The following is a 44,185-nucleotide window of genomic DNA, read 5'->3' as shown; positions in this document are numbered from 1 at the left end:
CCCCCCCCCCCACAATCCTTAGTTTATTTGGTATAAGGATGAACTAACAGAATATTTCATCGAATTTAAACTAATTTTATTTTTTTTTACAATTATGAGAAAAGTACAACTAGAAAATAAGGCGGAGTGGGATAATTAATTCTAAATGAATCAAGTTCATTTTTCCAGAAAAGCTAAAACTTAACCATGGAATCTGATCAGTATAAATATTCTAAACAAAAAAACCTGCCTCGTGATCACACGATGACAGGTCTTTGAGTCTTTGTTCTTGGTTCTTGGTTCTTGGTTCTAAAAAACCAGACTGCTTCGCTGCACTCGCAGCGACGATCACTTTAAGATATAGTGGATCCACTCGCAGTTCCTTCATGCGGGGTAAGCAGCTTCAATTTTCCGTCTTTATCTTCTGCCATCAAAATCATCCCTTCGGAGTCGATTCCCATCATCTTTCGCGGAGCAAGATTAATGAGCATCGTCACTTGCTTTCCTATCAGAAACTCCGGCTCGAAATGCTCAGCAACTCCACTTAACACCGTACGATGACCAAGTCCTGTATCGACTTTTAGCTTAATTAACTTCTTAGACTTCGGCATTTTCTCCGCTTCCAGAACAGTAACGACACGCATATCTAATTTGGCAAAATCATCATAGGTGATTAGTTCTTTCATCACAGGTACTTGAGCATTTTCGGCTTCATTCATTTTCTTGGCGTCTAATAGTTTTTGAACTTGTTTTTCTACGGTTTCGTCTTCGATTTTATCAAACAGGAGCCCAAGCTCTCCCAGCACATGTCCGCTGGAAAGCAACTCTGCCGAGCCTGCAGCATCCCAATTCAGTGTTTTCATTCCAAACATTTCGACAAGCTTACCTGCCGTGAAAGGTAAAAACGGTTCTGAAACGATTGCTAGATTAGCAGCAATATTCAGGGCAATATTCAAGATGGTGGCAGTTCGATCAGGGTCGGTTTTGATTGCCTTCCAAGGTTCAGTATCGGCCAGATATTTATTTCCAAGGCGAGCAAGGTCCATCATCAATCCCAAAGCCTCTCTGAAACGATAGCGCTCCAAAGACGCTGCAATTTTCTCCGGGAATTCACTCAATGCTGCAATCACTTCTTCATCATATCCAACCAATTCTCCCCGCACAGGAATTACTCCCTGATAGTACTTATGTGTGAGAACCACCGCACGATTGATGAAATTGCCGTAGATCGCTACGAGTTCTGAGTTATTTCTTGTCTGGAAATCTTTCCAGGTAAAGTCATTGTCTTTCGTCTCTGGCGCATTCGCAGTCAAGACATAGCGGAGCACATCCTGCTTTCCAGGAAATTCTTCCAGATACTCATGAAGCCACACCGCCCAATTTCTCGAAGTGGAAATTTTATCCCCTTCCAAATTCAAAAATTCATTGGCGGGCACGTTATCCGGAAGGATGAATCCTCCATGTGTTTTTAGGATTGCCGGGAAAATAATACAATGGAAAACGATGTTATCTTTTCCGATAAAGTGGACCAGTTTGGTATCCTTATCCTTCCAATAGGGTTCCCAATCTATCCCCTTCTCAGCTGCCCATTCTTTGGTAGAGGAGATGTAGCCAATCGGCGCATCAAACCAAACGTAGAGGACTTTTCCCTCAGCACCATTTACTGGAACCGGAATTCCCCAATCCATATCTCGGGTCATGGATCGAGCTTGCAAGCCATCACCAGCTTCCAGCCAAGATCTGCATTGACCCAGTACATTATTCTTCCAGTCATCTGCATGCTCCTCCAGAATCCACTGCTTTAGGAAGTTGGTGTAGCGGGCCAAATCTAAAAACCAATGTTTGGTTTCCTTCAAAACAGGTGTTCTGCCACTTAATTTTGATTTTGGATTGATCAGGTCTGTAGGACTAAGTGAAGTGCCGCAGCGCTCACACTGATCACCATAAGCACGCTCATTTCCGCATTTTGGACAAGTGCCTTCGATGTATCGATCTGCCAAAAATTGCTCTGCCTCTTCGTCATAATACTGCTCAGTAGTTTGCTCCAAAAATTCACCTTTTTGGTAGAGATCTTTGAAAAGTCCCTGGGCTGTTTCATGATGAATCTTTGCAGAAGTTCTAGAATAATGATCGAAACTGATTCCAAATTCCTCAAAACTCCCTTTCATCATCTCATGATATCGGTCTACGATTTCCTGGGGAGTTTTACCTTCCTTTTTAGCTTTGATCGTGATCGCGACACCATGCTCATCCGAGCCGCAAACGTAGGCTACGTCCCTACCTTTGCTTCGCAAATAGCGAACATAGATATCAGAAGGAATATAGCATCCTGCCAAATGCCCAATATGAAGTGGACCATTGGCATACGGAAGTGCGGATGTGACGGTGTATCGCTTAAAATTCTTAGAACTCATGTTTTATAATTGATTCGTGGCCCTGCCTAAAACAGCGCATGGAAAGTCTGAAATCGGAATAAGCGCAAAGATAGGGAAATCAGCCAAAGGAGGCTTCAGGCATTGACAAATTCGTTTCTCGCCTCTTCGGTCAGGATTCCATTGTAAATAATACTGATTGCCTGATCATAGATCTCCGAAGGACTGAGATTAATTTGCCCGGTGATATCTTCTGGAAATTGGCTAATAAATTTGGGGTCCAAAAGTGACTGTACGGCTGCTGCATAGAGCATCACCATCAGACTGACATTGATTCTGGGATTCACTAATCCCTGATCAACACCCTGCTTGATCAATTTTTGAAAACGGATATAGGCAGACTCATTGATATAAACTCTTAGTTCTTCCCATACCTCAGGAGCATATTCCCTCAGGTCTTCAAACAGCTCAGGATTGATTGGGGCTAAATGGGTAGCAATTACAGTTAGTGTGGACTTTAGCTTGAGAGGAAATGGAATGTATTTATTTTCTAAGATTGCCTCCACTTTTGCTGTCATTTTAGTCTTTAAGATTTCAAATGAAGCAGACAATAATTCCAATTTTCCAGGATAATATTTGTACAGTGTCTTTTTGCTCATCGACAGGGATAGTGCTATATCATCCATAGTGGTATGGCGATAACCTTTTTCCAAAAAAAGTGAATAGGCAGATTCTAAAATACTGCGCTCGTTTGCTGTTTTCTTACTCATCGATTCGGTAACTGAACTCAAAGATAGTCAATGGATCAAGTTCAAAACTATCTTCTCAAAGAAGAATCTCAACTGGATTTGAATTGTTCTTTGGCTTTTCAAAATGTATTTTTACTTCTCAAATTTTTCCAGAAATAGAATGACTCGTACCGAAGCTGAACAAAGAATCGCCCAACTCTCTGAGCAGATCAATCATCACAACTTCCTCTACTACCAGGAAAGCAATCCTGAAATCTCTGATTTTGAATTTGATCAGCTATTGGAAGAGTTGATTCGACTTGAAAATCAGTTCCCTGATTTATTAAAATCAGATAGTCCAAGTCAGCGGGTTGGCGGCACGATCACCAAGAATTTTAAGACCGTGGAGCATAAAACCAAAATGCTTTCCCTAGGAAATACCTATACTATTGAGGAATTAATTGACTTTGACGAACGAGTCGAAAAAGGTCTTGGAAGAAAAGACTTTGAGTACTTCTGCGAAATGAAATTTGATGGCGTGGCGATCAGTCTGGTTTATGAAAACGGTACACTGGCAAGGGCAGTAACAAGGGGGGATGGCTACAAGGGGGATGATGTAACAGAAAATGTGAAAACCATCCGAAATATTCCCCTTACGGTAAAAGGACCTGGAATTCCTGAGAACTTTGAAGTCCGGGGAGAGATTTTTTTATCCCATTCTGAGTTCCAGAAAATCAATCAACAGCGAGAAGAAAACGGTGAGGCATTACTTGCAAACCCAAGGAATGCAGCTTCCGGAACTCTAAAAATGCAAGATTCATCTATCGTCGCAAAACGAAGATTAAATTGCTATTTCTACGAGCTTTTGGGAGTTGACTCAGTCCAAACCCATGAGGAGGCTATTCACCTAATCGAAAAATGGGGTTTCAATGTCTCCCCTACCTACCGTAAGACAAACTCTATTCAGGATGTAATTCAATACATTGAGGATTGGAGAGAAAAGAGATTTACTCTTCCTCTTGACACCGATGGAGTGGTCTTGAAAGTAAACAGCTACAATCAGCGAGAGGAATTGGGCTTCACTGCCAAAAATCCCCGATGGGCAATCGCTTATAAATACAAAGCTGAGAGTGCTGAAACCGAATTACTCTCGATCACTTATCAAGTTGGACGCACTGGGGCAATTACACCTGTTGCGAATCTTTCTCCTGTCAGCTTAGCAGGAACCACCGTGAAGCGTGCTTCGCTTCACAACGCAAATGAAATCGAGCGGTTAGGCCTTTTTGAGGGCGATTTTGTACATGTGGAAAAAGGAGGCGAGATCATCCCAAAAATCACTGGTGTAAATGAATCGCTCCGCAAACCGGAAGCAAAGCCGATTTCCTATATCACGCATTGCCCGGAATGTGGAACTTTGCTTGAACGAAAAGAAAGTGAAGCCAAACACTACTGTCCCAACGCTTCAGAATGCCCACCTCAAATTTTGGGGAGAATCGAGCATTTTGTATCCAAAAGAGCAATGGACATCGACTCCATGGGAACCGAGCGGATCCGTGCATTGATCGATCAGGAATTTATCTCCAACCCTGCAGATATCTATGATCTGGAGGAGAAAAAAGCTGAGCTATTAGGTTTGGAAATGTCTCATGATCAATATGAGTTAGAGGGAGAAGGATTGCTCTATATATCTGTAGAAAAGGCCCTTTTTGCTTTGACCGAACAACTTTCATTCAAGCAAATTCAGGATTTTCTGAGTGAGAATGTAGCACTACCATTAAATGATACCTTGAGAGCATTCCAAGAACAGATTCGGAAATGGAAGAAAAAAGTGCCTTCAAATACTGGAATGGTTGATTATTTAATAGCAAGCCTAAAAGATCACCAACTTCCAAAACTCGAAGACTATGTGCCTGTAGCAGTGGTTCTGGAAATTTTCTTGGGAAGAAAAGTAGATTTCGATACGATTCTTGAAGCAAGCAAAAACGAAGGAACGGTTCATGGGATTTTGCTAAAATTGAATTTGGAGCTATCCGATCAGCTGACCGAACGAATCAAGAAGCTGAAAGCAAATACCTTTCAAGAAGGCGTGGTAAAAAACATCATGGAAGGAATCGCTGCTTCCAAAAAACAACCCTTTGAGAAAGTACTATTTGGAATCGGAATTCGGAATATTGGAGAGAATACCGCTCAACTTCTCGCCAATCACTTTGGAAGTATTGACAAACTAAAAGAGGCGAGCAGCGAGGAATTACTTGAAATTAACGGAATAGGAGAAATCTTAGTCACAAGTATTCATGACTTTTTTGCGCAGCCAGAAAACCTTAAAATCATCGATCGTCTCAAAACTCATGGATTGAATCTTGAAATATCCGAAAAAGAGTCCACCATTCTGGGGAATGCTTTGGCTGGAAAGCGAATTCTAGCCAGCGGAAAACTGAATCATTTTAAACGAGATGAAATCATCGATACCGTGAAAGCGCATGGTGGACAATATATTTCCTCTGTATCCAAAAACCTTGACTTTATAATAGAGGGAGAAGAAATGGGGCCAAGCAAAAAAGAAAAAGCTCAAAAACTTGGAGTGCCGCTGATTTCGGAGGAGGAATTTTTAAAGATGATTAATGGGGACAGCCAATGAAAGATTTTAATTTCATTTTCCGGGTTTAAACCTTTCAATCCCCAATTTTAGGATAAACGGAATTGCATTTGAAATCAGAACCGTATCTTTGAGGCCTCAAACTTTAACCATCCATGAATCAACTCAAAGGTACCGGAGTAGCATTAGTAACCCCATTTAATGAAGACTATTCGATAGATTTTGCTGGCTTGAAACGCCTCATCGATTTTGTCATATTGGGTGGAGCGGATTATTTAGTGGTGCTGGGAACTACAGGTGAAACAGTAACATTGAGTAGCTCAGAAAAAAAGGAAGTCCTGAGGAAGTGCTTAGAGTTTAATGCCAATCGTGTCCCCATCGTGTATGGAATCGGGGGAAATAATACCCATGCTTTGGTAGAAGAAATCAACGCCACAGACTTCGATGGAATCACAGCTATCCTCTCAGTAAGTCCTTATTACAATAAACCTTCACAGGCTGGAATTATTGCACATTTTCAAGCTGTTGCGGATGCTTCGCCTGTTCCCGTGATTCTATATAATATTCCAGGACGTACGATGTCGAATATGGCTGCCGAAACTACGCTGACATTGGCGCAGCATTCCAACATCATTGGCATGAAAGAAGCCAGCGGAAACTTGGAGCAGTGTATGCGGATCGCAGCTGAAATGCCGAAAGACTTTTTATTGATTTCAGGAGATGATTTGATGACCAAGGCTATGCTCAGCATTGGGGGTTCAGGAATTATTTCCGTTTTGGCGAATGCCCTGCCGGAAACTTTCAAAACACTTTGCCACGCAACACATGAAAGCCAATTAAAAGCTGCCTTCTCAATTATCAAACTGAATGAATTGATGTATCAGGAAGGAAATCCGGTTGGAATAAAAAACCTACTAAAGCATCTGGGAATCTGTGGAGATCAAGTACGTCTTCCTATGCTTCGGGCCACCGAAAGCTTGAGCTCCAAGATCAAGGCTGAATTAGATCGGATGAACTAATTATGACTCCAAAATCCATTGTAGAACTCAATCAACTCATTCAAGCGACGCTGGAAAACGAACTTGATCCTGTTTATTGGGTAGTGGGTGAGATCGCGGATTTTAGACAGGCGCCACAAGGTCATGCTTATTTCGAATTGGTTGAGAAGCAGGGAAATCAAGTCCTGGCAAAGATTAAGGCTAATCTTTGGCAATTTACTTACCGAACAGTAGCAGCAAGATTTGAATCCATAACCGGAAGTGGGCTCAAAAATGGGATGAAAGTATTGGCACAGGTTGCCGTGAATTTTCACCCACTTTATGGATTGAGTGTCAATGTGAAAGATATTGACCCCTCTTTTTCCTTGGGAGAGCGAGCCAGAATTCGACAGGAAACAATTGATAGACTTACAGTAGAAGGATTAATCCGACTTAATGCTAGGCATGAATTACCACCCGTAATTCAAAAGATAGCTATTATCAGCAGCCCCACTGCAGCTGGATATGGGGATTTTATCAATCAAATCGAATCGAATCCAGACAATTATAAAATCTATCACAAGCTATATCCGAGCATGATGCAAGGAAATGAAGCGGTGACCAGTTTGATCAATAGTTTAAAATCGATATTTGCAGATTTAGACCAACTGAAGCCTGATGCAGTGGTCATTATTCGTGGCGGTGGTGCACAGCTGGATTTAGATTGTTTTGATGATTACCGCTTAGCCGTTGCGATAGCCAGATTTCCTATTCCGGTCCTGACGGGAATCGGCCATGAGCGAGATCAATCGATTGCCGATCTTACAGCTCACACCCAACTGAAAACACCTACTGCGGTAGCTGAATTTCTTTTGGCAAGCTTTAGAGAATTTGAGGAAAATCTGAATCTTGCGTTAACTCGGTTAGATAGATCCACTCGGTTACAGTTGAAAAATGCTGAAAACAAATTAAATCAACTGAGTCATCAAGTGAAAGCTATGGGAGATAGCCGAATCAAACTTGAATCTGAGAAATTAAAATCAAAAGCTGATCGATTGATTTCATCAAGCAGAAATAAGATCAGGATAGCTGAAAACAATCTGGCTAGTCTTGAAAAATCAATCTTAAAAGGAATGCTTCAGTTCGTCCGAACTCAAGAGCAGGAATTACAATCCAAATCTATCACTCTGAATCAACTCGATCCAAAATCAATTTTCAAACGTGGCTATACAAGATCCGAAGTTGAAGGTCTACCTGTAGATTTGGCCAAATTTAAGGGTGGAGAAAAAATGCTTACCTATTCAGAAAAGCTAAAAATAGAAAGTACCATCACCAAAATAGAATCAAAATGAAAAATCTAAAATACGATGAAGCCATGAATCGGCTGGAGTTGATTCTGAATCAACTTGAAGAAGGGAAAAAGAGTGTGGATGAGCTTTCTGAGCTTGTAAAAGAAGCTTCTGAACTTGTAAAAAGCTGCAAGGCAAAACTCAAGTCCACAGAGGAGGATATTTTAAAAGCTTTTGAAGGGGCGTAATTCACAAAAGCCCAAAATACTAATTTTGACATTTTTCTGTTTAAACTATATCCCGGTAAGGTGCATTGGCATATTTGTTGTCAAATTTGCAATCTAATCCGGTCCTGAATCAAAAATTCATCAGGCTATTTTGATATGTCAACATTAATTAGATTCACATTTACAGTCTTTTTCTTTGGATTAAGCAGCCTTGTTTCTGCCCAAAACTTTTACAAAGAGCGGGTTTCCAGAGATAATATATTTAGCATTGGTGTAGGGCCATCTTTTGCCTACATGGATAATGGCGGTCAGTATCGGGCTGGTAATTTTGAGATTAAGCCCTCTATCTCAGCTTCTTTAATTAAACGCTTGAATACGAGATTTGACCTTCGGGCCACGGCTGGGGTGCAATGGATCTCAAGCGGAGGAAATCCAAGCACTTCTATAACTGACAGTTGGTTTGAAAATTTTTCTTCCTATACAGCAGTAGGTCAAGGTATCTATTTTGACCTGATGCCAAGCATAAATGTCGTCCCATTTGCCAATCACATGAATAGAAGCAGATGGAATCTTTATGGAGGAGTTGGAATCGGAGTGATGAATGTCAGCACCAAGCAGACGAAATCATTTAACGAAAATGAAGTCCCTACCAAAGAGCAGATTACTACAGCCTATATTCCCGTGAGAGCTGGTTTGAGCTACAGGATTGGGCCATATTCAGATATTGCAGGAGAGGGCACTATGTTTTTTACTTTTACTGACAATCTTGATGGCAATGTAGGATTCAATCGATACGGAGATCATTTAGCCCAAGCTCAAATCGTTTATCGAAGATACTTTATTCCAAAAAGTAGAGATTAATCTTATTCAGGAAACCAAAGCAAAACCAACCATAAAAGGTTGGTTTTTTCATTTTTTGATATTCTGATAAAAGAGCGGTAACTTATTTATCAAAGACTTCTATTTAAAATGGGCTTGCAACAAGTTTTTATTTCATATGCCTGGGGAGGAGAAAGCGAACAAGTCGCAAATGAGTTAGAGGCAATCCTAAAATCCAATCAAATCGACTTGATAAGAGATAAAAATGACCTGGGATTCAAAGGATTGATTCGGGAATTTATGAAGCAGATAGGCAAAGGGGATTTTGTGGTTTTGATTATCAGCGACAAATACCTCAAATCTAAAAACTGCATGTTTGAGTTGATGGAAGTTGCCAAGCGGGAATCATTTTTAGACCGGATTTTCCCGATCGTTTTGCCTGATGCTGCTATCTATGATGGCTTGGGAATACTTGGTTACTTAAAATATTGGGATAAAAAATTAAAAGACCTTAATTCCAGTGCTAAAGAGTTAGATAGTCTTGAAAAAAATTAAATACAATTCAAACTGAGATTAATCTTTTTGCAGAGATCAGAACTGCCATTGATGAATTAGCAGGAACACTCAGTAATATGAATACGCTGAGTATTGAAATCATGAGGAGCAAATCTTACCAGCCATTAATTGAAGCTCTTAAATCCTCTGTTTCTGATACAACAGAAACTCCTGCCCCAACTTCGGGCCGAAAAGAAGGGAAAGTCTTGTATCATATTCCAGGAACGATGCAGGTTCTCTCTTGGACTAGGTGTACAGTCAGGCTTGCTTGGGAAGAAATTTTACTGAAAGAAGGGCTAAAGATCCCTGAAGAGGAGCAAGTCATCGAATCTATTCGATTGGGAGAAATCATGCAAGTAAGTTTGAATGAAGGACAATCAGGTAGCAATTTCGAAATTAAAGCTCTAAACAATGAGGAACAGTTTATTCTTAGCGATGACTTTACGGAATGGCTCTTTGACGTCAAACCTTTAGTAGCAGGTGATTTCATTCTAATTTTGAGAGTCACCTTGATTCAAATAATTCTAGGTAAAGAGCGGAAAAAAGACATTGTCCTTGAGCGTAATGTAAAAACAGCAGCTAATATCCCTAAGGCTCTTGCTAAGTTTGAGACTGCTGAAAGTAACTTAAGTCCTCCAAAATTTTCATTTGAATTCTCCGAGTCAGAAGAAGTTAAAATGGAATCTAAAATTGGAGACTTACCTATCCCGAAAAACAATCCTACTTCTTTTTCCAAATCTCCAAGCCATCCAAGCATCTCTCCATCTACCTCTAAACCAGCAAAGGGCAGAAAAAGTATCTTTAAAAAGATATTGCCATATGCAGCTTCACTAGCTGGGATTATTTTGATTGCATTTTTCTTTTTCCCATCCTATGATTCATCTTCTCCAGATTTTGTTTCAGTAGATAATACTAGTTCGCCCGACTCCAATTTTGAGGAAACCAATCCAAATATCAGTATGGAATTCCCCAAGGATCTAGAAAATAATCAAAATGTAATGATTGCTATGAGCCTTGAATCAATTATACCAAGCGGGGAAATTGTGACAGAAGTCGGCATTTTCAAAGTCAGTCCAGAAACACTTGAGGAGCTTTGGCAGGCTGATCTCGGAGATTTTACATTGACATTATTTTCAGATTCCCTTCAAAATACTTCGATTAACCCCGGAGAAGAATTGAATTATGCTGAAATCGTGGATTCCTTAAGCAAAATTAAAACTACCCCATTGATTTATGAAAATCAAATCTTTGAACGAAAGGAACTGAAAAATGCTCCTCAGATTAAAAATCGGATTATCATCGAAAAAAAATGGGACTCCGGCGAGATTCAGAGGATCAAAAGATCCAAGGGGAAAATCCAGGAAAATTAAGTAACAATAAAATTAAGGGTTTGGCTTCAAAATAACCTCTAAGAACTTTCTCGGTAGGTTAATTAACATATTCTGGTAAATCCCCGGAATCCGAATCATGAAATAATCTTTATTTCCTTTTTCTATGACCTCACCAGTCATATTTTGAAGTGGCCCACCGATCACTTTCACTTTTTCGCCAGGTTCTATTTCTGAACCATCGGTTTCAATCGCTACGCCAGTTTCCACGATACGTTTGATCATATCCAACACTTCATCCCTCACTGTAGCATGTGTACCTGCAAAGTGCACAAACTTTACAGCTCCAGGAACTTGAAGACACTCCCAAAGTTCGTTCCTTCGGGTTTTGACAAAAACATAACCATTAAAAAGCGCCTTTTGAACTTTCTTTTTTCTATCTGACCACTGACGTAATTCTTCTACGATTGGCAGGTAAACCTCCACTCCTCTTTCTTTCAATCGCTCAGCAACTTTCTTCTCTGACCTAGAAGCGGTGTACATCACGTACCATTTCAATTCTTCCATCTTCTATTTTTTTCAATTTCCGGAGGACGAAACTACAAAATCTCGCTCCTTTCTCTAAGATTTACAACTTGTAATTAAAACAAAAAACCTTCGAGACATCGTCCCGAAGGTTTCATAAAAAAAACCACCAACCTTAATTCGATTTTGCTCTGAACTGACGGATTCTCATATTAAGCTTGTCCGCCATCAAATACATAACCGGTACAATCACTAACGTAATTAATGTCGCAAAGGTTAAACCAAATATCACTGTCCAAGCCATCGGTCCCCAGAAATTTGCATTATCTCCACCAACATAAAATTGAGGGTCAAAAGAACTTAATAGTGAACCAAAATTGATATTCATACCGATTGCCAGAGGGACTAATCCGAGTACAGTTGTGATCGCAGTTAAAAGCACTGGTCGAAGTCTAGTTTTCCCAGACTCTACTATACTCCCAACAAGATCCGAATAGTTTAGAAATTCATTTTCCTTGATTCCCAACTCATCCCTCTTTCGCTCTCGAACCAGATTAGTGTAATCAATTAATACGATGGCATTGTTCACCACCACTCCCGCTAGAGATATAATTCCTATACCTGTCATGATCACTACGAAATCCATGTTGAACGCAACCAATCCAAGGAAAACACCAATTGTACTTAGAACCACCGATGCCATAATAATAAACGGAGTTGTCACTGAATTGAATTGTGCAACTATGATCAAGAAAATAAGGGAAACGGCAATTCCCAAAGCCCCGATTAGAAACTCCATGGACTTAGCCTGTTCTTCTTGCTCTCCAGTATATTTCACAGCGATTCCATCAGGCACCTCGTAATTACTCATAGCAATTTGAATTTGCTGATTGATTTCAGTAGCGTTATAGCCATCAAGTACATTTGAGAATACGGTTACCGCTTTCTCCAAGTCTTTACGCTTTACCGATCCATAGGTAGATCCATATTGTATATCAGCAACTGCAGAAATAGGAACCTCTCGCTTTGTACCAAACTTATCTCTAAAGCCAATCTTCTTGTTTACCAGTGTATTGATATCATATCTATAATCCTCATCCAATCTCAACTGAATTGGATAATCATCTTCTCCCTCTTTGAATTTAGACACTTCCAGTCCAAACAAGGCAGTTCTAAGATCTTGCGCAATTTGTGAAGTCGAGAGTCCAAATCTTCTTGCCTTTTCCCGATCGATATCCATGATCAGCTCTGGGTTTCCAAGAGACAAATCTGTTTTATATTCCTCTATTCCGGCAATATTCAAATCCTCTAAATATTCCTTTGTTTGATTGACATAAGCGATTAACTGATCGTAGTCTTCTCCTACAAATTCAATATTTACTGCCTTTCCTACTGGAGGACCATCTCTTTGCTTATCCACCGTAATCAAAACTCCAGGATATTGCTCAGCCATATCCCGAATCAATTCCATAGCACCATTTGTATTGATCCCCTGCCGATCTATGTAATCGACGAATCCAATAGTGATTTTAGCTTTATGCGGAGTTGCCTGATTACTAGGCCCTTCAGTAGGATCGCCTGTACCTTCACCTACTTGTGAGATGACGGATTCAATAATATTTTGATAGGGCTCCAATGTAGCCATTACTTCATCTTCCATCTTGTCTACAAACTCATTCGTAGCTTCGATATCTGTACCGATTGGAAATTCCACAAACACATTTACCAACTGAGGCTGATTATCCGGAAAGAAAAGAACCTTTGGAGATCTAATTCCCAACAACACTACCGAAAATACTAGTAAGAGTACAGTTCCACCAAAGAATGCGTAAGGTCTTTTACCTTCCAATGCAAAGGTTAAAGTTGCCCCGTAAAGATTTTCAAGTTTTACCAAGAAAACAGTCTGAAACCAACGAATAGCACCCCGTAGCAAAAACACATTAAACAGCGTGAGTAGGGTTACGATCAAGGACAAAGAACCCATGGCTGTCCAACCCAACAAATAGAGTATGGTCGATAGTATCAAGAAAATACCGGCCACAATGATCGGTTTTTGTTTAGGTTTTACTTTGGTGACATCTTCAACTTTCATGTAAAGTGCAGTCAACACTGGGTTGATGACCAAAGCCACAAAAAGTGAAGAAGAAAGAACGATTATTAGTGTAATCGGTAAGAACTTCATGAATTCACCCACAGTATCCTCCCAGAAAGCCAACGGTAAGAAAGCGGCCAAAGTAGTCGCAGTCGATGTAATAATCGGCCAAGCTACTTCCCCTACACCTTCTTTTGCAGCTTGAATTGCGGACTTACCCTCTGACATTAGACGGTAAATATTTTCTACCACTACAATGCCGTTATCGACAAGCATACCCAAAGCAAGAATTAGAGAGAATAACACCATCAAGTTGAGTGTAATCCCAAAAGCATTGAGAATAAGGAAAGAAATAAACATGGACAAAGGAATCGCTGTACCTACGAAAAGTGCATTCCGGAATCCTAAGAAGAACATCAAAACTAAAACTACCAGAATCACTCCAAAGATGATCGAGTTCTCCAGATCACTCACCTGAGATCTTGTCTTCTTTGACTGATCGTTTGTAATACTGATTTCCAAATCAGGAGGGAATCGATTCGCTTGAGTTTTTTGGATGATTTCTTTGATCTTATCGGATGCATTCAATAAGTTTTCTCCGCTTCGCTTCACCACGTTAATGGTTACTACAGGCAAATTTTTACTTCTAGCGTAACTTGATCTCTCCTTGTAAGTATCATTTATAGTAGCTACATCCCGGAGATAAACGATTTTCTGATTATCCGTTTTTACGATCACATCAAGCAATTCCGAGGGATCTGTGAATTCACCATCAACCCGGAGTGTTCGTCGAAAATCCCCTGACCGAATGTTACCACCTGAAATCGTAACATTCTCTGACTGAATAGCTCCAGAAATATCTCCAAAACTTACCCCAACAGCTTCCATTTTGTAAGGGTCAACATTGATTTGAATTTCTCGCTCTACAGTTCCAGCTAAATCTGCCTTTGAGATTTCAGGTAGTTTTTCAATTTCATCTTCCAAATATTCCCCGAACTTCTTGAGTTCAGCTTCCGAGTAATTACCCGAAATATTCACGTTCATAATAGGAAAATCAGAAGTGTTGATCTCTACCACATTCGGATCCTGATCCAAATCTGTTGGCAGCTCACTCTTGGATTTGTCCACCGCATCTTTCACATCCTGAATCGCTTTTGCGATTTCAACACCTGGATTAAACTCGACTACAATCGAGGAGAAATCCTGAACGGAGGTGGATTTGATATCCTTGACGTTATTGATTGATTTCAGTTCCTTTTCAATCGGTCTGGTGATCAAATTCTCCATGTCCACTGGCGAGTTGCCTGGATAAGGGGTTCCTACGTAGACCGTGGGAATAACGATTTCCGGGAAACTTTCTTTAGGCATCGATCGGTAGGCTCCTAGTCCCAACACACTGATAATCAGGGTAAGGATTACCACTGAGGTGGAATTATCCACACTCAGGCTCGATAGCCCAAATTCTCTGGATTTACTTTTATTTTGATGATCTGCCATGACTTACTGTTGAGCTATGTTCACGCTAAAATTATCTCCAACTTCTCTGAAGCCCTTGTCTACCAGAATTTCGGTACCTTCCAAACCACTGAGAATCTCAGTTTCCTGATTGAAGGTTTTTCCTCTTTTCACATAGGTCTTTTTCGCTATTCCGTCCACCACTGAGAACACATAATCGCCTCTATTGTCGCTCAATATCAAATGACTAGGTATAATCACCGCACTATTCGATTCATAATCCTGAATCTTTAATACTGAGATCATATTTGGCTTTACACCTGAAATATTTGGTAAAAATACTTCCACTTTGAAAGTCCTGTTGTTTGGATTAATGATGGCACCAACTGAAGATACTTTGGTCTTCAGTTCCTCATTAATTGAAGGAAAACTAACATCCACAGAATCACCCTTATCCAATACTCCAACATATGACTCGGAAATATCCGCTTCAATAAATAAATCACTAACACCTACAAATTGAAACATCTGGGCACCGGGCTGTACTAATTCTCCCAGTCGAACATTTACCGTTTCAACAGTTCCTGAAAAAGGAGCTCGGATTACGGCCTTATCCAATTGAGTTTTTATAGAAGCAAGGTTTCTCTCTAATCCTTCCACTCTGTTTTTTGCCTCTAGGTACTGCACCTCAGTACCGATTTTCTGATTCCAAAGCCGCTCTTGTTTTTCAAATAAAGTCCTTGCTAAAGACAGGGAGTTTTGAAGCTCATCGATATTTCGCTGAATCGACTCAGAGTCTATAGTTGCTAGAACTGTTCCTTTTTCAACTCGCATTCCTTCTACAGCAGGAACTGTGAGGATTCTTCCGATAGTTTCAGCACTGATACTCACATTCTTTTTAGAAAGAACTGAACCTGTTACCTCCACATAATGCTCAAACCTTCCTTTTCTGGCAGACGCTGTAGTGATTAGAATTGACTTTCTATTCTGCTTTGCAAACTCAGGATCAATCGTGGAAATCTCTGTTTCCAAACTTTTGATCGAAGTATTAATCTCATTCAATTGCTGCTTGAGCGACTGAAGTTCTGCTTTCTTTGCTTCAAGACTTTCATCTTTTGCACAAGAAACTGCCAAAAGGGAAAGTGCTAATAAGGGCAAAAATCTAACTATTGATTTCATAGATTTATAAATAATATTTTGGAAAAATTCCTTTTTTACGCAAGGAATAGTTGGTTTATTTTTCAATTTCAAATTTTAATATCCCAAGGGCTTTTTCTAAATCGACTTTTGCAATAAGCCCGTCATAAAGTGCCGATAGATAATTTATTTCTGATTCGATTAGAGCAGCATCGGCTTCAACGACTTCCAAGTTTGACCCTACACCTTCATTGTATTTGATCTTGGAGATATCATAGACTTCTTGAGCCAAAGCCATATTTTCTTTTTGTACCGCGAGAATATTCAAATCATTCTTTAGACTAGTTCTGGCTTGGTAGATTTCCAAGGCGATATTATCATCCAAAAACAATCGTTGATTCTCCAACTGATCCTGCTGGATTCTGTTTCGTTGGATTCGAGAACTCTTTAGAAACCCATCAAAAATCGGAATTTGCATATTCACACCTAATAAGGAGCTAGTGAACCAATTCTTAGAATCGTAAACCTGTCCAAAGGTATTTCCGGCACCAGAGCGCTGGTAGTTAGCATTGAATGTAATCTTTGGCATGTATTGCACGGTATTATTTCTCAAATCCAATCCCACCAATTCCAGGTTTTTCTCCAGTTGGTTAACCTCTACACGAGGCATTCCCTCCATGGTCATCAGTTGAGCAAGTTGTTCCTCAGGATTTAATTCTGCCAATGTCTCGGTAATCATGATGTCATATTCTTTAGGAATTCCCATCTGAATTTTCAGTAATTGCTTGCTGATTTCATAAGCAGTACGACTTCGCTCTACTTGGGTGTAGGTATTATTCCGCTGAACCTGAATTCGAGAGACGTCAATCTTTTCGGTAAAACCTGCTTCATTTAGTGCTTTGGTTTCCTGCAAAAGTGAATCGATCCGGGAAAGGTTTGCCTGAGCAAGTTTAATCCGTTCTTTATTGACCAAAACCCCAAAATAGGCCTTCTTAACAGTTAGAAGAACGTCATTTTCAGTTTTGATTCGATCGTATTCCGTCAGCTCTCGAAGGGTTTTAGCTGCCCTCAATCCTACAAAGAAAGAACCGTCGAAAATCATTTGACTGGCTGTCACACCAAGCCCAGACTGATAACTCACCCCAAATCTTGCCGGAATCACATCCGAATCAATATCCGGATTACCGAAAGGTGGTTCATTAGGAAGAAAGACAACTTGAATTTGAGGATTATAATTTAGATTGAATGATCCATTGACCTGTGGAAGTCCTTTTGATAATTCCTCCTTTACTGTTGTTTCGGCAACAAGAAGTTCCAAGCGGGCATTTTTCGCATCGACATTATTTTCCAGTGCAAACTCTAAAGCTTGCTTAAGATTCAGCTGCACCACTTCTTGTGCTGATACTGGTTGAATAATGGTAGCAATTAATAGAAATGCTACTATTAGATTTTTAAATAAACTCATGTTAGTTGGTGGTTTCTTTTTTCTGATTGTATGCTAACCTTCCCTTTTCTGTAAAAATCCCATGTAGGAAATGATCCATTAATTCTAGTTGCATATTTAAAACTTCAAGTCCGGTACGACCTTGCATACCCGATTCGAATACTGAGGAAACTTGGTTTACACGAAGCTGAGCCAAAATCATCGAGTCTATTTCAGGACGAAAATAACCCAAGGACTTCCCTCGCTCTATTACATTAAACAAGTCCTTTAATACAAAGTCATTTTTAAAGGATTCAAATTCCGCCCAAGCTTCGGGGAAATATTTCTGAACTTCCAAAATTGCGATTGGATTCATATGCTCTAATCGCTCCCGCATAGTTTGAGAGGATTTCACCAAGTGCTCAATCACTCTATCCTCTGAATCAACTATAAACTGAAGATGCTCCTTATCTTTTTCCAGAATAAGCTTAAAAGCTTCCTTTACCAAATCTTTCTTATCCTTAAATTCCTGGTAAATCGTTTTTTTGGAAATTCCGGCAAGCCTTGCAATATCCTCCATCGTGACAGTCCTGACACCAAATCGGGTAAATTGCTCTCCGGCCAACTCTAAAATCCTTTCTCTCATCTCAAATTTCTCTTAAATTCGAGGTCAAAACTATGGAAACTTTAAGAAGGTTCAAAGTTTCTGAAGTTTTTTATAGAATTTTATTCTGAGTTAGCGCTTATTTGATATTAGAAACTGATCGTTTTTTGGACATTTCACACGAAATTCAAAAGATTATGCCGTATTTGAAATAAAAATATTTAGTTAATTTCGACATTTTATTGACTACCAAATGAAATTTTATTACTTCAGATGATTTTTATAAAAACGAAATGGGGAAAACTTGCTTACACCAGTAAAGGAGATGGATATGATGTTTTTTTAATTTTTCATGGCTTTGGTCAAAGTCACGAGGATATGCTTCCGTTTGAATCTTTACTCAACGAGCATAGGAGATTTATTTTTATTGATGTCTTTTATCATGGTCGTAGTGCTTGGAGAGATCCTAATCTCTCTTTAAGCAAGTCCATTTGGAAGGAAATAATTTCTGAGCTGATGAGGAAAGAAGAATTCTCGGAGTTCCACTTGATCGGGTATAGTATGGGAGGAAAATTTTCTTTGATCACCTTTGAGCTTTTTCCCGAAAAAGTAAAGAGTCTTAAATTATTAGCTCCAGATGGAATCAAAACGGGACTATGGTATAGCCTCGGTACTTACCCGGGTTTTTTACATCAATCATTTAAGCGAGTAGTTTTTAAACCTAAACTTTTTTTCAACATCATCAAAGGTATGGAACAGGTCGGCTTATCAGAAAGCAGCCTGACCAAATTCGTGAAAAACGAGATGAAAACCCGTTCCAAGCGTGCGCAGGTTTATTTGACTTGGCGAGTTTTCGGTGGGTTCCAGCCACAACTAGGCACCATTATCACAGCGATCAGAAACCGAAAAACTCCAATTAAATTATATGTAGGAGAATATGATAAAATGATCACAGGCGAAAACCTAAAACGCTTCAGTTCGAAAATCCCCCACCTCGAACTAATCACATTACCGGTTGGCCATGGGAAATTGATAGAAGAAACGGTAAAGCATATTTTAAAACAGACTTGATGAATTAGACCTGCGGTGAGATACAGCTTCGCTGAAATAAGCCTTCAGCGAAATATTATCTCATCGAGCTTAACGAAATGTATTTCAATTGTATTTCCATCTAATTTCTAATATCATTTCCATTTCCTTCTAAATTCTCAATTCCTTACCTTTGCACCTTACCATCCAAAGGACATGATTTTCTTCTTTGAATCCCCTCAGCAACTCGTTTACGCAGTTCAAACTCCTCAACCGCTCGCACCTGAAGACATCCAAAAACTGATTTGGCTCTTTGCAGAAGCAAAGCCTCTTTCAGGAAATATGGTTTCAGGAAAGTTTTCCGGCCCAAGAAAAGAAATGATCACGCCTTGGTCAACTAACGCCGTGGAAATCACCCAAAACATGGGGATTTTTGGAATTCAGCGAATCGAGGAATTTTTCCCAATGAAAGATGGGGATCAGATTGATCCGATGCTACAAAAAAGTTACGAAGGTTTGGATCAGGAGATCTTCGATATTCACCTACAGCCAGAGCCTATCAAACCGGTCACAGACATTGCTGCTTACAATAAAGCGGAGGGACTAGCGCTAAGTAAGGAAGAAGTAGATTATTTGGAAAATGTATCTAAACAGCTTGAGCGACCTTTGACAGATTCTGAAGTGTTTGGATTCTCCCAGGTCAACTCAGAGCATTGCCGGCACAAGATCTTCAATGGCACCTTTATTATAGATGGGGAAGAAAAACCAAAAACACTTTTCCAACTCATCAAAGAAACTTCCAAAGCGCATCCCAATCGAATCGCTTCGGCCTATAAGGACAATGTGGCTTTCGTGGATGGACCGAAAGCACAACAATTTGCTCCAAAAACTGCAGATAAAGCTGACTTTTTTGAAACCCGAGACATCGATACCGTCATTTCATTAAAAGCAGAAACTCATAATTTCCCAACCACTGTGGAACCGTTCAATGGTGCTGCGACTGGTGGTGGTGGAGAAATCCGAGATCGTATGGCTGGCGGAACTGCCTCCATTCCTTTGGCTGGAACGGCTGTCTATATGACTTCCTATGCAAGATCCGCTGAAGGCAGAAGCTGGGAATCCAACCTTCCTCCTCGACCTTGGTTGTATCAAACTCCAATGGACATCCTGATCAAAGCTTCCAATGGAGCTTCAGATTTTGGAAATAAATTCGGTCAACCACTGATCTGCGGATCAGTCTTGACCTTTGAGCATGAGGAAAATGGCAAACAATATGGCTTCGACAAAGTCATCATGCTAGCTGGAGGCGTCGGTTTTACCAATGCCAAATACACCAAGAAAAAGGAACCAAAAGCCGGAGATCAAATCGTCATCATGGGTGGTGACAACTACCGAATCGGAATGGGTGGTTCGGCTGTTTCATCCTTAAATACTGGTGAACTTTCCAACGCTATCGAACTCAATGCCATCCAGCGCTCGAATCCGGAAATGCAAAAGCGGGTTTCCAATGTGATCCGAGCCATGGCTGAAAGCGAAAACAATCCAATCATCTCGATTCATGATCATGGCGCAGGCGGACATTTGAATTGTCTTTCTGAACTAGTGGAAAGCACGGGCGGCACGATTCATATCGACCAACTACCTGTGGGAGATCCTACTTTATCTGCCAAAGAAATTGTCGGAAACGAATCTCAGGAACGAATGGGATTGGTTGTTGGTAAAAAAGACGTAGAGATGCTTCATCAAATCTCTGATCGTGAGCGCGCGCCATTCTATGTGGTGGGTGAGACGACCGGGGACATGCATTTTAAATTTGAAAATCAAAAAACCGGAGAAAAAGCGGTCGATTGGAATCTATCCTACATGTTTAGCTCATCGCCAAAAACAGTACTGGAAGATCAGACTTCTCATTCAAACTTTGCGGAGGCAAACTATAATCCCGAATTGATTCTGGGCTATATCCGTGAAGTATTACAGTTGGAGGCAGTGGCCTGCAAGGACTGGTTGACCAATAAAGTCGATCGCTCCGTGACAGGACGGGTAGCTACTCAGCAAACCGTAGGCGAAATCCAATTGCCACTCAATGATGTGGCGGTAATGGCTTTAGATTTCACAGGAAACAAAGGCATCGCCACTTCCATCGGTCATGCACCTGTTGCTGCTTTGGCAGATCCGGAAGCAGGAAGCCGATTGGCAATCGCTGAGGCGATGACCAATTTGGTTTTTTCACCGATTCAGGATGGTCTTGCGGGAATTTCCCTTTCGGCCAACTGGATGTGGCCAGCGAAAAACGAAGGTGAAAATGATCGCTTGTATCGAGCTGTGGAAGCGGTTTCGCAATTCGCCATTGAATTAGGCGTGAATATTCCAACCGGAAAAGATTCACTCTCCATGACACAGAAATATCCGGATGGCAAAGTGGTCTACTCTCCTGGAACAGTAATCATCTCTACCGTGGGTGAATGCAGCGATGTGAAAAAGACAGTGAAAGCTGCATTAAAACCAATCGTTGGCAGCCGAATCCTATACATAGATTTTTCCAAAGACAGTTTCAAGCTTGCCGGTTCCAGCTTCTATCAGACCTTGAACAAAGTGGGTACTGAAACTCCAACAGTGAGTGATTCAGCACATTTCGCAAAAGCCTTTATGGCCGTTCAAGACCTGATCGATCAGACTTGGCTACTAGCCGGACACGACATCTCTTCGGGTGGCATGGTCACCGCATTATTGGAAATGTGCTTCCCTTCTACTCAGATCGGTTTGGATGTCAAACTGGATCGATTGGAAGAAACTGATTTAGTTAAAGCGCTTTTCGCAGAAAATCCGGGAATCCTGATTCAAGTGGCCGATGACAATGCGGTTGAAAGTTTACTAGTCGAGGCAGATGTAGATTATGTGGAGTTGGCCACCGTGAATAATTCCGGTGTATTGACTTTCGAAGGAAAAAATCTAAGTCTCAATGTAGCAGAGATGCGAGACGTTTGGTATCAATCTTCCTACCTGCTTGACCGCAAGCAAAGTGGTGAAAGACTAGCAAAAGCCCGATTTGATAATTATAAAAACCAGCCACTCTCCTATTCTTTTGCGGAAGGATGGAAGGGAAGTTTTGAAGTGGCTGGACTTGATCCTTTCCGTAAAGAAAAAGGAAAAGCGAAAGCAGCGATTATCCGTGAAAAGGGTGTAAATGGCGATCGTGAGATGGCTTATTCCCTTTGGTTGGCTGGATTTGAGGTGAAAGATGTGCACATGACTGACCTTATCGCTGGTCGAGAAAACTTGGAAGACGTGCAGATGATTGTCTTCGTAGGTGGCTTCTCCAACTCGGATGTATTAGGTTCTGCCAAAGGCTGGGCTGGAGCATTCCTCTACAATCCAAAAGCTAAGCAAGCACTGGACAACTTCTATGCAAGACCTGACACCTTGAGCTTGGGAGTTTGTAACGGTTGTCAACTGATGATCGAGCTGGGCTTGGTGACTCCGGATCATGCCGAAAAACCTAAAATGCTCCACAATGAAAGTCATAAGTTTGAGTCTGGATTTGTGAATGTAACCATCCCGGAAAACAACTCTGTGATGCTGGGTTCACTGAGCGGGCAGCGCCTAGGGGTTTGGCTAGCGCATGGTGAAGGGAAATTCTCCCTACCTCAAGCGGCAAGCGAATACAACTTTGCGATGAAATACAGCTATGAAACCTATCCTGGCAATCCAAACGGTTCCGATCATGCTACAGCAGGTATCGCTTCAGCCGATGGACGTCATCTAGCGATCATGCCGCATATCGAGCGAAGCTTGAAACCTTGGAACTGGGCGTATTATCCGATGGATCGAAACGACGATTTTACGCCATGGATGGAAGCTTTTGTGAACGCTAGGCAATGGGTTGAGGCTCATGCTTCTTAAACTTCGATATTCGGCATTTAGCATTCGTAATTATAAGTTTGAGATTAGAGATTAAGAGAATAGAGATACCGTAACTACAAGTGCTTCGGGTACGTTTCACTATTCAGAACTTAGAACACTTACAAATCCCTTGGAGCAATCTGAGGGATTTTTTTTGAACTATTTTTTATTTATTTTAGGATTCTTTTTTAAAACTAGATGAAAACAATTTTTATCCGAAACGGCGAAATCAAAAAGAGGCCAGTGGTGCTCTTGTCTTTCCCTTTTGATCAGGAGCTCATTGATCTAGTGAAGACCCTTCCTTCCTGGGCTTGGTCTATCCAGCAAAAAGCTTGGATTATCCCCTATTCCGATGAAGTTGTTTCTCAAATCTTGTCTGTTTTTCAAGGGAAAGCCTGGCTGGACTATTCCGAATTCAAAAAGGTAAAAATGCCCGAGCCGGCACCTGCTTCACTTCCTGTAATTGATCCTGCTACGCAATTGGAAATCGAAAAATTTCAGGACTGGATGCGCAATCGACGCTATTCGGAATCGACTATCAAAAATTATGTGCAGAGCCTAAGTTTGTTTTTACGATTTACCGGCAAAAAAAATCCGGAAGAAATCACCAACACTGATTTGGAATCCTTCCATAAAGATTATATCATTAGTAGAAATTATTCTGCTTCATCTCAATCCTTGGTGATCAATGCCGTGAAGCTTTATTTTTCGAACAGATTAAAGCGGAAACTGGAACCTGTGGCAATATAACGTCCTAAAAGCCCAAGACTATTACCCCATGTACTTAGCAAAAAAGAAGTGAAAGCAATCCTGGGTGCACATCAAAACATCAAACATAGAGCAATGCTTTCGCTTATCTATGCGTGTGGGCTGAGGAGATCAGAACTGCAGAATTTGAAGCCACAGGACACTTCGACTTCGCTCAGTGCTGGCATCGATTCCACCCGAGGAATGCTTCGCGTAAATCAGGGAAAAGGAAAGAAAGACCGGATGGTGCCGATCAGTGAGAAGCTAGTGAGCTTACTTCGGGAATATTATCAGTACGAAAAGCCGAAGGAGTATTTGTTTGAGGGAGCCAAACAAGGAGAGAACTATTCAGGCACTAGTCTACAACAAGTATTAAAACAAGCATTAGTGAAAGCAAATATAAAAAAACCTGTCACCCTTCACTGGTTGAGACACAGTTATGCAACGCATTTATTGGAAAGTGGAACCGACTTGAGATATATTCAAGAATTATTAGGGCGTAATTCAAGTAAGACAACCGAAATCTATACACATGTCAGTGAAAAGAAGCTTCAATTAATCCGATCACCATACGATGATCTATAGAATGATAAAACCTGTGACTAGCTAACCAAAATTGGCGCATAGTCACAATAAAATAGTAACAATAAATAAGTTGGCCACAAGCTTGAAACCCATGAAACAACTACTGATAATCGTAACTAGTTTGATAATTTTCAATAGTTGCGGAAATAATCTAAAATCAACCGAGAATAAAAATACTACGACGGTGAACGACGACTACGAATACATAGATCCTGAACCAGAATTTGCTCATGAAACTGCAAAGGAAATAATGAATGAAGACTTTTTTTGGAGTCCAATAGAAGAAACTGGACCTTTTGGAAGTGATGCAGGTTCAGACTGCTTTTACATTTACTCGGAATGGCTTAATAGCAATCCGACTGGAACTGGAATGGATTTCCTAAAGGAACATTTGGAAGAATCTCAATTCCCAACTTTTGACTTTGAAACTACTCAAAACAAAGACGTTGAAAAACTATTAGATGAAACTCCAATCTACGATGTTATTAGTATTGACAACATAATTATTTCGATAGTTTTCACCCAATTGTTCCATAATGGAAAAGTTGAAAAGGAGTCTTTGGAACTAGCTGAAAAAGCAGTAAAACGACAACTTTCGACACACATAGTTGACGAGTACCGAGAAGATTACATTGATACTAGAAGAACGCAATTGAACAAAATTTTGACAGCATTGAATAAAATACCGACGAAATAGCCAGTGGCCAACATCGGGTATGCAACATTTGGCATTCAGTGGTTTGCGTTCAGTTTTAGCTCGCATTTCGTTTTTCGCAACGGGCGACAGATATTCGCCTCGAAAAGCCAAACGTTGCATACCCAAACCGTTATAAATCCCCAGCAAAAAAGAAAAAAGCAATAATCTGAATTCTCTTGAGTAGTATTCCAATGATCGACTACGATAACAAAAAATTTAGACCGATCTCCAATACAGCAAATGGTGAAACGTCCAATGAAACGATTTTCATTTACAAGCAAAGCGGGAATATTTTGACTTCTGAGTATTCGGGCGGGAAAATAGTAAGCGGCCATTTAATCGGTTTGGTTGATGAAAATGGAACTATTGACATGCGCTATCATCAAGTAAATGAGCAAGGGGAGTTAGTGACAGGACGGTGTCAATCCAAACCCTAGCTCCTTGAAAATGGTAAAATTCGGCTTCATGAAAGTTGGGAATGGACTTCAGGTGATCGATCAAAAGGACAATCCATCATTGAAGAGGAATAAAACCCGGCAAATGGGAGATCAACATTTCCTTCATTTTCCTGCCCTCAATAATAATAGGATAGCCTTCAGAAAGCATCGCTCCCAAAATTTAGAATTGTCTAAGGTATTAGATTAGCATATCTTATGCTGATGAACATTGTGTTTGTGGTCAACAACAAAAATGAGCGATTGGCTAAGGAGCTCCCAAAGCTTGAAAAATACTGTCAAGAACGAAATCTGAGCGATGTAAAGTTTGTTTCCACCTTATGGAAAAAACATGCTGTAGAAATAGCAAAACAAGTGACTGAAGAAGGCTGTAAGTATTTAATTGCGGTTGGGGGTGACGGTACTTTGCATGAGGTCATCAATGGTGTCATGCAAAGTAGTCTTCAGGCCAATAATTACCCACACATCGGACTACTTCCTTATGGTTCGGCAAATGATTTTGCCAGGACGGCAGACATTTCCAAATCCATGGAAGAACTGATTGGATTAATTCAAACTCAAACCACCCAGCAGATAGACCTTGGGAAAATAGTATTTCCTCAAAGCCAAAAAACCTACTTCTTCATCAATGTCGCTGGAGCGGGGTTGGGCGCCTTAGTCATTCAAAAACTAGAAAAATCAACTAGTAAATTGAGCCCAAGCTTAAATTACTTTCGGTATATCCTAAAAGGCTTTTTTGCCTACACTAAAAAGGAAGTGAGCTGCACCAGCAGTCACTGGCAATGGAAGGGAAAACTGCTTCAACTGACAATAGCTAAGGGACGATACTTCGGCAACGGAATCTGCGCCACTCCTGACGCAAAACTCAGCGATGGACAGTTTCAGGTGGCGATCTTTGCAGATTTGAGCATTTGGGACTACTTAAAAAACATAGTCAAATTGAAAACAGGTGTAAAAATCAAGCATTCGGAAGTGAGCTATCACAGCTCAAAGGGATTAGTGATTGAAAGCTCAGACTCCTGCGGGATTGAAGCTGATGGAGAATACCTTGGCCTAGCCCCAGCTACTTTGAGTGTACTACCAAAAGCGATCAGTTTTTTAATGCTTCCCGAGACCAAATAGATAATTGCCTCACAGATTACTTTATTTCCACCAAACTCAGAAATGCCAGTTTATTTCTTTGCTTGAAAGAATCCAGAAGTTGACAGAGTAATGAGCCCTTCGATTAATGATATAAAAACTTAAAAATAATATGGTTGTGAATTACTGAAAAACCATGACACAAGTTCTGGTCATGGCTACAGAAAAGAGCTTTTTTAAACGCATTATACTATTTTCACGACATGATCATCATTATTGGAGCAGGTTTATCCGGTTTACTGACAGCTTACCGACTGAAAAAAGTAGGAATACCATTTAAAATTCTGGAGGCAAGAGATCGGATTGGAGGAAGAATCCATACGGTATTTGGCACCAATGAAACACCCATGGAAATGGGAGCAACTTGGTTTGGCAATCAACATAGGCACCTCAAGGCCTTATTGGAAGAATTAGGGATCGAATATTTTGAACAGTACATGGATCGTACTGTCTATTATCAGGCCTCCCCTACTTCGCCAACAGAATTGGTACAAATCCCAAGTCAAGCACCGAGTTATCGGATTTACGGCGGTTCCTCGAACCTTATCAATACTTTGTGTCAGAAACTAGATAAGAATGATATCATCCTCAATCAAAGCGTCACAGAAATTAAATTCCTGAGTGATTCAGTTCAGGTAATCGCAGATCAAATTTTTGAAGGAAGCCAAGTGGTATTAGCCATTCCTCCGAAATTATGGGCAAAAAGAATCCTATTCGAGCCCAATCTCCCAGCCGATTTGATACAAATAGCTGAACAAACACATACTTGGATGGAAGACTCCATTAAAATTGCATTGACCTACAAAGAGGCTTTTTGGCAAGTTGAAGGCCAGACAGGAACCTTATTCAGCAATGCAGGGCCGATTACCGAATTTTACGACCACTGTAATTCTGAAAGAACCAAGTTTGCGCTTTGTGGATTCATCAACTCATCCTATAAGCAACTTGGTGATGCCGAACGACGCGCTTTGGTTATTGCACAGATAAAAAGCGTTTTTGGGCCAAAAGCAGAAGATTTTATGGATTACCAAGAATGTGTTTGGAGCATGGAAGAACTCACTTTTGAAGCATCTGATATTCCCCACTACCCCCATCAAAACAATGGGAATCAATTTTTTAGACAATCATTCTTTGAGGATAAATTAGTACTTTCCAGTTCAGAGTCAGCTTCTGAATCCCCAGGATATATGGATGGGGCAGTGTGTTCTGCAGATTTAGTGGCTAAAAAAATAATTGCGTTGAATTTGAAATCCATTGAATAGCTATCAGTACTCAAACACATTGGCCAGTTATGAAACGTTAAATGAGAAGCTTTTTGCAGACCATTACTATAATTCATGGACAAGAGCCTATAAAGAAGGACGAAAAGAGGTAATAAAAATGGAATTTGAATTGATCGAGGAAACCGAAAGTGTTCTGAATTCTATGAAGGATGAATTGAAAAAAACCATAGATCATAAATAGCAAAAAACAATTAATTTAAAGCTAAACTATTCACTAACATTCAATTAGCTAAGATTAAATTAACCATATACATATTATGAATAAGTTATTAAAAGGATGGCACTTGATATTTTTATACCTGAAAGTTATAAATCAAGGAGTTAGTTATGGCAAATCACTCCGAGGTAACAGAGTTGTAATATCAAATACAGGAAAAATAGTCTTAGGAGATAATGTATCCCTTAATTCATACCCCGATGGTGATTTATATATCACAGGTTTAAACACTTATTTTAAGGATTCGGAAATTATTATTGGTAATAATTGCAATCTAAATGGGACAATGATCCATTGTAATATAAGCGTGAAAATTGGAGACTATTGTATGTTTGGACCTGGAACTAAAATAGTAGACAATGATTCCCATAGAGTATCAATTGACATTTTAGAACGTAGAAAACCCGCTGTTAGAATCCCAATAAATATTGGAAACAATGTTTGGGTAGGAATGAATTCCTTGATTCTCAAAGGAGTGAAAATTGGCAACAATTCGATAGTTGCAGCTCATTCCGTCGTTACAAAAGACGTTCCTGATAACGTCATTGTCGGGGGAAATCCAGCGAAAATCATAAAGGAATTAAAGGATTGATTAAGACTTTAATCCAGAATATATAATTGAATTCCTGAATAAGGTTTAAATCTCAATAAATAAGAAAGTTGAATTTCGAAAGCATATGATCCCGATGGTTAACCCGATTAAAATAGCGGATTAAATGCAAGGAAGCGACTGATTTGATCATAAAAACGGAAAGAGGATTTAACTCTAGAAAAAGGAAGTTGAATCAATTAAATTTTTAACCTGAAAATCCTTCAAAAGGAAAAACCTAATGACTGAAAACAAGCGCCTCAAAATCGGAGAAGGAATCATCAGTGGGTATTTGTCTATTTTTTTAGCAATTCTTTGTTTTGGGGGGACAGTTTGCGCCTATTTTCCTGAATACTTAACCACCAGCGACTTTCGGGAATTATATCAACCAGACTATGTAAAATGGGCTTTTTTAATTGTCCTTACCCTATCATTCTGCTTTGCGTTATCCAGTTTTGTTTTAAGCAAAAAAACTAAGCATGGCTTTTTTGCAACCTTACTTATCGCTGCTTCAATATTTTTAAAAAATGGACTTCCGGAATACCAAATTCAGGAAATAGATTCCAAATCATTCACGATTGGAATGGACTGGCTTATTCTTGATTTATTGATTTCTGCACTCATATTCATCCCTATGGAATTGTTTTTGCCAAAAAGGTTAGAGCAAACAAAATTTCATGAAGAATGGAGAACTGATTTAGTTTATTTTATAATAAGCCATTTACTGATTCAAGTGATCGGAGTCCTCGTCCAACTGCCGGCAGTAAGATTATTTTCAAATGTCGGTTTGACAGGATTACAAGAATGGATTCAAGGAATTTGGTTTGTCCCACAATTATTTCTTGCATTGGTAGTATCAGATTTATTTCAGTGGATTTCACATTACTTTTTTCATAAAACCCCTTTTTTATGGCGCTTTCATTCGGTCCATCATTCTATAAAAGACATCGACTGGCTAGCTGGATCCAGAATCCATTTTGTTGATTTAATTTTGGTTCGAGCATTTTCATTTTTACCGATTTATGTGCTTGGATTTAGTCAATCTGTTTTTATAGCATATATCGTTATCGTTTCCATTCAGGCAGTTCTTGCACATGCCAATACCCGGATTAATTTCGGTTTCCTTCGCTATGTATTCGTCACACCACAATACCACCATTGGCATCATGCGGATGACCCAAAAGCATACAATAAGAATTTCGCCATCCATTTCCCTTTTATTGATATGTTATTTGGCACCTATTATCCGATTGGAAAAAGCTGGCCAAAAAGCACTGGACTTGGGGATGTGAAATTCCCAAAAGGATTTTCACGTCAATTTATATTTCCCTTTTTCAAAGACCCCACTAAAAACAACAGTATTGAAGATCCTAGCGAACGCTAATTGATGGCGACACTAAGTTCCCAATGTGAATTTTTAAGCTAAATTGTTGACAAAGATTTACTACAGACCAAAAGAGAAATAATGATCCCATTTTTTAAAGAGTTATTTGAATACAGCCATCATTATAACCAAAAAATGGCGGACCTACTTATCGAAAAACCTGAACTGATTTCCGATAATTCCCTAAAGCTTTTTAGCCATATCCTCAATGCACATCAGATTTGGAACACTCGGATAGACCCAAGGGATATACCTTTCGGAGTTTGGGACATTCATTCCATTCAAAATTTTAAATCCATCAATCAAGCGAATTTTGAAAACTCCATATCCATAATAGACAATTTTGACTTCGAAAGAATAATCAACTACACAAACAGCCAAGGTCAAAACTATGATAGTAGCGTCAGAGACATCTTATTTCATGTGGTGAATCACTCCACTTATCATCGAGCTCAACTCGTAACTGAGTTCAAAGAGAACGGACTCGAATCCTTTGTTTCAGACTATATTTTTTACAGAAGATAATTGACATATATAAATAAAACCTCTAATCCGATTAAGGGAATGGCATTTGATCCAATTTTAAGCCCAGATTCCTGAATTAAAATCCATTGAAAACGTTACTATCCATAAATACCAAAATCATGGATACACGAAAAATTCGAATTCTAATTTTCGCCTGTTTAGCAGGGCTTTTTGCAGTAGTCTCTTGCACTAAAGAAGATGACGATCCAACAAACACCATAAAGCAGCAAGTTGAAGTTTCTGTTCAAAATGGAAATTGGCGCATCACAAAGTTTATTGACTCAGGAACTGACGAAACAAATCATTTCACCGGCTACAATTTCAGGTTTAACAGTAGTGGTGTATTAAATGCTACTAATGGCACAAATAACTATAATGGAACATGGAGCATCACTGGTTCCAACAGTAATGATGACAGTAAGGATGATTTAGACTTTAACATCTTCTTTAATCTAACCAATGACTTTGAGGAAATAAATGATGATTGGGATATTGTTTCTCATTCTTCCAAGAAAATAGAACTAATTGATGTTAGTGGAGGAAATGGAGGCACTGATCTCTTGACATTTGAAAAAAATTAATCACTAAGAGTCTTCCAATCTAAAGAAGCAACTTCAAAAATATTCTTTCAGAGTGAATAGGGATGTAATTATCCTGCCGGAAAGTATTTTCCCTGTTATCCCAAACCAATAAACTTGTTTTGGGATTCAATTCTAGGTCATTATTAACCTAGAATTAATCATCCACAATATGACAGACCGCTTTCATCGAGCGGCCAAGGCAAAGAACATTTGCCATTTTTTTTTGCATCTTAGGTACTACCTTCATAGCCCATCCTAAAACTATTGTTATGAGAATGTTTATCCTTTTTATCCTTTTTGGACTGACTTCCAATTCCATTTTTGGTCAAAATGACCAAAAAAACAGAGTGATTATATTAACTGATATTGAGGCTGACCCAGATGATACCCAGTCACTTGTCCGGCTTCTTTTATACTCAAATCAAATTGATATCGAAGGCATTATAGCTACTACTTCCTGCTGGATGACATCGAGTATTCACCCTGAATCTATTGAAAAGGTAATTAACGCATATGGGGAAGTCCAACCAAACTTATTAAAACACGAATCTGGATTTCCCGAAGCCAAAGCACTTGCCACTCTTATAAAAAGAGGCTTGCCTACATACGGAATGGAAGGAGTTGGAGAGGGAATGGATTCTGAAGGTTCGGAATGGATCATAAAAAGCCTTGAAAAAGAAGATAATCGACCGCTTTGGATTTCTACTTGGGGAGGCGTCAACACACTTGCTCAGGCGTTATACAAAATTGATAAAACCAAAAGCAAAGAAGAATCCGCAAGACTTATTTCCAAGTTGAGAGTCTACACCATTTCTGATCAAGATGATAGTGGAATTTGGATTCGGAACACTTTCCCTGATTTGTTCTATATCGTTAGTCCCGGGGATGATTATGGCAGTGCTACCTGGACTGGAATCAATAGTTATGTGAAAGGAATTGATAATGCCAGCATTAGCAATTCTTGGATTGCCCAAAACATCCAACAGAATCACGGTCCTTTGGGTGAAGTTTACCCGGACGTTGCCTGGGGAGTGGAAGGTGATACTCCTGCATTTTTATCCCTAATTCAAAATGGACTAAATATGGCCGAACACCCTGAATGGGGTGGCTGGGGTGGCCGCTATGAATTATCAAAGCCCGACTTTTCTAACACTAAAAAAGGAAATTCAATCGTGCCTATAGCCCCAGAGACAAGATCTATTTGGACAAATAGTAGTGATAATTATACCCCCTACATTCCGAATGAATTTGGCAGATCAGTGAAAAAAGACAGCATTTCTTTTAACAATGATAAGGTTACCCTTTGGCGCTGGAGAGATGATTTCCAAAATGATTTCGCCGCTAGAATGGACTGGGGATTGATGTCCTTCAAAGAAGCGAATCACCCTCCTGTCCCAGTATTAAGTCATCCCGATCACCTAACTGTGAAATCAGGATCAAATTTCACCTTGGATGCTTTTGAAACTACCGATCCCGATGGAGATAGCTTTAGCTTTTTATGGTTTAATTATCCCGAAGCAGGGAGCTATAAAAAGTTGATCCCAGTAAATGGTGCTGAAAATGTGCATGTAGTCTATTATACAGCTCCTGAGGTAACAAAAGAAGAAACTGCTCATTTCATCTTGAAAGTGACAGACAGAGGAGAACCTCAATTGTCACGGTATAAACGAGTAATCGTGACTATCACTCCGAAATAAAGAAGAAAAACTAAATGCGCTCTATTTCACATTAGTAGGCCGTCCAACCTCCGTCAGCAGTCAGCACTTCCCCATTTACAAAAGAAGAATCATCGGTGGCCAGAAACAGGGCAACTTTTGCAATCTCATCAGATTCTCCCATACGCGGCATGGATCCAGCACCTGAGCTACAAAGCGCCGCTCCTTCTTCATCAGGCACCGCATTTTTCATGATATTGGTATTGACTCCGCCAGGGGCAATAACATTGCTTCGAATTCCCTTTTTAGCATACATGAATCCAATATTTCCACTCATCCCTACCAAAGCATGCTTGGAAGTGGTATAGGCTAATCCAGCTCTTCCACCATGGGTTCCTCCTACTGAAGAAACATGGATCATCACTCCTTTCCCTTGCTTTAACATCTGAGCAATAGCTTCTCTAGAAGTATAAAAAGGTCCGTTGATATTTACCCCCATCACTTTGGTCCAAAGCTCATCAGTAACTTTATCCAAAGGAGTGAAATTGTCCATGATTCCGGCATTATTGACCAGGACATCTATGGAACCAAATTCCAAAATGGCTGCATGAATCATTTTTTTTACCTGTGCTTCATCGGAAACATCACATTTCAATCCTATAGCATGTCCACCTTCCATTCTGATCATTTCAGCCACGCCCATGGCATCATCTGGGTTGAGATCCACTGCTACCACTTTTGCTCCATTTAAAGCGAAAAGTCTAGCGATGGCTCTTCCCATTCCTGATGCTGCTCCCGTTACTATTGCAGTTTTATTTTCCAGCTTTTTCATTGTCCTGAGGTTTATTTTTTGGTTTCGGCTTCAATCATATTTTCAATTCCTTTAAGCAAAGCATCCGCATTAAAGGAAATACTGTCAATCCCCTGAGCTATCAGAAATTTCGCGAAGGAAGGATCATCACTAGGCGCTTGCCCACACAGTCCTATTTTCTTTCCATTTGCTTTTGCTGCACGGATCACTTCCGAAATCATCCATTTGACTGCCGGATTGCTCTCATCAAAAAGCTCACTTAATACTTCCGAATCCCGGTCTACACCGAGCGTAAGCTGTGTCAGATCATTGGACCCAATGGAAAACCCATCAAAAATCTCCGCAAATTCCTTTGCCAAAATCACATTGGAAGGGATTTCTGCCATCACATAGATTTCTAATCCATTTTCGCCTTGCTTAATCCCCTGCTCTTTGAGAATCTCAATTACCTTTTTCCCCTCCTCAGGAGTTCGGCAAAAAGGAATCATAATTTTTAGATTTTCCAACCCCATGTCATCACGTACTCTTTTTACGGCTTGGCATTCTAAGGCAAATCCTTCCTTGTAGCGCTCATGGTAGTAGCGGGAAGCACCTCGAAATCCCAGCATGGGATTTTCTTCATCCATTTCAAATTGATGACCACCCAGCAAATTGGCGTATTCATTTGATTTGAAATCACTCATTCTGAGGATCACATCCTTAGGATAAAAAGCTGCTGATATAGTTGCAATAGCCTGAGAAAGCTTGTCCACAAAGTATTCTTTCTTTTCTGAATATCCCTTGCACAAGTCTTCGATCTGTGCTTTCTCCTCCTGATTCTCGAGCTGGTCAAAATGCACCAAAGCCATAGGATGAATACGAATACTACTATTCACTACAAACTCCATCCGCATCAACCCTACACCTTGATTTGGAAAAAAAGAAAGGTTAAATGCTTTATCCGGATCTGCCAGAATAAACATGGGCTTAGTCTTTGGAAGTTCTAAACCATGAAAATCATGTTCGGTAGTGGTCCATTCCAACTTTCCTTCATACACTTTTCCCATTTTCCCGGAAGAATTATCAATGGTAACTACATCTCCATTCTTGAGAGTTTCCAAAGCTCCCTCTGCACCTACAATCGCCAAAGCTCCTACTTCTCGAGCTACTATAGCAGCATGACTGGTTCGGCCACCTTTTGTGGTAATGATCGCTCCGGCCTTTTTCATAACAGGATCCCAATCCGGATTAGTTACCTCTGTGACCAGGATATCCCCCTCTTCCAATAGATCAGCTTCGGTGGGAGACATAATGATTTTTACTTTTCCGGAGGTAATTCCAGCTCCGATGGCATAACCTGTACTGAGTAGTTTACCTTTTCCCACCAAGTCAAATTCTTTTAGCAGATATGGATCTTTATCCGCATGTATCGTTTCCGGTCTGGCCTGCACGATAAAAAGTTCTTCGGTAATTCCATCCTTTGCCCATTCGATGTCCATGGGAAGTTTGTAATGCTTCTCAATTTCAACAGACCATTTCCCCAAAGTTTCCACTTCATTATCGCTTAGCGTGAGCGCTCTTTGTTTGTCTAGAGGAGTATCCAAATTGACCACACCACCGGAATCCGAATACACCATTGTTTTCGTCTTCGATCCTGCCTTTTTAGAAATAACCGCTTTTTTCCCTTTTTCAAGACTTGGCTTAAACACCAAATACTCATCCGGTATAACTGCTCCCTGAACAATATTCTCTCCAAGCCCCCAGCAACCTGTTACCAGCACGGAATTAGTAAAACCGGATTCAGGATCGATGGAAAAACACACCCCGCTGCTTGCTTTGTCTGCCCTTACCATTAGCTGCACCCCTACAGAAAGAGCTATTTCATGTTTGTCAAATCCTTTATCATGGCGGTACTTTATCGCCCTACCATTGTACATGGAGGCAAAACAAGAACGAACAGCTTTTAACAAAGCTTTTTCGCCATTAATATTTAAAAATGACTCATGTAATCCAGCAAAACTCGCCCCGGGAAGGTCTTCTGCAGTTGCGCTGCTTCTTACTGCCACATCAGGATCCGGACGATTTGCTCCACCCAGAGAATTATAGGATTGAATGATTTCCTTGGTCAGTTTTTCCGGGATTTCTCCTTTAAGAATAAGAGATTTAATTCCATCCGATACTTCCCGAAGATTCGAAAAAGTCTTGAGTTCCAGCTTTGCTAATTGATCTTGGATCGCTTGCTTAAGATTGTTTTCTTCAATAAATAGCCTAAAACCCGTTGAGGTAACTGCAAATCCATTGGGGATCCGAATACCCAAGGGAGTTAGTTTTTGATACATTTCTCCCAAAGAGGCATTCTTTCCGCCAACTTTTGGGACATCCTCTATTCCGATTTTTCCAAATGAAATCACCAAATTATCCATACAGTTTTTTGAGATTAGTCTAAGTTTTGAGAATAGCCCAATTTAGCCAATAGACCTTGCTTTAAGCATGATTCATTTGAGGTAAAATGATGATAATAATCATTTTATCCTCCTTAGATCGCTATCCTAAGCATGGAATCAGAACTATAAACTCAGCCTAGTTTTACTTATTTGATCAGAAGTTTTCATTTTCAAAAATGAAATGCCCATATCGAGCGGTCGACTCACAGGGGAATGTCCCGATAAATATCGGGATCAGGGCATTCTCCCGATTCTCGGTACAGGCTATATGACCATTAAAAAAACAATTATAGACCGATGAAAAAGGAAAAGAGTTGGAATGTCCTAGAACACCCCGATAATAGATGAGAAATGGACTTAGAAACCGCTAAAGTCTCCGAAAACTTTGAAGGAAAAAGAACTGATCGGAAAAAATATGGAGACCGATAACTTCAATTTTGGTGAGAATCAATTTTTCAGGTCAAAAACATAAAAACTGATTTCACCTTTTTAGTTTAGCCAAAAGGCGATGAATAAATTTCATCTTTTCCACCACTCCTTGGCTAATGACAAATGGATAAACATCCGGAACACCCATAGCTCGATTGATGCTATTGACGGCAAAAGAAAGCGGAACACAAGTTTCTACAATCGTCTGAAAATCAGACTCTGAATAAGGATCAAAACTCACATTTGCTTCCATTCCTTTCAAAGTCTCCGAAGGGTCAACCTTCACCCCGAAAAAGTGTGCGGTCTCCACCATATCCATAATATGAAGGTAATGCGCCCAAGTCTCAGCCCAATCTTCCCAAGCATGCGCAGTAGCATACTTACTGATAAAAGAATCCTGCCAATTATCTGGAGCTCCATTTTTGTAATAGGATTTCAGCGATTCTCCATAAGAGGCTCTCTCATCCCCGAAAATCGCTCTAAATTCTGCCAAAACTTCCGGATCCGTGTAGACCAATCGATCCCAAAAATAATGTCCCACTTCATGTCTTAAGTGACCAATCAAGGTTCGATAGGGCTCCAAAAGCTGCATCCGCATCTGCTCTCGAAGGACAGAGTCTGCCTCACGTAGAAGAATAGTAATCACGCCATTGGCATGTCCGGTCATCAATTGGGAATTGGCTTGGCGAGACACAAAATCAAAACAAAGTCCGTTAGCATCTTTCAATTTGCTGGGCAAGGGTAAACCGATCTTTTGCAATTGATAAATTAATCGGTGCTTCGCAACTTCAAGGTTTTTCCATTTTGGGAAATTCTGCTCATCTGAAAGATTAGGGATCGTACGATTGAGCTGGCAGGCGGTGCAAAAGTTGGAGGAGGATTCGATCGGGATCAACCAATTGCAGACATCATGCTGATGATTTCTACAAAACTTATATTCAAGCTGTTCTCGGTCCGAAATCAATCGATCTGAATCTGCATCAAAAGTAAGCATCTGTCGATCTGAATCGCGGTAACCAGATTTGTGTCCACAATTTCCGCAGGAATAGCTTTCAAAAAATAAAGGATGATGGCAGTATCCGCATTGGAAAATCTTCATAAAATCGCTTGAATGGAGACCAAAGATGGTGGAATTATAGTTCCAAATCTATTTTGATTTTGTATTCGCTTTTGAAAATCGAACTACAAAAAGTAAGAATTCTGGATTAATGAGGTTCATACAAGAGTTGTATGCAATTTGATGAAATAGGGATTCCTCAAAATTACTTTTGTGAAACAATTCAATTTCCCGAACTTCTAGGCTGCATAAACAACCCAAAGTAATTATGAATAGAAGACCTTTTTTGAAAAGCCTCACAACACTCACCGGAGTCCTTTCTGGTTTTAGTCTAACAGGTATAGCAGCCACATTTTCTGAAAAAGAAAAATCTTCGAAACTTATTTCAGATTTTCAGGAAGTTCAGCCAGTTTTCAAATTCATCACCGCGTCCGATGGTCATTATGGTCAGCCAAACACCGATTTTGAGACTTCTCATCAGAATCTAATCACTGCGATTGGCCGTGAATCTGATGTGGACTTTGTCGTCTTTAATGGTGATTTGATCCATGATGACCCCATGCTCATGCCGGAAGTCAAGAAGGTTTATGATCAACTAACCCTGCCTTACTATGTGGTAAAGGGAAATCATGATCGAGTTTCGGAATCCAGATGGCAAGAAATCTGGGGACAACCGGCAGACTACTTTTTCCCTTTCAATTCAAAACAAGGCATCTTGATTCTCAACTCGTCCAATGAAGCGGGAGATTATCGCTGTGTGGATCTGGAATTTTTGAGACTGGGTTTGGAAGAAAGCAGCAAGCTAGAGCAGGTGTTTATTTTTATTCATATCTCCCAAAATGATTGGACAAGACATGGCGTAGATTGCCTGGAAGTTTTGGATCTAATTGCGAGCTATCCGAATGTCAAAGCAATTTTTCATGGGCATGATCACGATGTGGATGGATTGATGTGGGATCAGAAAAAACCTTATTTCTGGTCTGGTCACTTTGGAGGAAACTGGGGCAATCCCTTTCCAAGCTATAGAGTTTGCCAAGTGGATGAATCCGGCAAAGTAACTACTGCATTAAAGCGTGTGTCTGATGGGCAGATTTTGAATGCGCACTCCATCTAATCTTACAAGTAATTGCTGTTTTTTTCTTGGAAAAATCCGCTAAAAACCCAATTAAGACTATGAATTCATCTAAACTCCTTTCCATTGCACTTTTAGTTTTCCTGCTGTCAAATTGTTCTACAAAGCCTGAGGAAGAAAATAAACAGCCCAATATTCTCTTCATTCTAGTAGATGATCTGGGTTACTCAGATGTGGGTTTTATGGGTTCGGATTTTTACGAAACTCCCAATCTCGATAGACTTGCCGCTAAGGGAATGATCTTTACCAATGGCTATGCAGCAAGTGCAGTTTGCAGTCCTTCGCGAGCCAGCATTTTAACCGGGAAATTTGTAGCTAGTCATGGCATTACAGATTGGATCGGTGCACCTGAGGGCGAAGATTGGCGAAAATACAATCGCCATTCCAAGTTGCTTCCTGCATCTTACGAGCATGCTTTGCCTCAAGAATTGAACACCATCCCAGAAGCTTTACAAGCTGTTGGGTATAAGACCTTTTTCGTAGGAAAATGGCATTTGGGTGGAGAAGAGAATAATTCCCTCCCAACAGATCACGGTTTTGAAATCAATAAAGGAGGGTTTCATGTCGGTAGTCCAGCAGGAGGACGTTATTTCTCTCCATTTTCAAATCCTTATCTCGAGGATTTTCCTGAAGAAAAAGGAACAAATCTTCAGATGCGTCTCGCCCGAGAAACAAATGCCTTTATCGAGCAAAACAAGGATCAAAAGTTTCTGGCTTATTTAAGCTTTTATGCGGTGCATGGACCCATTCAAACTACTGAAGAGCGTTGGGCAAAGTATCAGACAAAAGCTGAAGCAAAAGGAATTGACTCTATCGGCTTTGAAATGGAACGTGTGCTTCCAGACAGAAAGCATCAAGACAATCCAGTTTATGCAGGACTAATCGAACAAATGGACGAAGCGGTAGGATCAGTGATTTCAAAATTGGAGGAATTGGGTTTGATGGAAAATACCATTATCGTATTCACTTCGGATAATGGCGGAGTCGTTTCCGGCGATAATTATTCCACCAATCTGGATCCTCTCCGAGGGGGCAAAGGCTATCAGTGGGAAGGCGGAACACGAGTTCCTTATTTGATTTATGTGCCTTGGTTGGACAGCAAGGGCAAGAAAAATGACAGTCCTGTTTCAGGAGTGGACTTTTTGCCGACGCTCTTGGATTATGCCGGAGCGAAAGTTTCAGCAGAATCAATCGATGGAAAAAGTCTGAGAACCATCCTTGAAGGCGGAAATCTGGAGGAGCGATCACTATTTTGGCACTATCCACACTATGGAAATCAAGGTGGCGAACCCAACGCAGCGATTCGAAAAGGAGATTGGAAATTGATTCATTATTGGGAAGATGGGCATCAGGAGCTTTATCATTTGTCTGAAGATATCGGGGAACTCAATGACTTGTCTGTCCAAAATCCAGGTAAGGTTTCTGAGCTTTCGCAAGAACTGATGTCATGGCTTCAAAAAAGTGAGGCTAATTATGCCAGTCCGGATCCGATCTATTCCGCTGATTCAGCTGCTTTGGTTAACCTTCGCTACCGCACTTCGCTTTTGAATCGGCTGGAAGATGAGCGTAGAAAAATGCTCTCCCGAGATTTCAAACCTAATGTGGATTGGTGGGGAAGTAAAACGATAGATTGAGAAAACTATCGTCCTTTCATCAAAAACTACTGAGTTTTAAATCCTTCCGATAAGAATCTTTTTATATTGGTTTGAGCTTTTTAGAAATGATCAACCCAACTGCATATGAAGTACCGACAGCTCGGTAAAACAGGTTTAGAAGTTTCCATTCTTGGCTTTGGCGCCTCTCCTTTGGGAAATGTATTTGACGTTTGCGAAGAAACTGAAGGCATTCGATCGGTTCATTATTCAATCGATCATGGGGTGAATTTCTTTGATGTCTCTCCATTTTACGGATTGACTTTAGCAGAAACACGATTGGGAAAGGCATTGGAGGGAAAGCGGAAAGACATTATTCTCGCTACAAAATGTGGGCGCTATGATTTACAGGATTTTGATTTTTCCAGAGATCGAATTTTAAAAAGCATCGACGAATCTCTTTCCCGACTGAAAACCGATTATGTGGATCTATTTCAGCTTCATGACATTGAGTTTGTAGACAAAAATCAAATTACCGACATCGCGATCCCGGCGATTCGGGAAGTTCAGCAATCCGGTAAAGCCAGATTTATTGGAATCACTGGTTTGCCTGTTCGGTATCTAGCTCAGCTAGCAAGGGAAGTAGAACTTGATACGGTACTTTCTTGGGCGCACTACAATTTACTGGAGGATGAGATTAACGATGAGCTCGTACCACTTTCGAAGGAAAAAGGCTTTGGCCTGATGAATGCCGCCCCACTCATGCAGCGGATCCTTTCGTCAGAACCTTTACCAGCTTGGCATAGATCTCCAGATGAGGTAAAAGCCATGCAGCCCATTTTAGTTGCGATCTGTGAAAAATACGGAGTATCGCTTCCGCAAGTGGCCTTGCGATTTGCGATGGGGCATCCGGATATAGCCACGACAATTGTAGGAATGAATTCTCTGAAAACTATTCAGGAGAATGTGGCAGCAGTGGATTTTCAAATTCCTCAGGGACTCTTGGAAGAAATTGAAACCTTGCTCGCCCCTGTGAAAAACAAAATGTGGTTTGAAGGAAAGGCGGAGAATAATTTATGAGGCGTCAACTGTCCACAGACCACAGTCCACGGCTATGAATTTGCAGTGTACGGTTGACAGTAGACCGAATTGAATACTGATTTTTAAATGAATCTTAACCCCAAACCTATGAAAGCATTAGTCCTTACTGAAATCGGGAAATCCGAAATTCAAGAAATTGAAAAACCAATTCCAAAGTCTGGGGAAATCCTTCTTAAAGTCGGAATGGTTGGGTTTTGCGGTGGGGACATGAATAGCTTTAAAGGTCTTTTTCCTCTTCAGGAATATCCAAATATTTTGGGTCATGAAGTGGGTGGCACCATCGAAAGCCTAGGTTCGGATGTGCCTAATCATATTCATGTTGGTGAAAAAGTGACCGTCTACCCCTACCTCGCCTGTGGAAAATGCATCGCCTGCCGCAAAAGACAAATCAACTCCTGCAAGGAAAATAAAACCATGGGTGTGCGTCGTCCAGGTGCCATGACTCGATACATCACTTTACCTTGGACGGATATTTTTCCTTCCTCAAAACTTTCTCTTCGAGAATTGGCCTTGGCCGAACCGTTGACAGTTGGCTTTCATGCCGTCGACCGAGGCCGAGTTTCTGAGCAAGACAATGTTGCAATTATTGGTTGTGGAATCGTCGGTTTAGGTGCGGTAGCTTCTGCAGTCAACCGAGGTGCAAAAGTAATAGCCGTAGATCTCGACGATAGCAAATTGGAAATTGCCAAAAAGATTGGAGTAGCTTATACCATCAATCCAAGCAAAGAAAACCTCCACGAAAAGCTTCAAGAATATACAAACGGCGATGGTCCGGACGTAATCATTGAAGCTGTTGGCAGTCCTCAAACTTATAGACAAGCAGTTGAAGAAGTCGCTTTCACTGGCCGAGTAGTCTGCATTGGCTACGCTAAAAAGGAGGTGGAATTCAATACTTCGCTTTTTGTCCAAAAGGAAATCGAGATTTTAGGTTCGCGAAATTGCATTGGAAAAAAAAATTTTCCTGAGGTCATCAGCTACCTCGAAAGGGGCAAATTCCCGGTGAATGAAGTTATTAGCAAAGTGATTTCCATAGATGAGGCTCCAGAAACACTAGCCAATTGGGCAGCAAATCCAGCTGGAATCATTAAAATTATGATTGACTTTGACCGATAAACCCATGATAAAATCCGCAGTAACTGTTGCCCTCGTTCCTCAAATCAAATCCGGTCCTTGGATTTTTTGGGAAAATCTGGAGCAAGCCATGGCAAAAGCCGAAAATCTAGGCTTTGATGGAATCGAGCTTTTCACTGCTGATGCCAATGCAATTGATTCGGAAGAATTGAGCTATTCGTTGAATATGCACAAGCTGGAATTAGCTGCTGTGGGAACGGGTGCTGGAAAAGTGATTCATGGTTTGACGCTAACCGATCCTAATCCAGAAATTCGAAAAAAGGCCATTTTTTTTATTTCTGAGATGATTTCATTTGGAGCCAAGTTTAATGCTCCGGCAATTATCGGATCGATGCAAGGAAATGTTTTAGCCGGAAATGATCGAGAATTGACGTTGAAATGGCTGGCTGAAGGATTGGAAATTCTAGGTAAAGAAGCAGAGAAGCAAGGAGTATTTCTGATCTATGAACCCTTGAATCGCTACGAAACAAATCTTTTTAATACGCTGGAATCTGGAGCTAGTTTTCTGGAAACATTGGAAACCAAAAATGTGAAATTACTGGCTGACCTTTTCCATATGAATATTGAAGAGGCTGATATCGCAAAGAGCATTTTGGAAAATGAAAAGCATATCGGACACATTCATTTCGCCGATAGCAATCGAAAACCAATTGGAATGGGACATACTGAGATGGAATCTGTCGCTGAGGCAATCAAAGCTATTAATTACGAAGGCTTCATCTCAGCAGAGGCTTTCCCCTTTCCTGATCCGGATGCTGCAGCGATTCAGACTTATCATTCATTTCAAAAGTATTTTCAATAAAAACTCATCGCTATCTGCGCACTAAATCTTAAAAAATGAAACGCTATTGCCTCACCCTTGACCTCATCGACGATCCGGAATCTGTTCGGATTTATGAAAATCACCATGCCGCTGGAAATGCCTGGCCGGAAGTCACTCAGCATGACAAGGATGCTGGAATATTGGATATGGAAATTTACCGCACGGGTAATCGGATGTTTATGATCATGGAAACAAAAGATGATTTTTCTTTGGAAGAAAAAGCCCTTCGGGATTCCAAAAGCCCAATTATCCAAAAATGGGAAGAACTGATGTGGACTTTTCAGCAACCTATCCCCTGGGCCAAACCCGGCGAAAAATGGGTGCTGATGGATCGAATCTTTAAATCCGGATCTTAATCTCTATTCCCTAATCCCTATTTCCTATTCCCTAATTTCCAATCTCCCCATCCCTTGAAAAATCTCTATTTCCTCCTCCTTGCTCTTTTAGCTTTTTCCTGTAGTTCTAAAGATAGCGCTCCAGAACTTCCTCGAATTGCCATCGCAGGATTAGCGATCGAATCCAGCACATTTTCTCCAGCGCTGACTGAGGAAGCAGCTTTTAAGGCACGAAGGGATTCTGCAGTCTTTAGCTTTTACCCCTTTTTAGCTGAAGACTCCATCGATCGAAAGCGAGCAACCTGGATCCCTACCCTGCGTGCGCATGCGCTACCCGGTGGCACGGTTACACGAGAAGCATACGAATCTTTGGTAAATGAAACCTTGGATCGATTGAAAGCAAATCTTCCTTATGATGGTTTATTTTTCGATATCCATGGCGCCATGAGCGTAGTTGG

At 40.4% G+C, this 44,185-nt stretch carries 38 protein-coding genes and 1 pseudogene (1 of these 39 only partly in view); 29 read left to right on the top strand and 10 right to left on the bottom strand.

Annotation, left to right across the window (positions count from 1 at the left end):
- Positions 1-332: 332 nt before the first annotated feature.
- Both metG and BVC88_RS17450 read right to left on the bottom strand, forming a co-directional pair.
- The gene (gene metG, locus BVC88_RS17455; protein WP_075352003.1) at positions 333-2,393 is read right to left on the bottom strand and encodes a methionine--tRNA ligase; all 2,061 of its coding nucleotides are present in this window, start codon (positions 2,391-2,393) and stop codon (positions 333-335) included.
- 95 nt (positions 2,394-2,488) lie between these two features.
- Positions 2,489-3,121 (bottom strand): TetR/AcrR family transcriptional regulator, encoded by a 633-nt coding sequence (locus BVC88_RS17450; protein ID WP_075352002.1) that lies wholly within the window; start codon positions 3,119-3,121, stop codon positions 2,489-2,491.
- Between the two features lie 139 nt (positions 3,122-3,260).
- On the opposite strand from BVC88_RS17450, the gene ligA reads away from it, so the two are divergent.
- From ligA to BVC88_RS17415, 7 genes are all read left to right on the top strand, one after another.
- Positions 3,261-5,717: an NAD-dependent DNA ligase LigA gene (ligA, locus tag BVC88_RS17445; RefSeq protein ID WP_075352001.1), complete on the top strand. Its 2,457-nt coding sequence runs from the start codon at positions 3,261-3,263 to the stop codon at positions 5,715-5,717.
- Positions 5,718-5,830: 113 nt separating this feature from the next.
- Positions 5,831-6,694, top strand: a complete 864-nt coding sequence (dapA, locus tag BVC88_RS17440; protein WP_075352000.1) for a 4-hydroxy-tetrahydrodipicolinate synthase — start codon at positions 5,831-5,833, stop codon at positions 6,692-6,694.
- Positions 6,695-6,696: 2 nt separating this feature from the next.
- Complete coding sequence (xseA, locus tag BVC88_RS17435) at positions 6,697-8,004, top strand: exodeoxyribonuclease VII large subunit (protein ID WP_075351999.1); 1,308 nt, start codon at positions 6,697-6,699, stop codon at positions 8,002-8,004.
- Positions 8,001-8,189: an exodeoxyribonuclease VII small subunit gene (gene xseB, locus BVC88_RS17430; protein WP_075351998.1), complete on the top strand. Its 189-nt coding sequence runs from the start codon at positions 8,001-8,003 to the stop codon at positions 8,187-8,189. Before xseA ends, xseB begins: the two co-directional genes overlap by 4 nt.
- Positions 8,190-8,324: 135 nt before the next feature.
- Complete coding sequence (locus BVC88_RS17425) at positions 8,325-9,029, top strand: hypothetical protein (protein WP_075351997.1); 705 nt, start codon at positions 8,325-8,327, stop codon at positions 9,027-9,029.
- A gap of 108 nt (positions 9,030-9,137) precedes the next feature.
- Positions 9,138-9,542, top strand: coding sequence for a toll/interleukin-1 receptor domain-containing protein (locus BVC88_RS17420; protein ID WP_075351996.1), 405 nt, complete (start codon positions 9,138-9,140; stop codon positions 9,540-9,542).
- 77 nt (positions 9,543-9,619) lie between these two features.
- Entirely contained in the window at positions 9,620-10,912 is a 1,293-nt protein-coding gene (locus BVC88_RS17415; protein WP_075351995.1) for a hypothetical protein, read from the top strand.
- 12 nt (positions 10,913-10,924) lie between these two features.
- Here the strand turns inward: BVC88_RS17415 and BVC88_RS17410 are convergent, their stop codons facing one another.
- The 5 genes from BVC88_RS17410 to BVC88_RS17390 form a co-directional block, all read right to left on the bottom strand.
- The gene (locus tag BVC88_RS17410) at positions 10,925-11,437 is read right to left on the bottom strand and encodes a UpxY family transcription antiterminator (RefSeq protein ID WP_075351994.1); all 513 of its coding nucleotides are present in this window, start codon (positions 11,435-11,437) and stop codon (positions 10,925-10,927) included.
- Positions 11,438-11,570: 133 nt separating this feature from the next.
- Complete coding sequence (locus BVC88_RS17405) at positions 11,571-14,984, bottom strand: efflux RND transporter permease subunit (protein WP_075351993.1); 3,414 nt, start codon at positions 14,982-14,984, stop codon at positions 11,571-11,573.
- Between the two features lie 3 nt (positions 14,985-14,987).
- Positions 14,988-16,121, bottom strand: a complete 1,134-nt coding sequence (locus BVC88_RS17400; protein ID WP_075352015.1) for an efflux RND transporter periplasmic adaptor subunit — start codon at positions 16,119-16,121, stop codon at positions 14,988-14,990.
- 55 nt (positions 16,122-16,176) lie between these two features.
- Entirely contained in the window at positions 16,177-17,544 is a 1,368-nt protein-coding gene (locus tag BVC88_RS17395; RefSeq protein ID WP_075351992.1) for a TolC family protein, read from the bottom strand.
- Between the two features lies 1 nt (position 17,545).
- Entirely contained in the window at positions 17,546-18,148 is a 603-nt protein-coding gene (locus tag BVC88_RS17390; protein WP_075351991.1) for a TetR/AcrR family transcriptional regulator, read from the bottom strand.
- A 231-nt stretch (positions 18,149-18,379) separates the two neighbouring features.
- Here BVC88_RS17390 and BVC88_RS17385 point away from each other — a divergent pair, with 231 nt between their 5' ends.
- From BVC88_RS17385 to BVC88_RS17325, 15 genes and pseudogenes are all read left to right on the top strand, one after another.
- On the top strand, positions 18,380-19,177 hold the full coding sequence (locus BVC88_RS17385) for an alpha/beta fold hydrolase (RefSeq protein ID WP_075351990.1): 798 nt from the start codon (positions 18,380-18,382) through the stop codon (positions 19,175-19,177).
- A 174-nt stretch (positions 19,178-19,351) separates the two neighbouring features.
- Positions 19,352-23,035, top strand: a complete 3,684-nt coding sequence (gene purL / locus BVC88_RS17380) for a phosphoribosylformylglycinamidine synthase (RefSeq protein ID WP_075351989.1) — start codon at positions 19,352-19,354, stop codon at positions 23,033-23,035.
- Between the two features lie 198 nt (positions 23,036-23,233).
- On the top strand, positions 23,234-23,785 hold the full coding sequence (locus BVC88_RS21595) for a site-specific integrase (RefSeq protein ID WP_245803672.1): 552 nt from the start codon (positions 23,234-23,236) through the stop codon (positions 23,783-23,785).
- 42 nt (positions 23,786-23,827) lie between these two features.
- Positions 23,828-24,367 (top strand): annotated as a pseudogene (locus BVC88_RS21590) (tyrosine-type recombinase/integrase); the annotation flags it as partial.
- A 91-nt stretch (positions 24,368-24,458) separates the two neighbouring features.
- Positions 24,459-25,064 carry a hypothetical protein gene (locus tag BVC88_RS17370; protein ID WP_075351988.1) on the top strand — a complete coding sequence of 202 codons (606 nt, stop codon included), beginning with the start codon at positions 24,459-24,461 and terminating at the stop codon, positions 25,062-25,064.
- 176 nt (positions 25,065-25,240) lie between these two features.
- Positions 25,241-25,501, top strand: a complete 261-nt coding sequence (locus BVC88_RS17365; protein ID WP_394332890.1) for a n-acetylglutamate synthase — start codon at positions 25,241-25,243, stop codon at positions 25,499-25,501.
- Positions 25,502-25,511: 10 nt separating this feature from the next.
- Positions 25,512-25,709, top strand: a complete 198-nt coding sequence (locus tag BVC88_RS21390; RefSeq protein WP_175574440.1) for a hypothetical protein — start codon at positions 25,512-25,514, stop codon at positions 25,707-25,709.
- A gap of 8 nt (positions 25,710-25,717) precedes the next feature.
- On the top strand, positions 25,718-26,641 hold the full coding sequence (locus tag BVC88_RS17360; protein ID WP_075351987.1) for a diacylglycerol/lipid kinase family protein: 924 nt from the start codon (positions 25,718-25,720) through the stop codon (positions 26,639-26,641).
- 221 nt (positions 26,642-26,862) lie between these two features.
- A complete protein-coding gene (locus tag BVC88_RS17355) occupies positions 26,863-27,921 on the top strand; it encodes a flavin monoamine oxidase family protein (protein ID WP_075351986.1) in 1,059 nt (352 codons plus the stop codon).
- Positions 27,914-28,123, top strand: a complete 210-nt coding sequence (locus BVC88_RS17350) for a hypothetical protein (RefSeq protein ID WP_075351985.1) — start codon at positions 27,914-27,916, stop codon at positions 28,121-28,123. Before BVC88_RS17355 ends, BVC88_RS17350 begins: the two co-directional genes overlap by 8 nt.
- A 76-nt stretch (positions 28,124-28,199) precedes the next feature.
- Positions 28,200-28,751 (top strand): acyltransferase, encoded by a 552-nt coding sequence (locus tag BVC88_RS21705; RefSeq protein WP_075351984.1) that lies wholly within the window; start codon positions 28,200-28,202, stop codon positions 28,749-28,751.
- Positions 28,752-28,989: 238 nt separating this feature from the next.
- The gene (locus BVC88_RS17340; RefSeq protein WP_075351983.1) at positions 28,990-30,132 is read left to right on the top strand and encodes a sterol desaturase family protein; all 1,143 of its coding nucleotides are present in this window, start codon (positions 28,990-28,992) and stop codon (positions 30,130-30,132) included.
- A 135-nt stretch (positions 30,133-30,267) separates the two neighbouring features.
- Positions 30,268-30,657 (top strand): DinB family protein, encoded by a 390-nt coding sequence (locus tag BVC88_RS17335; protein WP_245803670.1) that lies wholly within the window; start codon positions 30,268-30,270, stop codon positions 30,655-30,657.
- Positions 30,658-30,776: 119 nt separating this feature from the next.
- Positions 30,777-31,238, top strand: coding sequence for an META domain-containing protein (locus BVC88_RS17330; protein ID WP_075351981.1), 462 nt, complete (start codon positions 30,777-30,779; stop codon positions 31,236-31,238).
- Positions 31,239-31,507: 269 nt separating this feature from the next.
- Entirely contained in the window at positions 31,508-32,935 is a 1,428-nt protein-coding gene (locus BVC88_RS17325) for a DUF1593 domain-containing protein (protein WP_075351980.1), read from the top strand.
- Positions 32,936-32,966: 31 nt separating this feature from the next.
- Here BVC88_RS17325 and BVC88_RS17320 read toward each other — a convergent pair whose 3' ends face one another.
- From BVC88_RS17320 to BVC88_RS17310, 3 genes are all read right to left on the bottom strand, one after another.
- Positions 32,967-33,725 (bottom strand): glucose 1-dehydrogenase, encoded by a 759-nt coding sequence (locus tag BVC88_RS17320; protein ID WP_075351979.1) that lies wholly within the window; start codon positions 33,723-33,725, stop codon positions 32,967-32,969.
- 11 nt (positions 33,726-33,736) lie between these two features.
- Positions 33,737-36,106, bottom strand: coding sequence for a phosphoenolpyruvate synthase (gene ppsA, locus BVC88_RS17315; protein WP_075351978.1), 2,370 nt, complete (start codon positions 36,104-36,106; stop codon positions 33,737-33,739).
- A 502-nt stretch (positions 36,107-36,608) separates the two neighbouring features.
- Positions 36,609-37,655 carry a zinc-binding metallopeptidase family protein gene (locus BVC88_RS17310; protein WP_075351977.1) on the bottom strand — a complete coding sequence of 349 codons (1,047 nt, stop codon included), beginning with the start codon at positions 37,653-37,655 and terminating at the stop codon, positions 36,609-36,611.
- Positions 37,656-37,881: 226 nt separating this feature from the next.
- Between BVC88_RS17310 and BVC88_RS17305 the strand changes: the two genes are divergently transcribed.
- The 7 genes from BVC88_RS17305 to BVC88_RS17275 all read left to right on the top strand — a co-directional run.
- Positions 37,882-38,727, top strand: a complete 846-nt coding sequence (locus BVC88_RS17305; protein ID WP_075351976.1) for a metallophosphoesterase family protein — start codon at positions 37,882-37,884, stop codon at positions 38,725-38,727.
- A gap of 59 nt (positions 38,728-38,786) precedes the next feature.
- On the top strand, positions 38,787-40,379 hold the full coding sequence (locus BVC88_RS17300) for a sulfatase (RefSeq protein ID WP_075351975.1): 1,593 nt from the start codon (positions 38,787-38,789) through the stop codon (positions 40,377-40,379).
- A 105-nt stretch (positions 40,380-40,484) separates the two neighbouring features.
- Positions 40,485-41,417: an aldo/keto reductase gene (locus BVC88_RS17295; protein WP_075351974.1), complete on the top strand. Its 933-nt coding sequence runs from the start codon at positions 40,485-40,487 to the stop codon at positions 41,415-41,417.
- Positions 41,418-41,525: 108 nt separating this feature from the next.
- Positions 41,526-42,551: a zinc-binding alcohol dehydrogenase family protein gene (locus BVC88_RS17290; RefSeq protein WP_075351973.1), complete on the top strand. Its 1,026-nt coding sequence runs from the start codon at positions 41,526-41,528 to the stop codon at positions 42,549-42,551.
- A gap of 4 nt (positions 42,552-42,555) precedes the next feature.
- On the top strand, positions 42,556-43,371 hold the full coding sequence (locus BVC88_RS17285; protein ID WP_075351972.1) for a sugar phosphate isomerase/epimerase family protein: 816 nt from the start codon (positions 42,556-42,558) through the stop codon (positions 43,369-43,371).
- A 35-nt stretch (positions 43,372-43,406) separates the two neighbouring features.
- A complete protein-coding gene (locus BVC88_RS17280; protein ID WP_075351971.1) occupies positions 43,407-43,748 on the top strand; it encodes an L-rhamnose mutarotase in 342 nt (113 codons plus the stop codon).
- 54 nt (positions 43,749-43,802) lie between these two features.
- Positions 43,803-44,185 carry the beginning of a M81 family metallopeptidase gene (locus BVC88_RS17275; protein WP_075351970.1) on the top strand. It continues 1,174 nt past the right edge of the window, so only the first 383 of its 1,557 coding nucleotides appear in the window; its start codon is at positions 43,803-43,805; its stop codon lies beyond the right edge, outside the window.

The organism is Algoriphagus marinus (genome assembly GCF_001936475.1).
GTDB classification, from domain to species: domain Bacteria; phylum Bacteroidota; class Bacteroidia; order Cytophagales; family Cyclobacteriaceae; genus Algoriphagus; species Algoriphagus marinus.
Note: the sequence above shows the minus strand (reverse complement) of the source record. Positions and strands in the feature narration are given on the sequence as shown.

Excerpts from the sequence above, each read along its gene's own strand:
- BVC88_RS17410 (WP_075351994.1), bottom strand. The coding sequence starts at position 11,437 with ATGGAAGAATTGAAATGGTACGTGATGTACACCGCTTCTAGGTCAGAG.
- BVC88_RS17405 (WP_075351993.1), bottom strand. The coding sequence starts at position 14,984 with ATGGCAGATCATCAAAATAAAAGTAAATCCAGAGAATTTGGGCTATCG.
- metG (WP_075352003.1), bottom strand. The coding sequence starts at position 2,393 with ATGAGTTCTAAGAATTTTAAGCGATACACCGTCACATCCGCACTTCCG.
- BVC88_RS21705 (WP_075351984.1), top strand. The coding sequence starts at position 28,200 with ATGAATAAGTTATTAAAAGGATGGCACTTGATATTTTTATACCTGAAA.
- xseB (WP_075351998.1), top strand. The coding sequence starts at position 8,001 with ATGAAAAATCTAAAATACGATGAAGCCATGAATCGGCTGGAGTTGATT.
- BVC88_RS17310 (WP_075351977.1), bottom strand. The coding sequence starts at position 37,655 with ATGAAGATTTTCCAATGCGGATACTGCCATCATCCTTTATTTTTTGAA.
- BVC88_RS17325 (WP_075351980.1), top strand. The coding sequence starts at position 31,508 with ATGAGAATGTTTATCCTTTTTATCCTTTTTGGACTGACTTCCAATTCC.
- BVC88_RS17290 (WP_075351973.1), top strand. The coding sequence starts at position 41,526 with ATGAAAGCATTAGTCCTTACTGAAATCGGGAAATCCGAAATTCAAGAA.
- BVC88_RS17395 (WP_075351992.1), bottom strand. The coding sequence starts at position 17,544 with ATGAGTTTATTTAAAAATCTAATAGTAGCATTTCTATTAATTGCTACC.
- xseA (WP_075351999.1), top strand. The coding sequence starts at position 6,697 with ATGACTCCAAAATCCATTGTAGAACTCAATCAACTCATTCAAGCGACG.
- BVC88_RS17385 (WP_075351990.1), top strand. The coding sequence starts at position 18,380 with ATGATTTTTATAAAAACGAAATGGGGAAAACTTGCTTACACCAGTAAA.
- BVC88_RS17320 (WP_075351979.1), bottom strand. The coding sequence starts at position 33,725 with ATGAAAAAGCTGGAAAATAAAACTGCAATAGTAACGGGAGCAGCATCA.
- BVC88_RS17425 (WP_075351997.1), top strand. The coding sequence starts at position 8,325 with ATGTCAACATTAATTAGATTCACATTTACAGTCTTTTTCTTTGGATTA.
- BVC88_RS17335 (WP_245803670.1), top strand. The coding sequence starts at position 30,268 with ATGGCGGACCTACTTATCGAAAAACCTGAACTGATTTCCGATAATTCC.
- BVC88_RS17450 (WP_075352002.1), bottom strand. The coding sequence starts at position 3,121 with ATGAGTAAGAAAACAGCAAACGAGCGCAGTATTTTAGAATCTGCCTAT.
- BVC88_RS17420 (WP_075351996.1), top strand. The coding sequence starts at position 9,138 with ATGGGCTTGCAACAAGTTTTTATTTCATATGCCTGGGGAGGAGAAAGC.
- BVC88_RS17390 (WP_075351991.1), bottom strand. The coding sequence starts at position 18,148 with ATGAGAGAAAGGATTTTAGAGTTGGCCGGAGAGCAATTTACCCGATTT.
- BVC88_RS21595 (WP_245803672.1), top strand. The coding sequence starts at position 23,234 with ATGAAAACAATTTTTATCCGAAACGGCGAAATCAAAAAGAGGCCAGTG.
- BVC88_RS17370 (WP_075351988.1), top strand. The coding sequence starts at position 24,459 with ATGAAACAACTACTGATAATCGTAACTAGTTTGATAATTTTCAATAGT.
- BVC88_RS17300 (WP_075351975.1), top strand. The coding sequence starts at position 38,787 with ATGAATTCATCTAAACTCCTTTCCATTGCACTTTTAGTTTTCCTGCTG.
- BVC88_RS17280 (WP_075351971.1), top strand. The coding sequence starts at position 43,407 with ATGAAACGCTATTGCCTCACCCTTGACCTCATCGACGATCCGGAATCT.
- BVC88_RS21390 (WP_175574440.1), top strand. The coding sequence starts at position 25,512 with ATGGTAAAATTCGGCTTCATGAAAGTTGGGAATGGACTTCAGGTGATC.
- dapA (WP_075352000.1), top strand. The coding sequence starts at position 5,831 with ATGAATCAACTCAAAGGTACCGGAGTAGCATTAGTAACCCCATTTAAT.
- BVC88_RS17340 (WP_075351983.1), top strand. The coding sequence starts at position 28,990 with ATGACTGAAAACAAGCGCCTCAAAATCGGAGAAGGAATCATCAGTGGG.
- BVC88_RS17305 (WP_075351976.1), top strand. The coding sequence starts at position 37,882 with ATGAATAGAAGACCTTTTTTGAAAAGCCTCACAACACTCACCGGAGTC.
- purL (WP_075351989.1), top strand. The coding sequence starts at position 19,352 with ATGATTTTCTTCTTTGAATCCCCTCAGCAACTCGTTTACGCAGTTCAA.
- BVC88_RS17330 (WP_075351981.1), top strand. The coding sequence starts at position 30,777 with ATGGATACACGAAAAATTCGAATTCTAATTTTCGCCTGTTTAGCAGGG.
- BVC88_RS17355 (WP_075351986.1), top strand. The coding sequence starts at position 26,863 with ATGATCATCATTATTGGAGCAGGTTTATCCGGTTTACTGACAGCTTAC.
- ligA (WP_075352001.1), top strand. The coding sequence starts at position 3,261 with ATGACTCGTACCGAAGCTGAACAAAGAATCGCCCAACTCTCTGAGCAG.
- BVC88_RS17360 (WP_075351987.1), top strand. The coding sequence starts at position 25,718 with ATGCTGATGAACATTGTGTTTGTGGTCAACAACAAAAATGAGCGATTG.
- ppsA (WP_075351978.1), bottom strand. The coding sequence starts at position 36,106 with ATGGATAATTTGGTGATTTCATTTGGAAAAATCGGAATAGAGGATGTC.
- BVC88_RS17285 (WP_075351972.1), top strand. The coding sequence starts at position 42,556 with ATGATAAAATCCGCAGTAACTGTTGCCCTCGTTCCTCAAATCAAATCC.
- BVC88_RS17295 (WP_075351974.1), top strand. The coding sequence starts at position 40,485 with ATGAAGTACCGACAGCTCGGTAAAACAGGTTTAGAAGTTTCCATTCTT.
- BVC88_RS17415 (WP_075351995.1), top strand. The coding sequence starts at position 9,620 with ATGAATACGCTGAGTATTGAAATCATGAGGAGCAAATCTTACCAGCCA.
- BVC88_RS17400 (WP_075352015.1), bottom strand. The coding sequence starts at position 16,121 with ATGAAATCAATAGTTAGATTTTTGCCCTTATTAGCACTTTCCCTTTTG.